Here is a 55666-nt window from a genome sequence, read left to right as displayed (position 1 = left end):
GGCTGCCGTTCGGATTCAAGCCGGAAAAATGCGAGACTCTGGGCATGCAGCTCGTCACCCGCCTGGCTATCCAGATCGGCGGACGGTTAGAGGCGGGTCCTTCTCCAAGGGGAGGCGCATCATTCCGGCTTGTCTTCCCGCTGATCGAGGGCGACGGCCAAGCGCCTCTGGTCTGACGTCGCCGCAATTGCCATCCCGGGCGAGCACGGGTAGGGGGAAGAGACGCATGCAGACGGCAACGCGGCGGGTGGCGCTTTTGGAGCCCCCGCCATAACGCGGACCCACGGGCAGGAAGGCGCATGAATCTCGACAAAGAGCACGAAGGCACTTTTTGCGTTCTCGACTCGGGCGAGTTCCAGTTCCACGTGGGCATCGTGGGCACCGGCCCGGGCTTCCTCACCATCCTCGACATCGCGCGCGACGAGGCTTCGCAGGAATATCTGCCGCGCATGCGGCTGTGCGGCGTGGCCAAGGTCGGCATGTCCGAATCGCCCAAGCTCGAAGCGGCCCGGGGTATGAACATTCCCATCCATGCCACCGTGGAGGAGTTGCTCGAAGCGCATCCCGAGATCAACCTGGTCATCGAACTGACCGCCTCGCTGCCCATGGTGCGCCTGCTTCGCACCCGGCTGCCGTCCGCGGTCTCGCTCGTCGACCACGCCGCGGCCGTGTTCCTGTGCGGCCTGCACAACATGCTTCAGGTCGCCCGCTACCAGCAATTCACTCTGAAGAACCAGCGCGCGTTGATGCAGGTCATCATTGACGAGGTGCGCGACGACATTCTTCTCCTGGACAAAAACCGCTGTGTGGTGGACCTGAACCAAGTCGTGGCCGAACGGACGGGCAGGACCAAAGAGGAACTGATCGGCAAGCCCTGCCACGACGTGCAGGTGCTGGACGCGGGAGCGCCCTTCTGCGAAGCCTGTGCGACCGATTGCCCCTTCGACGTGACGCTGCGCACCCGTGCCAACGCCGAGGCTCTTGTCTCGCGCGTGGACGACGCGGGCAGGCTGCGCTATTTCCGCATCTACTCCTACCCCGTGCTCAACAAGCGCGGCGACCTGACCCACATCCTGGTCATGCGCCGCGACATCACGGAACGCACCCAACGCGAGAAGAACCTGCACCAGACCGAAAAACTGGCCGTGATCGGCGAGATGTCCACCTACCTGGCCCACGAGATCAGGAACCCGCTTTTCGCCATCGGCGGCTTCGTGAACTCGCTCTTGCGCTCCAAGAACCTGGACGAAAACGAACGCGACAAGGTGCGTATCATCGCCGAGGAGACCAAACGGCTGGACGTGCTGCTGAAAAGCATCCTGACCTTCGTCAAGCCCGAGTCCCGGCAGATGGGCGGCGCGGACCTCAACCGCACGGCGCGAGAGACCGTGGAGCTGATGCGCATCGGCTACGGCGGCCAGGGCTATTCCCTGGGGCTGCGCGAAGCGCCGGGGATGCCGCACGCGCGCGGCGAGCCGGAGTTGATCAAGCAGTGCCTGATCAACCTGGTCAAGAACGCCGTGGAGGCCATGCCCGGAGGCGGAGTCATCGAGGTGGAGACAGGCTTTGACGGCGGCGCTCCGTTCGTGCGCGTGCGCGACAACGGTCCGGGCATCCCGGCTTCGGAGATGGACAAGCTCTTCAGCCCCTTCTATTCCACTAAGGAGCAGGGCTACGGGCTCGGGCTGGCCATGATCAAGAAAATCGTGGAGGAGGCAGGCGGCCGCGTGGAGCTGTCGAGCATCGTTGGCGAGGGCACGACCGTGACGCTCTTCTTCGAGCCGGAGTTGGCCGCAGGAGTCAACAACGGCGGCGACAAAGAAATTCTTTCGGTTTAACAGGCCGATGAAGAAATGAGTTTCTCAACAGCCTCTTAAGAAGCAACTCACAACCCAGGTTTCGCCTTCCGTTAAAGAAAAAAGGGACCGTGATCGCTCACGGTCCCTTGATTTTCTTGGCGTCCCCAGGGGGATTTGAACCCCCGTCGCCAACGTGAAAGGCTGGTGTCCTGGGCCAGGCTAGACGATGGGGACGCATGGTGGGGGAATACCCCCGTTTATCTCTTGGCTGGGGGACTAGGATTCGAACCTAGGTTGGCGGGGCCAGAACCCGCAGTCCTGCCGCTAGACGATCCCCCAACTTGGGAAGCCGTTCATTAATGACCGGCTCGAAAAATGTCAAGAAAAAGCGCTAGACGATCTTCGCCAGACGCCGCGTCTTTTTCTTCAGCTTGCTGATCTTGCGGCGCTCGATCTCGCGGGCCTTGCGGTTGGTGGCCTCGGCACGCTTGGTCTTCAGATCGCGCATCTGGGCCTTGAGTTTCAGGATGTTCTCCTTGTTCAGCTCGGCGGGCGTGGGCTCGGTGTCCTCGATGCCAAACAGCTCCTTGATGATGGCGACCAGCTCTTCCTTGCTCTTGCCGGACGCGCCGGTGATCTGCGGGAGCTTCTCCATGCACATTTCCCGCAGTTCCTTCTGGGTCATCTTCTCCAGCGGCTTGGTCAGCCCCAGATCCTCGAACTTGACCTCGATAACGTCGCTCATGAGTGTCCTCCGGTATCTCGTTCGCCGACAAAACGGCGCACATACGCCTGATAACTCCGGGCGACGGCGGAATCGGACCGGAGCAGATGCTCAAGCCCGCCCAGGGCCTGGGGCGCCTTCGGCCGGGGATGATCCGACGCGGACGCCCGCTCGCCTATGCCGTCGAGCGGAATTCGGCCATCTATCAACTCAAAGACCACTTTGTCAAAATGTTCCTGACCCAAAAAAGCGTTCACCCGGGCCAAAATCTCCGGGGCCAGGAAACCGAGTTCCTGCATGACCAGCGGTTCGTCCGCGCCGAGCACCAGGGTGCGCCCCCTGCTGCCAAGCGGCTTGGCCATCTCGGCCAGATGCGACCCCAGCACCTCGCTCCAGGCGCGCCACAGCGCCACCAACCGGACGCGATCCGAGCCACCCAGCCGCTGCCACAGGTCGGACAGCATCTCTCCCGCGCGAGGAGCCACGCCTTCGCGGTTGTCCTTGCTGCGCCTGCGAAAGACCCGGCGGCGGGTCCAGGGATCGTGTTTTTCGTCGGCGGCCATGCGGCCTTCATGCCCCAGGCGGACGTCGGCCGCAAGGGCGTATGCAGCGCGACATTGGCCAAGCGGCCCGGCCTGTGCTAGGTGTGCGGCACCAAATCTTGCGAAACCAGCCAGGAGGAGACCGCATGCTGCGCACGCCCGACGAGGCCCGCTTCGTCTACTGTCCGCTTCTGACCACGCGCGACGACAAGCTGAAATTCTGCCAGGCCGCCATGTGCATGATGTGGCGCACGGCCGACGATTCGGCCGGTCCGGACGCGCCCGGATTCTGCGGCCTTGCTGGATCTCCGCTGCGGCTGCGCAAATCCGCCTCCGGGACCGGACCCGTTCGCGACGAAGATTGAGCGCGCCTCTTGACGTCGGAGTATCCGGACTTATTTTCTATCTTAGGAGTCAGGGTACAAAGTCGTCAGGCAACGTATCCAAAGAAACCGGAACACCGGCCGGAAGCACAGGACAAGAAAGCTTCCGGCCGGTTCTGCTTTTCTCGGGGCCGTTTAGTTGCCCCATCCTGCCAGACCGCATGCTCCACAGGTTGACCCCCGCGCCAGGCAAAAGACGCAAGAGCGCGCCGAACCCAACGCGTGTCAAAGAATAGCGAGGGCCCGGCGCGTTCGCGGCAACGCGGCGGCCGGAGCTTTTGTCGCGGCCTGCTATACTTTGTGCACGACCTCGATGACGGCATCGAGCCGGGCCAGCGGCTCGCCGTGCTCGAAGATGTTGCGGCCGATGCAAACCCCGGCCGCGCCCGTAGCCATGGCCTCGCCAAGCATCGCCAGGAAGGACTCGAAATCGGGCTGGGCCGGGCCTCCCGCCACGAGCACCGGCGCAGGCGAGGCGTCCACTGCCTCGCCGAAGGAGGCGGCGTGACCAGAATAGGGAGTGCATACGAGATCCGCGCCAAGCTCCGCGCCCACGCGGATACAATGCGCAATGAGGCTCGGGTCCAGTTCGTTGACCACGTTGCGGCCGCGCGGCAAGATCGTGGCCAAGGCCGGCAGGCCGAGTTGATGCGCCTCGTCCGTGATCTGCCCCAGGTCCGCGAGCATGCGGTCCTCGTATTCGTTGCCGATGTTCAGGTGCAGGCCCACGGCGTCCGCGCCCAGGCGGCAGGCTTCGGAGGGCGTGCAGACCACGGCCGTGGAATAGGACGGCTCGCCATGCTTGGTGCCGCCGGAAAGCTGCACGAGCATGGTCATCTCAAGCGGAATCTCCATGGTGTGCACGCGGGCGAAGCCCTTGTTCAGGACCACGCCCTGCACGCGGCGGGTGGTCAAGCCGTCCACGATGAGCGGCATGCGCGAGAGCCCCGGGAGCATGCCCTCGCGAGCGCCGTGGTCCAGGGCCAGGATGACGCTCTTGCTGCTGTCGGCGTCGAAAAGCTTTGCGAGGCGGCGAAGTGTTCCGATCATGCGTGCGGTGTCCTCGTGTGGATGAATTTGCCAGGCCGGGTACGGCCACGCACAGAATACCGCTTTGCGTCACGAATTCAAGGCGCGCAACCTCGGCAACCTACCCGCGATCTCTTTCCTGCCCCTTGACGATCGCTGATGTGATCTTATGTCTATAGTAAGGTTAAGGGAGCATTCGAAAACGCGCAACGGAGGGTTGGATCAAATAAATGCCTACACCCCATACGGCACCCGCACAGGTTGCGGGGCGGTTCCGGCCCAAAAGTGCGTCTTTTAAAAGGCCAGGTCGGAACGACCAAAGGCACGGGCGGACAATCCGCCTCAAGCGAGAGGGGCCATGGAACCAAACATCGTCGGCGGGCGTATCGCCCGCGAGTCCAGGCGGTAGGGCCGCGTCACAATGAGAAGGTGGCGCGGCCCTGGTGTTTTCATGACTTGGCGCGGGTATTCCTGGTCGCGCCCAGAAAGATCGCCGTAACAGCGAGCGCGACCCCGAGCATATCCATCATCTCGGCCCTGCGGCCGAAGAACAGCACGTCCCAGACGAAGGCCAACGTGGGCTGTAGAAGTATCGCCAGCCCTGCCGTGGAGAGCGCCACGCGCGGCAGGTTGGCCGCGATGAGCATCCAGCCCACACCCTGACCGAGCAACCCGTAGGCCAAAAGCGCCGCCAGGCTCACGCCGTCGGGGATGGCGAATCCCGAGCCGTCCAGATGCGCCAGCGGAGCGAGCATGAACGCCGTAATGAGCGAAAGCGCGGCCATGTTGCGCAGCTTGGATCCGAAATCCCGATCCGTCTGCAAACGGCGAAGCCCCACCAGAAAGACCGCGTAACACACGGCCGCGGACAGGCCGTAGAGCAGCCCGGTCAGCGATGCCTCGGGCGCGGCGGCCCAATCCGGCCCGAAAAGCAGGCCGATGCCGACGGCCGCGAACAACAACGAGACGACAAGGCGCGCCACGCCGCACTCGCCGAGCACTAGCACCCCGTAGGCCGCCAGAAGCACCACCTGGCTGTTGGCCAGGATGGTGGCCAGCCCCGGTCCCACGATGTGGATGGCGGCATGCCAGAAGGCCAGGTCCAGGGCGAAGGCCAGGGCGCACCCGGCTGCGAGCGGCAGCGCTGCCAGCCCGAACCAGGCGGCCAATCCCGCAACGCCGCTCTCCTGCGCCGGACCTTGGGTTTTTCCATCAACCCCCCGCCCGAAACCCTTGTGCAGAAGAGCTGCCGCCACGAGTCCGAGCCCGCCGAAGGCCATGCGGTAAAAGGCGGAGGTGGAGGGGCTGACCTGGGCGATCTTGACGAAGACTGGCGAGAAGCTGATGCAGACCGCGCCGAGCAAGAGCAGAGCGATGGCCGTGGCCTCCCCGGAGAGGGGAACGCAACGCGCGCTGGCTTTTTTTGGAGTCATGGCCGCTTTGGGCGCGTCGCGCCGGGGTTGAGTTTTTTTTACCCGAGCCAGGAGCTTTGAGCGAAACAGCCCCCTAGCACACTCCCCCGACCAAAGGCCAGCGGCCGTTTCGAGGTCGCCTAGCCCGGCGTGCCCGAGAAAATCCGCCCCGGTCTTGGCGCGGTCGTGCCTCCGTGCTACACGGCATGTTGCGAGACATCCCTTCTTTACGTCTCGCCGACACAACAAGGAGCATTACGATGATGAAGCCGACCGACTTGCTCTATCTGGGCCTTGGGGCCGCGACCATGGCCAAGGAGCGCCTGGAGGGCGTGTTCAAGGAATTGGAGAAGCAGGGCCAGATCAGCCGCGAGGAGATGGAGAAGTTTCTCGACGAGGTCAAGGCCAAGGGCGCCAGCGAGCGCGAATCCATGGAGAAGATGATCCGCGACAAGGTGCACGAGGCAGTGGCCGAAATGGGCCTGGCCACAAAGAAGGACATCGCCGAGTTGAAGGCCCTGCTCAAGAAGAAGTCCTGATGCTTCGCGCGTTCGGGCCGCTTCGCCTCTGGAAGGCCCTGCGCTTCCTGCTCACGGTGTTCCTGCTCGTCAAGCGGCGCGAGAGCTTTCTGGGCTTCTCGCCGCTCGCGCCGGACGAGCTTGGACGCTGCGTGCTCGAACTCGGCGTGAGCTTCATCAAGTTGGCCCAGGTGCTGGCCACGCGTCAGGACTTTTTCGGGCCGGATTACGTGGCCGCGCTGCGCACCATCCACGACGAGGTCGCGCCCATGCCGCCCGCCGACTTCGCGGCCGCCATGGCCCTGGCCTTTCCCGAGGGCCGCTCCTTTGCCGCCTTCGACGACGCGCCCCTGGCCTCGGCCTCCATCGGGCAGGTGCATCGCGCCGTGCTCGACGACGGTGCGGTGGTGGCCGTGAAGCTCAGGCGGTTTCGCATCGAGGAATTGGTCGCGGCCGACCTGCGGATCCTCAACGTGGCGCTCTCGCTCTTCACGCCGCTTTTCTCCCGCGCCACACGCAACTCGCTGGAGGCGGTGCTGCGCGAATTCGCGGCCATGATCCGGCGCGAGTGCGACATGTCCGTGGAGTTGGCCAACCTGCGCGCCTTCCGCGAGACATTTCGCATGGAGGGCGTACGCCTGCCCGCGCCCTATCCGGCGCTGAGCAACCGCCACGCGCTGGTCATGAGCTTCGAGGAGGGCTTCCGCATAGACGACCGGGCGGCCCTGGCGGACAGCGGCCTGGATTTCAGGCCGGTCATGGAACGGCTGATCGCCTTTTACACCGAACAGATGCTCGTCAAAGGGCTGTTCAACGCCGATCCGCATCCCGGCAACATCCTGGTACGCGCGGACGGCGACATCGTGCTGCTCGACTACGGCATGGTCAAGCGGCTGCGGGCCGAGACGCGCGTGGCCATGATCGAAGTCGTCAAGGCCGCCAACGACCGCGACTTCGACCTCTACACGGCCGCCTGCAAGCGGCTCGGCGTGGTCACGGCCGACGCGCCGGAGGAGGAGGTGCGCGAATTCGCCGAGCGCATGTTCGCCATCTTCGGCAACGAGGCGCTCACGGCCAGGACCATGCAGAACCTAGCCTTCGAGGTGCTCGCCTCCATGCGCAGCCTGCCCTTCAAGTTGCCGCAGGACGTTGTCTACGTCATGCGCGCCTCGTCGCTAGTGGAAGGCCTGGGCACCATCTACATCGACAATTTCAACGGCATCAAGGACGTGCTCCCGGTCCTGAAGGACAACCTGAAGCGGGCGCTCGGGGCCGAAGCCGGACTCTTCCCGACGCTTATCGGCGAGGCGCGCTCCCTGCCGCTGACGCTTCGGCGCGCCAAACAGGTGCTCACGGACCTTTCCGAATCGCAACTTCGCGTCAGGCTGGCCGACGAAACCGTGGAACGGCTGGCCAACGAGGTCTTCCTTCGCCTGCGACCCGTCGCGATCGGCGCGCTCGCCGTGCTTGCGGCCTTTCTCGTCCCTCTGCTCGGCCTGCCCCATGCCGTGCCGCTGTCCGTCGCCCTTTTCCTGTTCGGGGTCTGGCGCGTCCTGGCCGGGCTTCGTTGACAGCAAGGCCGCAAGGAGATAGCCGCGAACCATGCGTATCGACTGCCACGTCCACACCGCACGCCACTCCGCCTGCTCGGACATCGATCCGGCCCAGGCTTGCCGCCTAGCCCTTGCGCGCGGCCTCTCCGGGCTCGTCTTCACCGAGCACCATCATCAGTGGGAGGAATGCGAGCTCGAATGCCTGCGCCAGGACTTTCCCGGCCTTGGACTCTACACGGGCGTGGAGCTCACCTTGGCCGAAGGCCACGACATGATCGTCATCACCGACGCCGTGCGCCTGACCTTGCCGCCCTTCAGCCCGTTTTCCGCCTTGCGCGCGGCGCTCGCCCCGGTGCGCGAGCGGGCGTTTTGCTTCGTGGCCCACGCTTTTCGCTACGTGAACCACCTGGAACCTCGTGCAAAGCCCTTGTTCGAGTGGGCCGACGGCATCGAAGTCTTGTCCGTGAACATCCTCAAGACCGGCTGGGAATGGCGCGAGGGCCGCTGCCTTCCCGACAACGCCCGGCTCTACCAGTCAGCGGCCACGCGCTTCGGGCTCACGCCCATCTACACCACCGACGCCCACCGCGACTTCGTCATAGGTTCCATCGCCTCGGATCTACCCGGCCCCGCGCCGCAAGACACCGACGCCCTGGTGGCCCTGCTCAGACGGGAAACGCCCCAGGAATTCCAGGACCGCAGTCTGCTTGGCGCGTTCCTCTACTGAGACGCCGCCCCACCCACCCGTGCGCTGGCGGACGGCAGGAAGCGGCCAAACGGCGTCGGCGCGTTACGGGAGCATGAAATCTTCTGGCTAGACATCCCCGCAACTTTACAGCGGGGTCGGGTGGATTTATAGGATGCAGCGAATCGCGATACGCCGAGGCCTGTCATGTCCGTGCTGAAGACCATGCGCTGCCCCGAGTGCGGCAACAACGCCCCGCACCGCTTCCATTCCTGCTTCCATACCTTCACGTCGCACGATTTCTGGGCCTGTCTGACATGCGGCCACCGGATGTACCGCTGCCCCCAGTGCAGGGAATTCACGTCGCGCAAGGGCTCCACGTGCTGCGACGGATGCGCCGCCACGCGCCGGGCTGTCTAGGGACGTTCCCAAATCCCGTTTGCCGCGATGCCGCAATAACCTCGAATCCTGTGCGATGTTCACACGGTCGCGGGCGCATGCACCGACCAACGCGACGTAACTAGCCGTCCAAGGTCGCAAGAATGCAAATCTCCCCGGAAACAAAGTAGGATACGATGCGGCCAGAAAAAAGGCCGCTTCAGGAGACGCGGATCAGTCTTCGCGGTCCTTGAGGGTGATGTTGAAAGCCACGTTGAAGAAGTGGTGGAAAAAGTCCACGTACTCGACGGTGATGTGGTCGGGCACGTTGATGCGGGTGGGCGCGAAGGTGATGATGCCCTTGATGTTCGCGTCCACGAGATAATTGGCAGCACGCTGGGCGCGCTCGGGCGGCGTGGTGATCACGCCGATCTCGATATTCAGCTCTTTGACCTTCTCGGGAAGGCGCCGTGAGCAGATGACTTCGAGCCCGGAGACGACCTCGCCGATCTTGAAGGGGTCGCAGTCGAAGGCTCCGGCGATGTGGAAGCCGCGTTGTTTGAAAACTTTGTGCCGCAAAATGGCGCGACCCAGGTTGCCCACGCCTACCAGAGCGCAGTTCCAGGTGCGGTCCACGCCCAGCGCCTTCTTGATGGAACTGTTCAGGTCCTGGACGTAATAGCCCACCCCGCGCACGCCGAACTCGCCGAAGTACGCGAGATCCTTGCGTATTTGAGACGGATTGACATCGCAGATGCGAGCCAGGTGCTCGGAGGAGATGACTTCGACGTTGTCGTTGCGAAGACTCTCCAGAACCTGCACGTAGATGGCAAGCCTCTGGATTGTGGCTCTGGGGATGTGTTCGCTCTTAAGATTGCTCACTGTCTTCGCGCTCTTTGTGAAATTGAGAACATATTAAGCACAAAAAGGGGAGGCCCGCAAGGGCCTCCCCCCGGCTGAGCGCGATTTTTTAGCCGCCCAGGGTGACGCCGCCGACCCAGGGGTTGGCGAAGATGAGGATCAGGTTGACGACCAGGGCGTAAATGGCCAGGGACTCGATGAAGGCCAGGCCCAGAATCAGGGTAACGGTCAGCTTGCCGCCGGCCTCGGGGTTGCGGGCGGTGCCTTCGCAGGCGGCCTTCAGGCCCATGCCCTGGGCGATGCCGCAACCGGCGGCGGCCAGAGCCATGCCAAGGGCGGCGGCCCAGGAGGTGGCGGCGATGACGGTGGCGGCGCCTTCGGCGGCGAACGCCGTGGAAGCGAAGGCCACCATGGCCAGGGCAGCGGACAGGACGATCAGCATCTTGCGCATGGATACTCTCCTTGAAACGTTATTGTGTGTTGGTCTAGGACCATTTCCCCAAATCTAGTGCGCGTGCTCCAGCGAGCCCTTCAGGTAGATCATCGTCAAGATGAAGAAGATGAAGGCCTGGATGGTCTTGGCGAGCCCGAAGAGGAAGTACATCGGGATGGTCGAGACCACAGGAGCCAGCGTGAACAGGATGACGAGCGTGATTTCCTCGCCGCGGATGTTGCCGAACAGACGCAGCGTCAGCGACAGCGGCCGGGCGCAGTGCGAAATGATTTCGAGGATGATCATGAGCGGAGCGAGGAAGGCTATGGGCCCCATGAAGTGCTTCACGTAACCCAGGCCGTGTTCCTTGAAACCCCAGTAGTTGTAGTAGAGGAACACGAAGATGGCCATGGCCGCGTTCGTGTTGATGTTCGCGGTGGGCGCGTCGAAGCCGGGAATCAGGCCCGAAATGTTCATGAACCAGATATAGATGAAGAGCGCGCCCAGAATGGGGAAAACCTGGCGGCCCTTCTCGCCGATGTTGGCGACGACGAAATTTTCGAGACCGCCAATGATGGTCTCGAAGAAGTTCTGCAGCCCCGAGGGCACCATGGCGATCTTGCGCGTGGCGGCCAAGCTCATGAGGATGATGACCAGCATGATGAACCACGTGAAGAGCACGTGGGCGGGCACATGCAGACCGACGGCGTGCGCCAGTTCGGGGATGATGAGAAGCGGATGCGGAAGTCCTCCAGCAGCGACGGCCATGCCTTACGCCTCCTTCACTTTTTGCCCGGCGAGCCGGGTCGCGCCGAAAGCAAGCGCGGTTGCGACCACCGTGGTCAAACCGGCCAGCAGGCCGGACAGGGGAACCTGAAGCCAGACGATCAAACCGTAAAGCGCGACGCCGGTCAGCCCCAGGCGAAGGTAGAAGCGCATAAGTTGCGCCCCCACCGCGCCGTACCGCTCATGGACGGCGATCTGGGCGAACCGGGCCAGGTGATAGAAGTTCACGGTCACGATCAGGGCCCCGGCCGCGAAGGCCAGACCCCACATGCCCGTGGCGGCGAGAAGCAGCGAAAGCCCGGCGGCCAGGGTGATCTGCATCGTCACGAGACGACGCACCTCCTGGTGCCGAAACCCCCGCCTGTACAGCGCGGATTCGATTCGACGACTAACTCCCGTCAGCATCGGGCCGCCCCTTCTCCGCCTTTTGCAACTTGCGCGCTTCCTCGTACATGTTCTTGAACCCCGCCGCGATTCCGGCCACGAGCCAGAACAGCATGATCCAGGGTTTGTAGCACCAGCCGAGGTCGCACAGCCAATCTTCCAGGAAATATCCAATCGCCAGCCCCACGAAGGTGCAGCTCACCAAGTGAATGCCCATGGTGGCCGCATTGGCGAGAATACCCCAGGCTCCTGAATCCTTCTTGGTCACAACCGGCCTCCCCTTGGGGATTTCCGGGAGCAACCCCCTCCCCGGACCGGACCGCGTCGCCGCCTCGACGACATCGTGCTCACGGTCCACACGTGATTCGTTCTCGAATTCACAAGTAGGAAGACGCCCTACCACGGCCCCCATACCAAGTCAATCGCCGGACACCCAAAAAATCGCCCCGGGACCTTCATGGGCCATCATCGGAGAGACTTTGTGACGGACGTCTCAAATTCCTGCCGCCGCCTCGCCGGCTGCGGCAGACCGTGACATTCGGCGGCAAAGCACTTACCTTGCGGATCACGATTTCGCAAGCGAGGTTCCCATGCCACTTCCCAAACCCCTGCCCGTCGCCCGGCTCGCGGCGCGCATCGATCCGGCCAGGATTTCCCACACCGACTCCACGGACATCCCGCTTTCGGGCAAGTCGCCGGGAAACCAGCCCCGCGCCTCCCAGGCCTTTGAACTCGGCTTGGCCATCCGCGGCGGCGGCCACCACATCTTCGTCGCCGGCGAACCGGACCTCGGCCGGACCTATTTCGTACGCCGTCTGTTGGGACCCCGAGCCGCAAAGCTTCCCGCCCCGCCCGATTGGCTCTACCTGAACAACTTCGACGACCCCGACAGACCATTGGCCGTGTCGCTGCCCGCAGGACTTGGTCGCCGCTTCAAGGCCGACATGAACAAGGCCGTAACCGCGCTTCTGGGCGACATTCCGGCCCGGCTCGAACAGGACTCCTTCCACAAACAGCGCGAGGCCATCGTCTCCGGCTTCACCACGCGACGAGAGGCCATCTACCGCGACATGGAACGGCTGGCCGAAGAACAGGGCTTTACCCTGGCCTTCGACGACACCGGCGGCATGACCCTGATGCCGCTGTGGGAAGGCAAACTCGTGGGCCAGGCCGAATTCGAGCGCCTGGAGCCCCGCGTGCAAAACGCCCTGCGCACCGCGCGCGACGCCCTGCTTTCCGTGCTCATGAAGATGCTCCGCCGCATTCAGGCTGAGGAAAAGGATCTGCGCGAGGACGAGACGGACCTGGAAAAATCCCTGGTCCGCGCGGCCCTGGACGAACACCTGGGGCCGCTGGCCAAGACCTACGCGACCCATGAGCCCCTGGCCCGCTGGCTCGACGAGGCGGCCGGGCACGTGCTCGACAATCTCGACCAGGTGCTGCCGCGCGAAGAGGACGAGCGCCCCGAGGGCCGCATCGATCCCCGCCACGAGCGTAGCGGCGACGATCTGGCCGCGCGGCTTCAAGTCAACCTTTTCGTGGACAACTCGGCCTTTGCGACCAAGGGCGGCGCGCCCGTGGTCATCGAGGACCACCCCACCTACTTCAACCTGCTCGGCCTGATCGAGCGCGAATCAGAACTCGGCGCGCTCTCCACCAACTTCACCCTGATCAAGGCGGGCAGCCTGCACAAGGCCAACCACGGTTACCTCGTGCTCCAGGCCGAGGACGTGCTGGCCTACCCCTCCGCCTGGGAAGGGCTTTTGCGAGCGCTTCGCACCGGCCAGATCCGCGTGGAGGACCCCTCCGAGCACGACCAGCCGCGCACGCGCACTGTGGAGCCCGAGCCCATCCCCCTGTCCCTAAAGGTCATCCTCATCGGCACTGACGAGGTGCACGAGGCCCTCTTGACCCACGATCCCCGCTTCCGCAAACTCTTCAAGATCAAGGCCCACCTGCAGGACACCGTTCCCCGCTCGGCCGCCTGCATCAAGGGATTCCTGCGCGAGGTGGGCGAGATCGCACGCGACGCGGAACTCTTGCCCTTTTCACGCGAGGCCCTGGCCGGGCTCGTGGATTTCGGCTCGCGTCTGGCCGAACACCAGAAAAAGATTTCGCTTCGCTACCCGCAGGTGCGCGACCTGATGATCGAGGCCTCTGCCCTGGCCATGATGGCGAGCGAGGAGACCGTGTCCGGCGAGACGCTGCGCCGCGCCGAGGCGGCCCGCGATTTCCGCGCCAACCTTTATGAAGAGGAATTTTTGCAGGAATACGACAAGGGCGTCATCAAGGCCCCCACCTCGGGCGCGGCCATCGGCCGGGTCAACGGCCTGGCCGTCTCCTACTACGGCGACTACGCCTTTGGCCTGCCTCACCAGATCGCCTGCACCGTGGGCGTGGGCGAGGGCGGCATCATCGACCTGGAGCGCGAGGCCGAGCTTGGCGGCCCCATCCACACCAAGGCCATGATGATCCTCAAGTCCTACCTCCTGGACCGTTTCGCGCACGACAAGCCGCTCATTTTGTCCGGCTCGCTGTACTTCGAGCAGTCATACGCGCACGTGGAGGGAGATTCGGCCTCCGGCGCGGAGTTGGCGGCGCTCCTCTCGGCCCTGGCCGAAGCGCCCATCGACCTGGCCAAGGCATTCACCGGCGCGGTCAACCAGTCGGGCCACATCATGGCCGTGGGCGACGTGACCAGAAAAATCGAGGGATTCTTCGAGGTCTGCCGCCGCAGGGGCTTGAGCAAGGGGCAGGGCGTGCTCATCCCGGCCGACAACGTGGACACCTTGATGCTCAAGCCCGAGGTCGTGCGGGCCGTGAAGAACGGCAGCTTCTCCATCTGGCCGGTGCAAAGCATCGAGGAGGCGCTGGAACTTTTGACCGGAATTCCGGCGGGCAGGCGCGGCAAGCGCGGCTTTCCGCACGGCTCGCTCATGCGCCGCGCGGATGAGCGACTGAAGACGCTGGCCGAGAAGGCCATGAGCTTCAAGCGCCGCCGCTGACCAGATCCTCGCGGGCCAGGAAGTCGGCCAGGGCGTGCAGCGCGCCGTAGAAGGCGTAGAACTGGCTCAGCTTTTCGAGCGACAGCCGCCGGGTGATGCCCTGCGCGCGCAATTCTGCCAGCCGCGCGTCACAGCGCTCCAGGGCCGCGAACAGGGTCGCTCGCCACGGCTCACGAGACGTCTTTGCTCCGGTTTCAGATGACGCTGCGTGGGACGAAGCGTGCGGCGATATGTCGGACCATCCGAATCTCATTCCGCTACCCGCCCCGGCTTTTCCCATCTGCGAAGCGACCTCGCAAGCCTTGCGGGCCGCTAGGCCGCGCACCTTCAGCGCCTCGGCCGCGGCCTCGCCCAGGGCACGCAGCTCGGGTTCGATGAGAAAGCGCACCCCCTGGCCGTGCGGCACCGAGAGGGCGTGCGCCATGCCGTGCAATCCCTCGTGGATGCGTTCGGCACTCGCCACCGCCGCCAACGTCTGCCGCTTCTCGGCCGCAACGAGCCAGGATTCGCTACGCAACGCCTTGCCCAGGAACTCGCGCGCCTGGGCGAAAAGCCTGTCCAGTCGGCCCATGTCGGCGGACTCGCCGCGGCGCTGCATGTCGAGAAAGGAATCCAGGAGAAAATCGCACAACCGCGCCGCTTCGGCGTGGTAGTCGTGCAGCGTCTCGCCCAAGGCCCTGGAGGCGCGGTCGGGGAAAACCAGCAGCGACACGATCAGGGCGCAAAGCACGCCGATGACGATCTCCAGGGTGCGCTCCAGGGCGAAGGCGAAGCTGTTCTCCTCCCCCAGACCCGCGAGATAGACGATGGCCACGGTGATCGCGGCCATACGGAAATAACCGCTGTAGCTGATGAGGAAGGCGCACACGAAAACCGTGGCGAAAAGCCCGGCCAGCGACCAAGCGAAAGTCTCGGGCACCAAGGCCAGGGCGGCGACGCCCACCAAGCAGCCGATGACAGTGCCCGCCACGCGCAAGGCGGCCATCTGCACGGTGTCGGCCACGTAGACCTGGACCACGATGACCGTGGAGACCACGGCGATGTAGGGATAGAGCAACCCGGCCCAGGTGGCGCAGACGTAGGAAAGCGTGGCGGCCAGGGCCACCTTGGCCCCCTGGCGCAGGTTGAAGGGCAGGGTTTCAACGAAACGGTTCATCACACGACCTCGGCGGTCCTGGGCACGGAGTCGATCATATATAATCCTGTCTCCGTGCGGCGGCATTCGCCGTGCTCGTCGGCCATCCTTCCGCCAATGTCAACCGCCCGCCATCGCTTCGTCGCCCGAACCCTCCCTTGGCGGTCCGGGTTGATGCCAGACGCCATTCCGCAGCCCGTTCCGGGGACGCCAGATGCAAGGCGCTTTCGCGGCAACGCGGCGGGTGGCGCTTTTTGGGGCTGTTGCGGCCGTGTGCCCCTTGTTGTAGTTCTGGTCCCGTGAACAGGAGTCTTTCCACGCCATGAGCCGAGAACTCGTCGACGTGGCGATCAACGTCCTGGGCAAGCCCGCCCAGACCACGCTCGCCCTGGTCTCCCTGCTGCGCCACAGCGGCCATCGCATCGACAAGGTGTTCTTCATCGAGGAGAACAACCCCATCAACGATAACTACGCCCATTCGGCGCTGCTCGACCTGCTCGGCGACCGCGCCCTGCGCTTTCGCCCCAGGCTGTGCAACTGGCGCTATCCCATGAACGCCGCGCGCATGGGCGACGCCTCCTACCGTCACGCCCTGCGCTACCAGTACGCCTTCGAGCGCACTGACAAGCGCCTGCTCCTGCTCATCCACAACGACTGCGAATTCGTCGGCGACGCCGTGGGGCTTTTGCAGGCGGCCATGGAGGGGCAGGCGGGCGCGGGCGAGATCGGCCAGTGCCATCTCTGCCCGGCCATGCACCTGGGCCGCTGCGGTCCTGGCCGCTACCGGGAGTACAGGCCGGATTTCAAGGAGCTTTGCGGGCTGTACGCGGCGCTCGACCCCGCCATCTATCGCCGCCGCTACCTGGACGAGCCGCGCGAGGATCTGCGCAAGCGTCCCTGGCCGCTGCCCGAATGCCGCCTGAACGAGTTCTGCTGCCTGATCGACGTGGCCGAAACGCTGCCCCTGACCATGCCGCGGGGGCCGGCCGTGCCGTTCGGGGCCTACCTGGACCTGGGCAACCCCGAGACCGGCAACGGCGTGCTCGACATCGGCGTGGCCTGGTTCCGCGACATGGTCCACCTGGGGATGTCCTTTCGCCACGTGCCGCTGGCCAAGGTGGTGCGCCACGACGTGGGCTGGACCTCGCTCTTCGACGAGGATCTCTACACCCGGCGCGAGCAACGCGCCCTGGACATCCTGGCCGCGAAATATTCCTGAGCGGGCCGCAGGCTGGAGCGGATTATGGCAGCTATTTTAGCAGGCGTTTTCCTCCCTTTTCGTGTGGCAGGCCAAAGCAATCGGTGATATTCTTGAAAATAGTTTCGATTTTTGCGCCCGCCGGGCCTGAGTCTGCGGAAAACCCGGCATTTGGCGCTTTACGGCCGCGCCCTGGGAGCGTATAGCCCGGCCTCCACCGCCGGACTTTCTCCCGCCACGGCCGCGAACCGGCCGCACGAATCACAAGGATACCATATGGAACCGCTCAAATTCGACGACCTCGCCCTGTCCACGGAAACGCTCAAGGCCATCAAGGACATGGGGTTCGAGGAAGCCTCGCCCGTCCAGGCCCTGGCCATCCCCTTCCTGCTTCAGGGCCGCGACGTCATTGGCCAGGCCCAGACCGGCACCGGCAAGACCGCCGCTTTCGGCATCCCCATCCTGGAGGCCATCGACCCGGCCGATCGCCGCGTGCAGGCCATCGTTCTCTGCCCCACGCGCGAGTTGGCTATCCAGGTGGCCGAAGAGATCAACGCCCTGGCCAAGTACCGGCGTGGGGTCAGCGTCCTGCCCGTGTACGGCGGGCAGCCCATCGACCGCCAGTTCAGGGCTCTCAAGCAGGGCGCGCAGGTGGTTATCGGCACGCCGGGCCGGGTCATGGACCACATGGAGCGCGGCACGCTCAAGCTCGACGCGGTACGCGTCGCCGTGCTCGACGAGGCCGACGTGATGCTCGACATGGGCTTTCGCGAGGACATCGAGCACATCCTGAGCGCCGTGCCCGAAGAACGGCAGACCGTGTTCTTTTCGGCCACCATGCCGCCCGAAATTTTGCGCCTGGCCAAGCAGTTCCTGCGCGACCCGGCCATGGCCAAGGTCTCGCCCAAGGAGCTGACCGTGCCAGGCGTGGAGCAGATCGCCTACGAGGTGCACCGCTCCGCGCGCCTGGACGCCATGTGCCGCGTCATCGACGTGACCAACCCCAAGCTGTCCATCGTCTTCGCCAACACCAAGCGCGGCGTGGAGCAGATCGGCGAGCACCTGCAGGCGCGCGGCTACCTGGCCGATATCCTGCACGGCGACATGAGCCAGGCCCTGCGCGACCGGGTCATGAACAAGTTCCGGGCCGGGACCATCGAGATCCTCGTGGCCACGGACGTGGCAGCGCGCGGCATCGACGTGGACGACATCGAGGCGGTCTTCAACTACGACATCCCAAGCGACGTGGAGAACTACGTGCACCGCATCGGCCGCACCGGCCGGGCCGGGCGCACGGGCCGGGCCTTCACCTTCGTCTGGGGCAAGGAATTTTACAAGCTGCGCGACATCCAGCACTACACCAAGGCGCGGGTGGTGCAGCAGCGCGTGCCCAGCCTCTCGGACGTGGAGCAGGCCAAAACCGCCAAGTTCCTCGGGCTCGTGCGCGAGACCATCGCCACGGGCGGCCTGGACAAGCAGCTTCGCCTAGCCGAGAGCTTCGTGGAGCAGGAAGAGGCGTCCTCGCTGGAGCTTGCCGCCGCGCTGCTCAAGATGCTCATGGGGCCGGAGGCCGAGGCCGAGGAGAAAGGGCCGCGCCAGGGCAGCCACGATTTCGGCGACACCGGAGCGCAGCCGGGCATGGTGCGGCTCAGGCTCGACGTGGGCCGCGCGCACGACGTACAGGTCAAGGACGTGGTCGGGGCCATCGCGGGCGAGACGGGGCTTCCCGGCCGCCTCATCGGCAAGATCGGCATCTTCGAGCAGGCGACCTTTGTGGAAGTGCCCGAGGAATACGGCGCGGACGTTTTGAAGATCATGAACGGCAACCAGATTCGCGGCAACCGGCTGCATGTGGAGCCAGCCGCCCCGAACGACGGCCTGATGTCCGACATGCCCCGCCGCGACGGGCGTCCGGGGGGCTTTGCCCCCCGCGGCGGCAAGCGGCCTTTCGCGAGCAAGGGCGGTTATGGCGGCGCGGGCGGCAAGGGCAAGCCGGGAGGCAAGCCCGGCGGCAAGCGTCCCTTCCCGCCCAAGGGCGGCCGGGGGGATTAGCCGCTCCACGGCATCGCCAACGGTCTCAATTTCTCAGGCCGGCCAAAAGGTTCCAGATGCAAGGCGCAAGATACGTTCAAACCCTCGCGTATTTCGCATACGCGAGGGTTTGAACTTTTCACAGCAACGCAGCAGATGGGATATCTGGGGCGGCCTGAGCGCTCCGGCCTTAGCCGGAGCGCTCAACCTCGGAATTAGGGCCAGCGTTGGCCAGAAGCGCTATGCCCGCGCGCTGCGGATCGACGAGAAGCGCCGCGTCATGGCCCGGTGGGACAGGCTCTTGGCCCGCGCTATCGACGAAAGGCCGGAGCCCGGCAAGGTCATTTTGATCCGCACAGCGGGCGGGGGTTGACCATGTACCATTTATTAGTACATGGAAGAGGCAGGTATGCAGTGGACGGTTGAAATCACCCCCAAGGCGCACAAGGGTCTTCGCAAGCTGCCCGAGCAAGTGCGACGAGCATTGGTCCTGCTCATGGCGGACATTGAGGAGGGCGGGCCGGTGCGGGGCGACTGGCCGAATTATTCCAAGCTGGCCCCTGGCCGCCACCACTGCCATTTGAAGAAAGGCAAGCCGACCTACGTCGCGGTATGGGAAGAAAGCGACCGGGGTATCCGGCTTGTGGAGGTGACGTATGCAGGAACGCACGAGAAAGCCCCGTACTGACGCCGTGGCGCTGTGCTTCACCGGCCCCAAGGGCAAGGCAAAGGAAGCGCGTGCGGTCATGCTGGCGCTCGGATTCACGGAAGGCGAGAAGGCCGTTCCCTGGCGCGAGGCCCTGGGCTACTCCGATGATGAACTGCCCGGCGTCTTTCTTTCGGGCGCGAGGTATCGGGAGGGCATGACGCAGGAGGAGCTTGCCGCGAAGACCGGCATTCCCCGGCGGCATATTTCCGAAATGGAGCATGGCAAGCGGACCATCGGCAGGCAGAACGCCCGCAAGCTGGCCGAGGCCCTGGGCGTGGACGCCCGGCGTTTTCTGGCCGTGTGAGGCGTGGAGCACGGCAAGATCGGCTGCGAAGAAGGTTATGCGCGCGTTGAAATTGACTGGAAAAGACTTCTCGCGTCGCAATCAGGCATACTGGGAGGGCATCGTTTTCGAGAGGTTCAAATCCGAAGTTGCGGACCATTCCAGTCCCAGGGTTGAAGCTGTCCCTTGACGGGCACGGGCTCGACCATTCTGGCATTGGCGAGCACCCATGCCCATTGCCCGTCGCACGCCCCGTCCTCAAAATCCATGTATGCTGCATCTGCATCGTCCATCGTGAGAGGACGGCAGTCCACCATGTCCACCACGCAGACAGCGCATCCACACGGCAGAGGCACCCCGTCGTCGTCCAGAAACACGGGCTTGGCCGTGGCGCAGATCACGAGCGGCCCACGGTATTTCCATGGGCGAGACCGTATCTCGATTGTCTTGATACCCTCAGCAATGAGTTGCGCCCAAGGTTGACGTACAGAGAGAGCTTTCATGGGCTTTGCATAGCTTATATCGGCATCCAATATCCAATAAAACGGCTGCGCACTCGCGCGGACTTTCAGCGGAACGGACACCTGGATGGACACCTTGAGGCCGAAAAAAGAAGAGGAGGCTGCGGATTTCTCTGCAACCTCCTGAGTTCTCTGGAGCCAGCTGGGGGACTTGAACCCCCGGCCTGCTGATTACGAATCAGCTGCTCTACCAACTGAGCTAAGCTGGCATGACAAGGGAGGTTTACCTATCCATTCCCCGCCCGGCAGTCAAGAGGCGCGAGGCACGATCACGGCCGCCGCGCAGTTCGCATACGCGAGGGTTTGAACGTGTCGCTACAACGCGGCAGATGGGGCTTTTTCGGCAACCTGCCCCCTACTTGCACCTGTCCGCGTCCTGGCCGGACGACGTGGCCTTGAGATCGGCCACGACCTGGTCGAGTTCCACGGTCAGCCGCACCAGCCCTTCCACCGCGTGCTCGGCCTCTTCCATGGCCTGGGCGCTCGTCTCGGCCTCGCGCGCGATGTCCTCGATGGAGCCCGCCACGGCCTCGCTCGACGAAGACTGCTCCTCGGCCGCCGCCGCGATGCCCTGCACGCTATCCGCCGTCTTCTCGGTCAGCCCCACGATCTCGGCCAGCACACGGCCCGACTCGTCCATGCGTTTGGTGTTCGTTTCGATGGCCCCCACGGCCGCGTCGGTGCCCGAGACGCTGCGCGTGACGCTTTCGCGGATTCCGGCCACGGCCTTGGCCACCTCGCCCGTGGCCTGCATGGTCTTCTCGGCGAGCTTTCTGACCTCGTCGGCCACCACGGCGAAGCCCCGGCCAGCGTCACCCGCGCGCGCGGCCTCGATGGCGGCGTTGAGCGCCAGCAGATTCGTCTGGTCCGCGATATCGGTGATGACCGAGGTCACCGCGCCGATGCCTTCGGCTTGGCGGCCGAGCTCGCCCATGTCGGCCTTGAGGTTCGCGGCCTGCTTGGCCACGCCCTCCATGCCGCGCCGTACCTCGGTAACGGCCGCCGCGCCCTCCTGGGCCCTTTGCCGGGCGTTGTCGGCCAGACCGGCGGCCGTGGACGCGCCCTTGGCCACTTCCAGGATGGCCGCGTTCATCTCGCCCATGGAGACCGCCACCTGCGAGGCGGCGTCGCGCTGCCGTCCCACGGCCTCGCCCGCCTGCGACACCTGGGCGCGCAGCGAGGCGGCCGAGTCGGTCAGATCGCGCGAGACGGACGTGGCCTTGGCCGCCGCCGCGGTCATCAGATCGTTCTGGGCGCAGATGCGCGCCTCCTGCTCCTTGATGGTGGTCATGTCCAGATACAGGCACAGGCCGCCGATACAGCGGTTGTCCAGGTCGTAGAGGGGGAAGACATTGGCCAGCACGTGGCGTTGTCCGCCCTTGTGGCCCGTTATGGTGACTTCGAGATTGCGGAATATCTGGCCCTCGCGGATGGACTTGCCCACAGCGGTCTGACGGCCCGGATCGTTGTAGAAGATTTCGGCCAGGGTGCGGCCGAGCTGCTTTTGCGGCGGACCGTCGATCTGGACCATGTCCATGCAGGCCTGGTTGGTGGCCACGGCCTTCTCCTGTGCGTCCACGAGCAGATAAGGCATGGGCAGGCCGCCCAGGATGCCGGAAGTGAGCCCCTTGGTGCGCTTCATCTCGGCCACGAGGTCCGCCAAGGCGGCTGCCGTGCGCGTGACCTCAGCGGGTGCTCCCGCGAGCTCCGGCGGCTTCGTCGAGAAATCACCCGCCGCCACGGCCGCGACATGGGTCGAAACCGAATCCAGGGAACGCGAAAGTCCTACCGCGGTCAGAAGCCCGGCGCCAAGGAAGAGAACCACGGCCACGCCCCATGCCCCGAGCGGCGCGAGGGTATCCCCGGAGGCCCAGACAATGGCGAGGAAAACAACGGCCGCGATGGATTGCGTGATCAACAGACGTCCGGCAATACGCATGATCCCTCCTGCCCGCGTTGACCCGGCGCGGATTTGTCATTTCATTAATTCTATAATGGCACACAACCTTGCCCGAGTGAAGCCGCAAAGGGGCCCCAACGCAGGGAGAAGCAATAAATGCCCCGCATGAAGTCCGAGATGCGCAAAACGCCAATGACTCGCACAAACGAAAAGGCCGCCCCGGTGTGCGCACACCGGGGCGGCCCTCCTGCGGGATCGCGGTTCGCCCGCGAGGGTCAGCTCAGTATCTGGTAGGCGGTCACGGCCGCGGCAAAGGCCAGGGCGGTGTTGAAAACCATGGAGAACACGGCCCAGCCCCAGGAGCCGGACTCCTGGCGGATGGTGAAGACGGTCATGAAGCACGGCGCGTAGAGCATGGTGAAGAGGATGAGGCTCACGCCCTTGGCCATGGTCCATCCCGGCTCGTTCTTCAGCCGCTCCATGAGCGGCTCGGCCTCCTCGGGGTCGGTCTCGCCCAGGGAATAGGCCGTGCCCAGGGTGGAGACGATGACCTCCTTGGCCGCGAATCCGGCGGCCAGGGCGATGTTTGTGCGCCATTCGTACCCGGCCCACTTGGTGACGCCCTCAAGCGCCACGCCGAATCGTCCGGCCAGCGAATTCTTGAGCGCGGCCATGGCCTCCTCGGCCTCCACCTCGGCCAGGGCGTCCTCGAACCCGGCGACGAGATCCTCGTCGCCCAGGGTCTCGGCCTCGGCCACCTGGGCCTCGATCTGGGTCCGGGCCGTCTCGAACTGCTCGACATCGCTCTCGGGCAGGCCCGGGTAGGTCATGGCGGCCCACAGCAGGATGGAGATGGGCAGGACCACGGTGGTGGCCCGCTTGATGAAGTGCCAGGTGCGCTCCCAGGTGTGGATGCACATGCCGCGCAGCGTGGGCAGGCGGTAGGGTGGCAGTTCCATGACGAAGGGCGTGGAAGGGCCGGAGATGACGGTGGAACGCAGCAGCTTGGCCACCAGCAGGGCGATCAGCCAAGCCGCGAGCGTGACCAGGAACATGGCCTGGGCCTGGTTGTCGGGGAAGAAGATGGCCACGAGCATGAGGAACACGGGCAGCTTGGCGCCGCAGGTCATGAAGGGCGCGGTGAGCACCGTGGCCAGCTTCTCGCGACGGCTGCGCAGGGTGCGCGCGGCCATCACGCCGGGCACGGCGCATCCGCCCGCGATGCCGCCGGAGACGATGAAAGGCATGACCGAGCAGCCGTGCAGCCCGAACATGCGGAAGAGGCGGTCCAGCATGTAGGCGATGCGCGCCATGTAGCCAGAGTCCTCGAGGAAGGAAATGATCAGGAAGATGATGGCGATGAGCGGCACGAAGCTGAGCACGCCGCCCACGCCGTCGATGACGCCAGAGACCACGAGCGAGCGCAGGTGCCCTTCGGGCAGGGCGGCTCCGGCCACGTCGCCGAGCCAGGAGAAGAAGTCGGCCATCCAGCCCATGGGGATGTCGCCCACCACGAAGGTGAACTGGTAGATGGCGTAGAGAATGCCGAGCATGGCGGCCGGGCCGAGCAGCTTGTGGGTCAGCACGGTGTCGATGCGATCGGAGAGCGCTACGCGGTCGATGCGGTTGAGCTGCACCACGTCCTGCTTGAGGATCGAAGAGATGAAGCCGTAGCGGTAGTCCGCGATGAGCGCCTCGGGGTAGGTGCCCAGGGTCTTCTGGCAGTGATCGGCCACCCGCTCGGCCATCTGGCCCAGCCGTTCGGCAAGGCCCTGGTCGCGGCCCCGGATCATGTCCATGACCTCGGCGTCGCCCTCCAGGTACTTGATGGCCAGCCAGCGCGGGGCGTAGTCCGCGTCCGAAAAGCCTGCCTGCCCGAGCATTTCCGCCATTTCCGCAATGACCGGGTCGAGATCCGGACCGTAGGAGATGACCAGGGGCAGCTTCTCGCCCTTGCGTTTGTCCGCGAGGCGGGCGGCGGCCAGGGCCGTCTCCTCCACGCCCCGGCCGGTGCGGGCCACGGTCTCGATCACGGGCGCGCCCAGAAGCTCGGAGAGGCGCTTGACGTTGATGGTCAGGCCCTGGCGCTTGGCCTCGTCCATCATGTTCAGCGAGACCACCAGAGGCACGCCGATCTCGAGGAGCTGGACCGTGAGGTAGAGGTTGCGCTCCAAAACGCCCGCGTTGACCACGTTGATCACCGCGTCCGGCTTTTCCTCGATGAGCACGCGGCGCGCGACGAGCTCTTCCTGGCTGTAGGCGGTCAGGGAATAGGTTCCCGGCAGGTCGGTGATGCGAAGCTCCGTGTCGCCGGCCTTGGCCGTGCCCACCTTGCGCTCCACGGTGATGCCCGGGTAGTTGCCCACATGCTGGCGGGCGCCGGTGAGGGCGTTGAAGACGGTGGTTTTTCCGGCGTTGGGGTTTCCGGCGAGGGCGATGGCGCAGGCCTTGGTCATGAACGGGCTCCTTGCGTGGGCGCGATGGGCGTGACGAGGATGTTGTCGGCCTCGTTGTTGCGCAGGGTCAGGGTGAAATTCTTCAGGCGCAGGGCCACGGGGTCGTTCAGGGGCGCGCGGCCCACGACCTCGATCTCGGCTCCGGCCACGAGCCCCATGTCCCTGATGCGGCGGCCGAGCTCGCCCGAGGCCTTTACACGCGCGATGACCGCCCGCTGCCCGAGGGCCAGTTGACGAAGGCCGATAGTCGATTCCATGAATCCCCCTCAAAGGGCCGTCTCGTCACGTCAGGGCGCACACCCGCCCCTCCTCCCCACGCGGGGAAGCCCGTTTCGAAGACCCTGTTTCGTTGTTGTTTCGAGGCCCGGGTCAGCGAATCTCGTCCCTGGGCGAGGCCCCCAGGTCGTTTCGCGACGCGCACGAGCAGGAGCCGTCCTTGCCCGGCGAGGTCCCGCACGAGCCAGGCTGGCAGCCCGAGGCGCACTCGGAACCGCAGCCGCACCCTCCCTTGCGGGAGGCCAGAATCTGGCGCGCGACCACGGCGGCGGCCAGGGCCACGATGACGACGACGATGGCGGTGTCCACTCGATACCCCCTAATTTTGGACCGGCGAGGCGAGCACCTTCTCGGCCATGCCCTGACCGATGACGAGATCCGCGCCGCGCACCCTGATGCGGCAGCCGCCCGGCCCGGCCGAATCGACAATCACCCGCGTGCCAGGGGTCAGCCCCAGGGCGCACAGGCGGCACCTGCACTGCCCGCCCGCGCAATCGCAAAAACGCTCGATCGTGACCGTGCTTCCGCTGGGGAAGTCGCTCAGGGGCTTATGGGAGCACAGGGAACACATGGGGCACCTCGGTCGTCATTGTTGCACTACACTTTATTCAAATGAGAATGATTGTCAACACCCTTTTCGGCGTTCTCCGCTGATTTTCTTGCCATCTGCGAAATTTTTTCCCACAGCCGGGGGATCTGCCGGACCGGACGCGACCTCGCCCGACTCCATGCGCCGCGCCGCGGGATTGGCCGCAAAGCGCGGCGGACGGCGCTTCCCCAGGCCACCCAAAGCCACAGGATGCACGACGCACAAAAGCGCTAGGCCCGACGCGTAAATGACGCGCGAGGGTCCGGCGCTTTTGCTGCAACGCCGCAGATGGCGTCTTTTCAGTGGCCTGGAGGGTTATTCCTTGGCGCGACAGCGAGGACAGATGCCATAGAGGCACATGCTGTGGCCGGTCAGGCGATAGCCGTGCTTGGCGGCGAGATCTTCCTGAAGGCGCTCGATGCGTTCGTCCGCCACCTCCACGGTGGCCCGGCAGCGCTGGCAGATGAGATGGTCGTGGTGCTCGTCGTGGAAGCCGTGCTCGTAGCGGGCCACGCCCTCGGCGAAGTCCACTTCCTTGGCTATGCCGGAATCGGAGAGGAGCTTGAGGGTGCGGTAGACCGTGGCTTGCCCCACGGTGTTGTCCACCTCGCGCACCCGATGGTAGAGATCCTCGGAGGAAAGGTGCCCTTCCGAGGCGAGGAAAGCGTCGAGAATACGCATGCGCTGCGGCGTCATCTTCAGCCGCTTTCGTGCCAGATAGTCACGAAAGGCCTCGCGCTGCTCGCGTTCAAGGACGTCCCGCTTTCCCATACACGATCCCCTACCCTCTTGCCCCCGCGAATGTCAACGCGAGGCGCGTGGAAACAGTCGTTCCGGCCCTTGCCCGCGCGCACGAAAAAAGGATATGCATTTTCCGTCGCGAGGGAGGTTTTTTTGGTGGAGATGAACAAGCCCGGCCCGGAGAAGGACGGCATCCTGGTCCTCGTGGCCGAGGACGACGCCATCATCCGGGAACAGATGGCCATGACCCTGCGCCGGGCCGGGATGCGTGTCATCACGGCCGTCGACGGCCACGAGGCCTTCGAGACGTACCTGCGCAGCTTCCCCGACCTCGTCGTATCCGACATCCGCATGCCACGCATGGACGGCCTGGAACTTGCGCGACGCATCCGTGAGATGTCCAACGACGTCTGCATCATTCTTGTCTCGGCCTACTCGGACAACGAAACCCTTTTCGCCTCCATCAATCTGCGCGTGGACGGCTTCGCGCGCAAGCCCGTGCTTCCCGACGAGTTGGTCAGCCTCACGCGGCGTTGCAACCTGCACGGCCGCGGCGAGCGCTCCTTGCTCAGCAAGGTCATGGACCACAACCCTGACATGTTCCTGACCACGGACGGCGAGCGGGCACTGTACGTGAACCAGCCGCTGATGCGCTTTTTGGGCATAGCGAGCATCGAGGGACACGACGCCCTGCACATGCTCGGCACCCGCATCACCCCCGCGCACGCCGCCAAGCATCCAGATTCGCCCCAACCGCACGCTGCCTCCGTCTCCTGGATCGCGGATCTCGTTCGCCAGGGGGGTGGCGCCGATCCGCTGCTCGCGGTGAGCACACCAACAGGTCGCGAGCCCGAGCCGCCGCAACGCACCTTCCTGGTCAGGGTTGGTCGCCTGCCCCTGGAAGACACGGTCTTCTCCATCGTCAGCTTCGCGGACGTGACCCGCATCCAGGAAGAGCGGGACTTCTACCTCGAACTGGCGCTCAAGGATTCGCTCACAGGCCTTGGCAACCGCCGCCGCCTCATGGACGAGCTGGCCAAGGAGGCCGTGCGCGCTGGCCGCTACGCCAAGGACTTGAGCATCATCATCCTGGATATCGACGATTTCAAGGTCCTGAACGACACCCACGGCCACCAGGTGGGCGACCACGTGCTGTGCGAGATAGCGCGGATCATGGAGGAGAACGTGCGCCAGGTGGATCTTCTTGCCCGACACGGCGGCGAGGAGTTCTGCTGCCTGGCCCCGGAAACGGGTCTGGAGGGGGCGCAGGAGATGGCCGAAAAGCTCAGGCGCCGCATCGCCCTGCACGATTTCGACGTGGCCGGGCGCGTCACGGCCAGCTTCGGGGTGGCGCTCTTCGATCCATCGGAAACCCCTGAACAGTTCATGGCCCGGGCCGACAAGGCCCTCTATCAGGCCAAACGCCAGGGCAAGAATCAGGTCTGCGTCGCGGACGCGCCGGAAACGGCCTGACCGCTCTCAATCCTTCCACATCTCGCGGATGGCGCGAATCTCCTCGATGCGCGCGAGAAATGCCTCGACCACGCGCGGATCGAACTGGCTGCCCGCCCCCGCCCGGATGATCTCGCGGCACTCCTCTTCGGGGAAGGCCTTCTTGTAGGGCCTGTCGCTGCACAATGCGTCGTAGACGTCCACGATGGAGACGATCCTGGCCTCGATGGGGATTTCCTCCCCGCGCAGGCCGAAGGGATAGCCGCTCCCGTCCCACCGCTCATGGTGAAACAGGGCCAGAGAGCGGGCCAGGTCGAGCAGTTCGTTGTCGCCCTGGCGCACGGCTCTTTCGGAGTCCAGGCACGCGCCGTGGGCCGCGTCGCGGCTGTCCAGGGGGCCAAGGATCTCGCAGCCGAAGATGCAGTGCCGCTTCATGACCTCCCACTCGGTGGCCGTGAGGGGTCCGGGCTTGAGTAACACCTCGTCGGGCACGCCGATCTTGCCCACGTCGTGCAACGGCGCACAGTCGCGCACCATCTCGCAGCGTTCGTCGGCAAGCCCGAGTTCGCAGGCCAAGAGCGCGCTGATCTCGCCAACCCGAAAGACATGGCGGCCGGTCTCGTTGTCCTTGTATTCGGCGGCGCGGCTGAGCCGCTGCATGACCTGTCGCCGCGTGGCCTCGACCTCGGCCGTGCGCTCGCGCACGAGCCGCTCCAGATTCGTCTGATATTCGCGGTTCTCGCGCACGAGCCGGGCGCGCTCGAAGACCTTGTCCAGGGTGTGGCGCAACACGTCGAAGGCGTGCAGGGGCTTGGTGATGAAATCCCAGGCGCCCATGCGCATGGCGCGAAGCGCGTCCTCCACGACGCCGACGCCCGAAAGGACGACGATGGGGATGTTGTCCGTCTCCTCCACGGCGTGACGGATGAAGGAGTAGCCATCCATGCCGGGCATGTTCAGGTCCACGAGCATGGCGCCCAGGCGGCCTTGGTTGGCGCGCATGATCTCAAGACCCTCAAGCCCGTCCCCGGCCTCCAGGGTCTCGTAATCGAGGTCTTCCAGATAGGCGCACAAGGAGCGCCTGAGCCCCGCCTCGTCGTCGATGACCAAAATCACCATCTAGTCCTCCCCGTGCACGGGGGTCCGCAACCGCTCCCTGATGCGTTCGAGTATCTTGTCGATGTCCGCCGGCTTGAGGAACACGTCGTCCCGGGTGAGGCCCACCCCGCGCATCTCCTCGGTCAGGGCCAGCCCCACCGAGCCCGTGTGGACAATGAAGCGCGGACACAGGCCGCTCTCCCTGGCCGCCAGGATGAAGGCCGCGCCGTCCATGCCCGGCAGCCGAATATCGACCATACACAGATCCACCGGCTGCCGCGCGAGTAGCCCCAGCGCCTCCTCGGCCGAACCCGCGCCCACGAGGTCGAACTCGTCGTAGTCGCCCAGGTAGTCGATGAGCAGTTCCCTGATCCGCTCCTCGTCGTCAAGGATAAGGACCATCGGCCGCGTGGCGTTCATGAGCGCTCCCCTCCGTGCGCATCCAACGGCAGTTCGATGGTGAACATCGTGCCCCGCCCGGTGGATGAATCCACGGCTATGGAGCCGCCATGCCCTTTGGTGACGATGAAATACGAAACCGACAACCCGAGCCCGGTTCCAACGCCCGTCGGCTTGGTGGTGAAGAAGGGTTCGAAAATGCGGCGCTGTGTTTCCTGGTCCATTCCGGGTCCGTTGTCCTCGATCTCGATGCGCGCCATGCCCCCTGAAACGCGCGCCCGGATGACGATCCGGGGCGCGGCGACCGCTGGCTCGGCCGAGGCCATGGCCTGGGCCGCGTTGCGCAGCAGATTCAAAACCACCTGCTCGATCTCGGTCTGCGCGCAGACGACATGGGGCATGTCCGGCGCGATGTCACGGATAATCTCGATCTTCCTGAAGTCATATGATTTTTTGAGGTCGTAGTCGCTCGACGCCAGGGTCACGGCCCGCTCGATAAGGGCCGAAAGATCGCACGGCCCGCGCACCGATCCGCTCTGCCTACTGAAGTCGAGCATGTGCCTGACGATACCCGAGGCGCGCACGGCCGCGGACCGGATGTCCTCCACGAAGACGTCGATCTTGCGGGCGCTCACGTAGTCCGAGAGTTTTTCCATGTCGAGGCCGAGCCCGGCCGCGACCGCGACGTTCTTCTCGAAATCCGGCCGCAGTCGCTGGATGACGTTGTTCGCCGCCTGAAGCACGATTCCTAAGGGATTGTTGATCTCGTGCGCGATTCCGGCCGCGATGCCGCCGAGCGAGACCATCTTCTCGGTCTGGACCATCATGGCCTCCATCTGCTTGCGCTCGGTCACGTCGCGGATGAAACCAAGGCAGAGTGTTTCACCGTGGACGCTCATAGAGACAAGGGAGACCTCGACAGTAAACTGCTCGCCGCTGCAGCGCCGGTGGCGCCATTCGAAGAACTGCGGCCGCCCCGCGACGGCCTTTTCGATCAATTCCCGCGCGGCCTGGCCCGAGTCGCTACCGTCGGGCTGGGTCTTGGGAGAGAATTCGGCCGGATTTGCGCCGATCAACGCCTCCTTGGAGCAGCCGAACATCTCAGAGGCGTAGGTGTTGCACTCCACGATCCGCCCGTCCTTGATGATCAGGATGGCGTCCTTGGCGGCTTCGAAAAGCACCCGGTACTTCTCTTCGCTGATCTTGCGCTCGGTCACGTCGCTGACGATGGTGCCGATGTACGTGCCGTCGTCCTGCGGGATGGCGAACTTGCGCATTTCGAGGATCTTCACCCTGCCGCTCTCGGCGTCCCATACCTCGTCGTAGACCACAAAGCCGTCCCGCAGGGCCTTTTGATCCATCTCGACCATCCTGGCCGCCACCTCGGGCGAGAACAACTCGCCGGGCGTCCTGCCATGCCAGTCCTTGACCGGGAATGTGTCGAGGAACTGTTGGTTGAAGTACACGAACCGTGACCGCGCGTCCTTGATGACCACAAGACCCGGCAGATGTTCCATGAAGGCTCTGAAACGCGATTCGCTGGCCTGAAGAGCATTCTCGGCCCGGCTGCGTTCGTCGACCTCGGCCGCCAGCGCCCGGTTCTGGCGTCGCAAGACCAGGGCGAAGAGAAACAGCGGCGTGGAGAAGACCAGAAGCAGCGCGAAGGCCAAAACGTAGGCCCAGCGCACCAGGGCGATCTGCTGGCCAAGGATGGCTTGCAGATATTTGCCCGTGCCGATGTAACACTGTAGTTCCGGAATGCCGACGACATAGGAGAGTTTGAGCTCGGGCACGTTGGAGCCGGGCGGCAGGTAGGCGTAGGTCACGTAGCCGCCCTCGGAGCTGTCCCTGGCCGTGCGCACCAGCTCCTGAATGATGGGAAAGCCGTCCGGGTCGCGCATCTCCCATTGGTTGGTGCCCACGAGTTCCGGCGCGTAGGGCTGCACGAGCATGGTCCCGTCGTAAGCGCTCATGAAGATGTAGTTCTTGCCCTGCTCGTCGTCGTAGGTCATGCGGCCGACCAGGATCTGGATACGCGCGATGGCCTCGTCGCGGTCGCTACGGCCCTGGCGGACGTCCTCGACGATGGGCTCGATGGCGTTGCGCGCCAGGGTGACCATCTCGCGGAGATTGGCGCGACGCTGCATCTCGGATTCGCTGATGTAGGAATCCGTCCAGAGCTTGAAGATGAGAAAGAAGCAGGCCAGGGCAAAGAGGACGCCCAGGCCGATGAGCACCAGCAGGCGGTGCGTGACGATGCGCTCGCCTCCCCAGGCGAAGCGGCTCCAGACTGAAGAAGAGCCCTCGCGGCCCCCGGCCTCGTGGTCCGTTGGCCGCTTCATCAGAAACCGTTCCTCGCGTCCGTGTCCATCGTCGTCCCCCGCGTCCCGCAAAACGCCCCGCCCCTCTGGGCGCAAGTCCCATCCTGACGCGAAACCCTACCCCCTGACACTATCGATCGTCAAGAAAAGCGGGATGGTGGAACAAAGGTGCCGAACACGGAAAGATCAACTACGGGGCGCGGCCTTGGCGGCCAGTGATGCCCATAGGTCGAGATAGCGACCAGCCATGGCTGCAATGGAGAATTCCCGCTCGATGCGCTCGCGGGCGCGGCGGCCAAGGGCTTCCTTTTCATCGGGGGGAAGCGTCAGGATGTCGAGGATCGCTCGGCTGAGCGCGTCGGCGTCGCCGCGCGGCACGACCCGGCCCTCCCCACCCACGATCAGAGCCGCGTCGCCCGCGTCCGTGGTCGCGCAAGGCACGCCGCAGGCCATGGCCTCGCCCAGAACGTTGAGGAAGCCCTCGCTACGCGAGGACAATACCAGACAGTCCAAGGCCGAGAGCACGGCAGGCACGTCGTCGCGTGGGCCGAGCAGCCGCACGCGGCCCTCCAGCCCGTGTCTGCGCAAAAGCCGCTGCGCCGCCCCGTCGTTCGGCCCAAGCCACTGACCGCAGAACACGGCGCGAACATCTTCCTGCCGAGCGGTTACAAAAGAAAGAGCGCGACACAAAAGCGGCAGGTTCTTCATGGCGTCCAGGCGGCCCACGAAACCGATCAGGGGTTGATCTGCAGTCATGCCCCACTCGGCCCGGAGGCGCGCGCGGGCCGTGGCGTCGGGAGCGAAACGTCCGGTGTCGAACCCGTTGGGGATGACCGTGAAGTCTCCCGCGTAGCCGAGCTTTCGATGATGCTCCACGGCGGCGCGCGAGTTGGTGACGATGGCTTGAGGCAGACGCGAGAGAAGGGCCAAGAGGCGTACCGTGAGCCGCGTGGCCAACCGGTAGTGCGAAAGATCCATGTCCGCGCAGCGGATGTTCCAGGCCACAGGCACCGTCCTGTCTGGAAGGCCCGCCAGTCGCGCGGCCAGAAAGCCCATGAAATCGGCGTGATACAGCCAGGTCTGGACCACATCCGGCGCAAACTCGCGCACGATCCTGGTCAGACGTCCCACGCGAAGCAGCGCCGCGGGGCTCGGCGAAACGTCGATACTTTGTACCGTGGCCCCGGCTGCCCGGGCGGCAGCGGCAAGAGCGCCTTCGGGCAGAAGGCTCACGATACGATGCTCTATCTCGGGCGTGGCCGCCACGAGCTTGACCAGCGAGGTTTCGGCCCCGCCCAGGCCAAGGCCGGTGATGACGTGCAGCACCCTCACGTCGCGCCTCCCGCGATCCAATGCTCGTGCCAAGCCTGGAGCATGAGCGCGTTCCAGAGCAGTGAATGGCGCGAAGTGTCGCCGGCGAGGTACGCCTTCCAAAGCTTTCGGACGGGCTCGGGATCGAGCAGCCCTGCCACGCTCAGGGAGCGGCGCGAAAGAAGCGGCTCCGCCCACTCGCGCAGTTCGTGGCCGAGCCAAGCCTCCACAGGCAGGGTGAAGCCCGCCTTGGGTCGTTCGAAGAGGCGCGGGGGCAGCCGCCGGGCCAAAAGGCGGCGCAACGGCTGCTTGCCCCTGCCCTCGCGCACGGTCGCCTCGGGCGGCAGCGCGGTCGCAAACTCCACCACGCGGTGGTCGAGAAAGGGCGAGCGGGCCTCGATGGACGCGCCCATGCTGGCCCGGTCGGCCTTGACCAGAATGTCGTCGGGCAGGTAGGCGGCCATGTCCCAGGCCTGCATCTGGCGCAGGCGGTCCGCGCCGCCGAGCAGCCAGCCGGGCTCGGTGAGCGGTGTGGACGGCTCGCTGCCGCCGACGACGAGCGCGGCCGGGTCCAGATGGTGCGAGACGAGTGCCCGATAGAAGGTGGGAAAATCGCGGCTCGACAAAAGCCCGGCGCGCCAGCGCAGCTTTCTGCCGCGCGGGCCGAGCAGATTCAGGCAGGCCCCGGGCGCAAGGGAGCACATCCCGGCCGCCAGCCGCCGAAGCGCCAGGGGAAAGCGTTCCACGTGGGCGAAGTGTGCGGCCCAGCCGTAGCGGGCGTAGCCCGCGAAGCACTCGTCCGCGCCATCGCCCGTGAGGGCCACCACCACCTCGCCCGCGAGCCGCTTGAACACGAGGTGCGTGGGCACTTGCGAGGCGTCGGCGAAGGGTTCGTCCCACATCCGGGGCAGATGCGGCACAAGGTCGAGCAGGTCGGTGGCGCTCACGGGCAGCACGGTGTGCGAGAGCCCCAGCGCGCGGGCCACTCTCCCGGCATGGGCCGACTCGTCGTAGGCCGCCTCGGAAAACCCCACGGTGAAGGCGCGCACCGGCGTCTCCCCGCCCACGGCCTCACGCATCAGCGCGGCCGTGAGCGACGAGTCGATGCCGCCCGAGAGCAGCACGCCCACGGGCACGTCCGCGATCATGCGCAGCCGCACCGCATCGGCCAAAAGGGGCGAGAGCGCCTCGGCAGCCTCGTCGGGACCGCCCGCAAAGGGCTCGGCCACACCGCGTTGCCAGACCTCGCGCAGGCTCCAGTAGGGGATGACCTCGGGCTTGGATGCGCCAGGGGCGAAGCGTGCCAGACAGCCTGGCGGGAGTTTGCGCGCGGCGCGGTAGATGGTTAGCGGCGCGGGAATGTAATTGTGGCGCATGAAGAGCGTCACGGCCTCGCGGTCGATGTCGGGGTCAAAGTCCGGCAATGCGCGCAAAGCCTTCAGCTCCGAGGCGAAGGCCAGGCCGCTCGCGGCCCCGCCGCCCATAACCGCGTAATAGAGCGGCTTGACGCCGAGGCGGTCGCGGCACAGCCACAGCGTCTTTTCGGCCTCGTCCCACAGCCCGAAGGCGAACATGCCCACGAAACGCCCCACGGCCTGGGCAACGCCCCACTGCTCCACGGCCGCGAGCATGACCTCGGTGTCCGAGCCGCCCGAAAAGGCGTGGCCCAGGCCTTCGAGCTCCTGCCGAAGCTCGCGGAAATTGTATATCTCGCCGTTGTAGCTGACGGCGTAGCGGCCCGTGGCCGAGCGCATGGGCTGCGCCCCGGCGGGCGAAAGATCGATGATGGCCAGACGGCGATGCCCGAGGGCCACTCCCTCGGCGCTCCACGCGCCCGCGCCGTCTGGTCCGCGATGGGCCATGGTATCGGCCATGGCCCGGGCCAGCGGCTCGATATCCGCGCCCGCGCGCCCAGGCAGCACAAGGCCCGTAACGCCGCACACGGCTAGATGCCCATCCTTTGCGCGTGCCAGCGCCAAGCCGAGGCCACGATCTCTTCTATCTCAGTGATGCGCGGCCGCCAGCCGAGAAGCTCCTCGGCGGCCGAAGGGTCCGCCACCAGCCGGGAAGGATCGCCCGGACGGCGCGGGGCCACGGAATGCGGCACCTCGCGGCCGCCCACGCGGGCCACGGCGGCCACGATCTCGCGCACGCTGTTCCCCTGGCCCGTGCCCAGGTTGCAGATAAGGCTCTCGTCACGCTCCAGGATGCGGCGCAAGGCCAGCACGTGGGCCTCGGCCAGGTCGGTGACGTGGATGTAGTCGCGGATCGGTGTGCCGTCGGGCGTGTCCCAATCGTCGCCGAAGAGGCGCAGGGGCGGGGCCTTGCCCTGGGCCGCCAGAACGGCCAGGGGCACGAGATGCGTCTCCGGGGCATGTTCCTCGCCGATCTCTCCTTCAAGGTCGGCCCCGGCGGCGTTGAAATAGCGCAAGATGGCGTGGCGCAGGCCGTAGGCCGCCTCGAAGTCGGCCAGGATCTCCTCGACCATGCGCTTGGAACGGCCGTAAGGGTTCTCGGGCCGAAGCGGCGCGCTCACCGGGATGGGTACGCTGTCGGGCGTGCCGTAGACCGCGGCGGTGCTGGAGAAGACCACGGCGCGGCAGCCGTGGCGGCGGGCCGCGTCGAGCAGGCGCAGCGCGCCTCCCGTGTTGTTCTCGTAGTATTTGGCGGGCTCGGCCACGGACTCGCCCACCTGGATGAAGGCCGCGAAGTGCAGCACCCCGGCAAAGCGGTGGCGGGCAAAGAGGCCGTCGAGGAGTGCCGTGTCGTGGATGTCGCCGCGCACCAGCGGCCCCCATTTCACGGCCCACTCGTGGCCGGACGAGAGATCGTCGAGCACCAGGGGCTCGTACCCGGCCCGGGCCAGGGCCTTGCAGGCATGGCTGCCGATGTACCCCGCCCCGCCGGTGACGAGGATGGGAGCCGTCTTTGTCATAATCTTCATCCTTTCCAGCGCATGGTTTTCGGACCGAGCTGCCTTGCGGAAATCTCCATAAGCAATTCCTCGCTGCGCCGTACCATCGTATCAAGACCGAAAAGCGTCTCCACCCGCTCGCGGACACGCTCCGGCGACGAGCTGCCAGACGCAATGCGGCCCAGCATGTCCCGCATGGCATTGGCCAGGGCCTCGGGATCGCCCGGTCGAACCGTGATTCCCTCCTCGCCCACGATCAACGCGCAGTCGCCCACATCCGTGGCCACGCACGGCACTCCACAGGCCATGGCCTCGCACAGGACGTTCGGAAAACTCTCACTCGTCGAACTCAGCACGGCCAGATCGAGACCCGCGTAAAACTTCCGCATGTCCTCCATCTCGCCGAGCCAGTGAACGGCGTGGCCGATCCCGAGCGAATCCGCCAATTCACGAAGCCGGGCCGCAAAACCTGGCTCCCCTCCTCCCGCGCAGAGAAAATGTACGCCGCGATCCGATTCCAGTAAACATTTCGCCGCCCGGAGAAACGTGGCGTGGTCTTTGACCGGGTCGAGCCTGGCAGGAAGCCCCACGGCCACCGCCTCCGCCGGAATCCCCCAGGCCTCGCGGCTTGCGGACCGCACGTCGGGCGAAGGCTCGAAGCGGCGGGTGTCTATGCCGTTCGCCACCACCGCGATCCTCGCTTTGTCCACCCCGTGCGCCGCCAGGCGCGATGCGGACGCCCGCGAGTTGGTGATGATCAGGTCGCTGCGGCGGGCAAGCAGGGTTTCCAGTCGCATGGTCAGCGAGGCCACCCCGTCCTTGCGCATCCCGCGCATGTCCGTGGCGCGCACGCCCCAGACGATGCGCGTGCGGGGAAAGAACAGCCCCAGGCTGGCGGCCAGCAGGTTCGCCGTGGTCAGATAGGCATGCAGCACGTCCGGCCGCTCGCGCCACACCAGACGGACCAGCCGCGCCGCGAAACCCGGCAGGTCCCACCTCCCGTGCTTTCCAAGATCATGCAGCCGCACGCCCCGCCCGGCAAGCTCACTCTCGAGCGCCCCCCCGGAATAGTACACCGCCACGCAGACTTCGTGCCCGCGTTCGGCCAACCCGGTCGCCAACTGCACAAGTTGCGTCTCGGCTCCGCCACGATGCAGGGAGCGCGTCAGGAAAAGTATTTTCACCTTTTACTCTCGAAGCGGCTTTCGCAGCGTAATAACGCTTCTGTCCGAGACCGTGTAAAGTCCGGGCAGACCGCAAAAGAGAGGCCGCAAACGCCTGAGCGCGAAAGGGACATACGTGGTCCGCTTCTTCATCTCGAACCCCGCCTTGCTCGCCGCCCCGGCCCAGACTCGCCACGACTGTTTGGTGGAATAATCAACCGACCCCTTGAGCCATCCCATCCTCGTGGCCAACTGCCGCAACCCGACGGGCTCGGTTTCCTGTATCAGGACGCCCCCGCCAGGGACGAGCCCGGCGTGCAGCAGGCGCATGAAGTCCACAAGCTCCCGCCAACGCGACGTGAAGCGCAGGTTCCTGGAATCCTCGAAGATGTGATGCAGTACATCGAAGACCACCATTCCCGTGAAGGGCTCCCGATTGTCCCGCAGATACTCCTGCACGGCCATTCTGTGCACCGAGAGTCTCTCAGCCAATCTCATACGTCCGGCGAGTCCGACCAACGTGTCCAGATCGCCCTCGTCGTTTCCGTGATCTCCGAAATATGGGTCGACCCCGACGGCTACGGAAACCCGATCGGACTGGAGCGCCCTCAAGGCGTCGAAGCCATGCCCGACGCCGACAAAAAGCACCCTCTCCCCGCACTCAAGAAAAAAATGCTCACCATAGTCGAGCTGATAGTCCAGGCGAGCAAGGTCGAGGCAAAGTCCTCGCCTGCTGCTTCGCTCGGCGATGGCCTGCCCGAAGATATCCTGCGGCTCCGTTTTCTTCATATCGTGCCTTCGTGGAACGCCGGGCATGGATATCCCGGACGATCCCTCGTTGCCGCTTGCGAAGCGCGTGGATCTTTCGCGATTGCGGCGGTAAGCGTGATGGTTCGCAAACAAGAGTGCCAGCCGTCCGGTAAAAAGACAACGGTCCAAAGCCCCTCGCCTCGCTCTCTGGCTCCAGAGACGTTTCGAGGCGCCTGGCTTCACCCGGCGGACATGGCGATTTGACAAGGGTACAGACCCAATGCGGCCGCGCCACTTTCCCGATCACGCCTACTTGCTGTAGACGTTGCTTGGCGGGCATGAGAACGTCGCGGACGTCATCCGGCGCGGGGAGGTGGCGGGACTCGGCCTCCATAAAACTTGGACGGGAGGCGTGCCCTACGGAGTAGCGACGTTGGATGACGTCCAGGAATTGCCAAACGAAAGGATTGGTACATGCAAGTTCTCATACTGGGTGGAGATGGATACCTCGGCTGGCCGACGGCCATGTATTTTTCCGCGCGCGGCCATGCCGTGACGGTCGTCGACAACTATTTCAGGCGTCATGCGGCAACGGAACTTGACACGGGGATGCTGTACGACGTTCCGAACCTCGTCCAGCGTGCCCGCATCTGGCATGAACGGACCGGCAGAGAAATCAAGGTCGTGATCGGCGACCTTCGCAACCCAGAGACGATCCGCGGCATTTTCACGGGAAACATCAAATACGCATTTCAAGTCGAAAAAAGCGCCTTCATCGTTCCTGATTCCGTGATGCACTTCGCGGAGCAGCCTTCGGCTCCCTATTCCCTGATGAGCCATGAGCATGCGAACTTCACGCTCTCCAACAATATTCTCATCACCAACAACCTGATGTTCGCGGTCAAGGATTTCAGTCCAGAGACGCACATCGTCCACATCGGCACCATGGGGGAATACGGCACGCCGAACATCGACATCGAGGAAGGCTGGATAGACATCGAACACAAAGGGCGCAAGGATAGGTTCCTGTTCCCGAGGCAGGCCAGTTCCATTTACCACACATCAAAAATCATGGACACTGATCTGCTGTGGTTCGGCATCAGAACATGGAACCTGCGCGCGACGGATCTGATGCAAGGCCCGGTTTACGGGATCGAGACGGAAGAGACGATCATCGATCCCAAGCTGAGGCCGTTCTTCAACTACGACGAGATATTTGGAACGGTCGTCAACAGGTTCATCACCCAGGCGGTGGCCGGGTATCCGCTCACCGTCTATGGCAAGGGAGGGCAGACGCGAGGGTATCTGAATATCCGGGATACGCTTCAGTGCGTCTACAAGGCGGCTTTGTCACCCGCCGAACCCGGTGAGTTGCGCGTGTTCAACCAGATCATGGAAACCTTCACTGTGGTCGAATTGGCCGAAAAAACGGCCAGGGTCGGCCGCAACCTCGGGCTGGACGTCACCGTCCAGTACCTCGAAAACCCGCGCAAGGAAGCAGAGGAACACTACTACAACCCGACTTACCACCGCCTACTCGAAATGGGAGTGGAGCCGCACTATCTGACGGATGAAGCCATGGAAGGAATAATGCGCATCGTGCGGGAGCACGGTGACGCCATCCGGAAAGACGTGATCTTCAGGGGCGTCAAATGGTGAGAAATCGGCTTCCCATGGAAGAGCGCGAATTCACCGGAGTCTCCATCGTCCTCGAGCTGACGGCCCCAGGAATCACCCCGCCGCCTGGCCGTTGCCGCGCATTGACATTCCGTTCGCTTTTTCCTAACGCAAAGGCGTCATGCTGACTGAGTTATTCACCTCCAAAACGCGCATCCAGGTGCTGCTCAAGCTGTTCCTGAATCCAGGCGTGTCGAGCTACCTGCGCGAACTGGCCGCCGAGTTCAAGGTCTCGCCCGCGACCATCAAAGATGAGCTGGACAGCCTGGCCGGGGCCGGATACCTGGAGCGCAGCCAGAGCGGCCGTTCGGTTTTCTTCAGGGCCAACACGAACCATCCCTTTTTCCCCGAGATCCACTCCATCGTGCGCAAGCATCTGGGCATCGACCGTGTGGTCGAGCAGGTCATGACCGCCCTGGCGCCCATCGAGGCCGTCTACATCCTGGACGACTACGCCGAGGGCCGCGACTCCGGGATCATCGACCTGCTCATCGTGGGCGATCCCAAGCGCGGGCTTCTGGAGGGCACGCGCAAGGGCGTGGAGGCGAAGATCAACCGCAAGATACGGACCATGATCGTATCGCCCGAAGAGTTCGCGGCCAAACGCGGCATGTTCCTCGGGCGTCCCCACTGGCAGGTCGTATAGGAGGGGCCATGGAACTGAAGAAGCGCATTCTGGTCACGGGCGGCGCGGGCTTTCTGGGTTCGCATTTGTGTGATCGGCTTCTGGCCCAGGGGCACGACGTGATCTGCGTGGACAATTGTTTCACGGGGACCAAACGCAACATCTATCACCTGATGGACGATCCCCGCTTCGAGTTCCTGCGCCACGACGTGACCTTTCCGCTCTATCTGGAGATCGACGAGATATATAACCTGGCCTGTCCGGCCTCGCCCGTCCACTACCAGCACGATCCCGTGCAGACCACCAAGACCTGTGTGCATGGCAGCATCAACATGCTCGGCCTGGCCAAGCGCACCCGCGCCCGGATCATGCAGGCTTCGACCTCCGAGGTCTACGGCGACCCCGAGCAGCATCCGCAGCGGGAGCCCTACTGGGGCCACGTCAACCCCATAGGCCCGCGCTCCTGCTACGACGAGGGCAAACGCTGCGCCGAGACGCTGTTCATGGACTACCGCCGCCAGCACAAGGTACGCATCAAGATCGCGCGCATCTTCAACACCTACGGTCCGCGCATGCACCCCTGCGACGGCCGCGTGGTCTCGAATTTCATCGTCCAGGCGCTCAAGGGCGAGTCTATCACGGTCTACGGCGACGGATCGCAGACGCGGTCCTTTTGCTACGTGGACGACATGATCGAGGCCTTCGTGCGGCTCATGGCCACGGGCGACGACTTTACCGGGCCGGTGAACCTGGGCAATCCCGGCGAGTTCACGATCATGGAGCTGGCCGAGAAGGTCGTGGCCATGACCGGATCGCGCTCAAAGATCGAGGTCAGGCCGCTGCCGTTCGACGACCCGCGCCAGCGCCAGCCCGACATCGGACTGGCCCGCTCGATGCTGGACTGGGAGCCGAAGGTGCCGCTTGAGCAGGGCCTGGCCGCGACCATCGCCTATTTCGACGACTTTCTGCGCCAGGGCGACGCCGTGGCCGCCGGAGCGCCCAGGGCATGAGCGGAAAGACGCGCATCCTCACCGTGGTCGGGGCCAGGCCGCAGTTCGTCAAGGCCGCCCCCGTCTCGGCCGCGTTGGCGGCCGAGGGGCTGGACGAGATTCTGGTGCACACGGGCCAGCACTTCGACGACAACATGTCGCGCGTCTTCTTCGAGGAGATGGGCATCCCCCGCCCGGCGCACGATCTGGGGCTTGGCGGCGGCACGCACGGGGCCATGACCGGACGCATGACCGAGGCCCTTGAGTCGCTGATTCTGGCCGAGCGGCCGGACATGGTGCTGGTTTACGGCGACACCAACTCGACCCTGGCCGGGGCGCTCGCGGCCGTGAAGCTGCACGTGCCCGTGGCCCATGTGGAGGCGGGGCTGCGCAGCTTCAACCGCCGCATGCCCGAGGAAGTGAACCGCGTGCTCACGGACCACGCCGCGAACATCCTTTTTTGCCCCACGCAGACGGCCGTGGACAACCTGGCCGCCGAGGGCGTCGCGGACGGCGGGCCCGGCCGCGATCCGGCCGCGCGGCCCTTCGACAGGCCGGTGCGCGTGCTGCTCACGGGCGACGTGATGTACGACGCGGTGCTGCGCTTTTCCGGCCAGGTGCGCGCGGAAGGGCGCATCGACCGGCTGCGCCGCGAACTGGGGCTTTCGGGTGATTTTGCGCTGTGCACCGTGCACCGGGCCGAGAACACGGACGACCCGGCGCGGCTTTCGGCCATCTTCGCGGCCCTGGCCGGGCTTTCGGCCGATCTGCCGGTGGTCGTGCCGCTGCATCCGCGCACACGCGCCAGGCTCGCCGCGCAGGGGATTTCCGCCGATGCATCGGGACTCTTGCTTATCGAGCCGGTGGGCTTTCTGGACATGATGGCCCTGCTCTCGGGCTGCGGCGCGGTGCTCACGGACAGCGGCGGCCTGCAGAAGGAGGCCTGCTTCCTGGGCAAGCCGTGCGTGACCATGCGCGACGAGACCGAGTGGGTGGAGACCGTGGAGCAGGGGTGGAACGTCCTGGCCGGGGCGGATCGCGAACGCATCCTCTTGGCCGCGCGCGCCGCCTGCGGCCAATCGGCCGAACCCGGCCGCGCGCCGCTCCAGGGCTACGGCCAAGGCGATGCGGCCGCACGGATAGCGGAAGCGCTGAAAGTTTTTTGACTGCGCGAAAAAGACGTTCCCTCTGGTGAGCCGCTTTCGACCGATGTGCGGGTGCTGCATGGGGCGGGGCGAGCGTCCCCGGATAAAGAGTCAAAGCGATAAAAGGTGGTTCCATGTTCACCATATGGTTTACAGGCCTTTCAGGAGCAGGAAAAACGACCCTGTCCCGCAAGCTGCACGATGAACTGGTGCGGCGCGGACTCAAATCCGAGTGGCTTGACGGGGACGTTGTCCGCGCGAACCTGAGCCAGGGGCTGACTTATTCGAAACAGGATAGGGACATAAACGTTCTGCGCATCGGTTTCGTCTCGCACCTGCTCAACCGCAACGACGTGATCAGCGTCGTCGGCGCCATCGCTCCGTACGAGGAGACTAGGCAAAAGAACAGAAAGCTCCTGGGGAGATATGTCGAGGTCTTTTTGCAGTGCAGCAAGGAGAAGCTCATCGAGCGCGATTGCAAGGGACTGTATAAAAAGGCGCTATGTGGAGAGATCAAAAACTTCACCGGCATCAGCGATCCCTATGAATCTCCCGTGGCCCCGGAGATAACCATCAAGACCGACTGCGTGTCCGAGGCCGAGGCCCTGACCGCCGTCATCCGATACCTTGAGGACAACTCATTCATCCCCCGGCGGAAGGAAGTGGCCGAGAAGGAGGTCTCCCTTGCGGAATAGGGAGGCGGGCGGGCTCTCCTTCCCCCTTTGCCTGACGCTCATAGCCCTTGCCGCAGCCGCCTTGTTCGGCCCCAATTTTGTCATCGTCTCCAGGGATCTCGAAAGTTTCATGGCGACGGTGTATTCGACAATCCTCCAGGCTCGGGCCTTGGGTCACGGAGAATGGGTGTACTGGACATCTCACCTCGGTCTTGGCATGCCCCAGCCGTTCGCCCAGTTTCTTTATTTCCATCCCGTCCAGTTCGCTCTCCAGGTTCTCACGGACAAAACGGTCCTAGTGCTGTTGTATTGGTCCCATCTCGCCGTGGGCGGCTGGTTCGTGTTCGGTACGGCGCGCGCGCTGGGAGTGGGTCCCCTTGCCGCCCTCGCCGGGGCATTCACGTGGCTATTCTGTTCGGCCACGGTCAACTATTCGATCATCGACTTCTGGCCATCCGTCATGGTCGGATGGACGATGCTGCCCCCGGTTTTCTTCTTTTTGCTTCGGCTGCTTGACGAGAGCGATGCGCGGACCTCGCTGCTCAACGCTTCCCTCCTGGCGCTGAGCGCCTCCCTGCTCGTACTCAATGGCCACAGTGGCGTCATTGCAAGCTATGCGATCCTATTTTGCATCATGATCGCCTGCATGAGGCCCTCCTTGGGGCGAATCGCCTGGCTTTCCGGCGTGGGATCGGCCGTGGCTCTGGCGGTCACCTTTCGCTTTCACCATCAATTCATCGAGATGTCCCTCTTCCCCGCAGAAAGCTATCGTACGTATGTGCCTTTCAACCTTTTCACGAAAGAAAATATATGGGCTCTGTTTTTCAAGCCGCTTTACCCGGCCGGGATTGAAGGGTTCCTTACTTTCAATTTCGCGACGGGAATGCGCAACATCTGGATAGGTCCGGTGTTCCTCGCGCTGACCACCTGGTCGATGTTCAAGGCGGATATTTCGCGGGCGCACAAGCGAGCCCTCGCCACGACTTTCATTGGCGGGCTTGTCCTTGTCCATCTTCCAAAGAGCCTGTGCTTCGACGTCATCGCCTGGCTCATCGCCTTCCGCGACCCTGCGATCGTCGCTGGCATCCTGCTCGCCAGCGCTGGTTTGGACCGGCTTCTGGCCCAAGGCGGGCTGCTAAAGAAAGTTTCGCTAGCACTCGTCGGCGTCCATTTCCTGCTCATGATCGGAGGTGTGGCCCCGTTCTGGCTGAAAAACCTTTCCACAACCCTGGTCCATTATGGCCGTCCCCCCCTTGCCATCATGACGCCCGGCAAACACAGCGTCGCCGATGTCGTGGAGGTCTCGCCCCTGCTTTTGCGCCTCAAGGAGCTTCATGCCGAGCGTCCGGGGCGATTCCTCTATACCGAGGGCGTGGGCAGACGCTTTCCAGAGGCGTTGATCCACCAAGGTATCTGGACGAACACGCTGGCGTACCACGATCTGCCGGTCCTCAACGGGTATTTCAAGGGCGTGCACGTTCCCATACACCCTTAGGCCGGAAAACTTTATTTGAGATTCTTGTTCGAATTATTTGAGACGCGCTCTAATTATTTGAGATTTCCAAGCCGCTCAGTCGCGAAACCTGCGCAGCACGAAAGAAAGCCAGCCTCCACAGCGTATTAGCACGAAAAACACCTTTCCTGACGCCGGATGGCCATGTGCCTCCATGCAGCGCAGGAAGTGCTTGTCAGCCCACCTCCTATCCGCCCCGTTTTCTATCTGTTCATAGGCGAGGTCATGCTCGTCACAGCAAGCCTCAAAAGGCGGCGCGCCGCCGGATACGACGCGCCACACCTTAGACAATGTTCCGAAGAGTCCGCAACCGTTGGAAGCCATGTGTTTACTCCGGCATCTCGAAGATCGGGACGACCTGCTGCACCTCTTCAATCGTGGTAGCAGCGGCGATCTCGTCTTCATACTTCTGCTGGGTGCCAAGGATGAAGGCCGTAGCGGCCTCGGAGGCTCCCACGTTCGCCAGAACCTTGGCCTGGAGCGCTTCGAGAGTGATTCCACGCGTGGCGGCAATGCCTCTCAGCAGAGGAGCAGGGGCTTCGGGGTCAGCCTGCAGCGCCTTGGCTTCCTGCTCCTGCTTCGGCCAGCTCAGCTTCTCATGCTCCGAATAGCGCGAGGAAAGCGCGGCCATAGCGGCGTCGCTGGCGACAAGCACCTGCGAGAGCTTTTCCTTTTTCACCTGGTCCAGAGCCGCGTCGTCGGCCGGAGCCAGCTCCGCCTCGCCGACAAACTGCATTTCGTTTGCCGCGCAGGCGGGAAGCTCCATCGGCTTTCCGGCAGCCTGTACGGACACGAAATAGCCGCTCTCGCGGTATTCCGTGGGAACCTTCCAGACACGGACAACGCCGGGGGTGGCCAGGCGCGGCAGCTCTTCGGTGTGGCCGTCCACAGTCAGCACATTGTTTTCAATCAACATCGTCATTCTCCTTTGATAAATACGGCATCGCCCAGAATGGACCGCACGCTGCGATCTGCCGAGCAATGCTTGGTGTATGCCAGAAAGCTGGCCACTCGCTGCTGGACATATTGAAGCGGTATCTGTCCGGCGGCGTATTGCCTGACCATCCTCCGGAACATCCGGCGCGCCTTGCGCATGTTTCTCTTGCGGGGCAGGATATGCGTCGCCCAGGTGCGATAGCCGCAGAAGTCGACTCCGCACTTTGCCGGAATGATCTTGGTTTTGGGGTTTAAGGCCAGCCCGAGCCCGGCGACCGTATCCGCTGCGGCGTTCAAGGCGCGCCATGCAGCAGCCTTGTCGGGGGCAACGATTATGAAGTCGTCCATATACCGAACATACCGCCCGACGCCCGCGCCATCCGTCATGGCGTGATCCAGCTGGTCCAGCATGACATTGGCGGCGAGCTGACTCGTCAAAGCGCCGACCGGAAGGCCGACGCCATCATGGCCATACCCGGCGGTGATCCTCTTCCAGAGGTCAAGGGTGTCCTTACAGGAGACGACCCGCTCAATGGCCGTGAACAGCACATCATGTCGAATACTGGCGAAATAGCTCTTGATGTCGGCCTTTACGACATACGGAGTTTGCCAGTTCCTATGCGCCGTACGCAGCATGCGCTGCAACGCCCACACGGCTCGCTGCGCGCCCTTGCCCGTCCTGCAGGCATAGCTGTGATAGATGAACCGCCGCTCGAACAGCGGCTCTACCACCCGGACCAGGGCATGGTGGACAATTCTGTCCGCAAATGGCGGAGCCTGAATATCCCGGCGTTTGGGTTCAAAAACCGTGAAACTGCGGGGCCTTCCAGGCTCCCAGCTTCCCCATACGAGATGGTTATGTATATTGATAAGGTTCTCTTCCAGGTTGACACTGAACTCCGCCACTTCACGGCGGTACCGCTTGCCTTTTCGCGTGGCCAGATACGCGCTCCACAGGTTGTCGAAGTCGATGATTCTGGCGAATAGGTCGCTGTGTGTGATTGGCATTTGTATGATTACCAGCAGCCACTTTCGCGCACGGCTACTTGCCGCTGCTGTTTGTTGATCTTTGACCGGACAGGTCAGGACGGACGCCCCGAAGGACAGGCACTGTCCCGCCGCCCGTAAGCGACGGGCTTCTGGCCGTTGCCGTTCGCCAGGCGCGCACCGATGTTCGTGTTCGAGTTCGACGCCGCGTTGTTGCAGTTGACGTTCCACAGCCCCGCATTCGCGCCGTTGCTCCAGTTGCCGCCCACGATCGGGAAGTACTCGCGTTGACAGGCATCCGCCCTGAATATTCATCTTGCCGCCTTGAGCCATCCGCCGACCATGCGGCCGATCTCGTTTACGTGCCGCACCCATATTTCATAGCGGCGCGGCGTGATGTATTTCAGGCGCAACGATTTGCGTATCCACATCCTCAAAACCTCGATCTCCACGTCGAGGTCTTGCAGCGTTGTTTTCTTGTGGTACCGCTTCCATGCGACGATGGAGAGGCGCTGAATGTTCGCCAGCGCCGCCCGTATGTCGGCGCACAGGGCGTACCGCTCGATTTTCGGATACTGCTGCAGCACGGTGTGTGTGTAGGCTTCCACCTCTTCGATTTTCGCGAGGAGGGTCGCGTACGGGCTCGGCTGGGCGTACCCGGAAGAGGGCGGGCTATCGCCCGCCCTTGCATGACTCACGTTGCAAGACACATTACACCTTCGCCAGGCGCGCACCGAGGTGCGGGGCCGAGGTCGACGCCGCGTAGGGGCAGTGGACGCACCACAGCCCCGCATCCGCGCCGTTGCTCCAGCTGCCGCCCACGATCGGGAAGGACTCGGCGGAATTGTTCCAGTGCTGATAGTCCGGGGCAGTCGCGCCGGAGTTGCTGGTGGGGCCGGTCTTGCCGATAAACACGTCGTCCATGTCGTAGCCGCTTCCGCTGGCGTCCATGAACGTCACAGGATACGTGCTGTTGTTTATGTTCGGCGGGGTCTGGCCGGTATTCACCCATGTCTGATTGCCTTCGCGATCCCAGAGGTTGATCACGCCGGAGATCGTTTTCAGGCCGTCCATCCACTGCCAGACGTTGCCCCAGAGGCCGACGATCCCGCGATAGGTGGCCTGCGCCACATCCGAGGCGTCGACATTGGCCGCGCTCGACGCGCTGACGCGCCCTTGCCCGGTCTCGGACTGGCTGTCCATGGTGGCGTTTTCCACCAGGTAGAGCCACTGAATCGCGGACCAGTGATAGACGCTCCAGAGGCCGAACCCGGACACGCCGGAGACGTTGCGGGCAGCGGCATCAGCCAGAAACTGCGTCAGCGTCCGGCTGACAGCGGGCAACACGCCGGGCTTGGAGCCGAGCTTGGAGCCGTCCATGCTGGCCTGGTACTTGCCGACGCAAATCTGATCGACTTCGCTGCCGCCGACCTTGAACGCCGGATGCACGACATACCCGTCAACAGGCTGGTCGCTGATCCACCAGGCTTCCTTGCCGGTGTTCGCGCCAGAGCCGATCGTCGCACGGCGGATGTAGAACTTGGGAATCTTGACCATGTACTGGCCGTCGACAACCACGTCCTGCATGCCGCCCCAGACGGGATGAGTGCTGAAATGAGCCGCGCCGGGGTCGGGGACGGTGTTGCCGTCCTCGTCCACATAGGCCCACGTGCCGCCATCGCCGCCAGGGGTAATCAGCGCAACGCCGGAGACGTATGCAAACGCCTGCTTGGTCGTGACCTTGACCTCGCTCGACCACTCGGACCACCCGCGCGTTTCGCCCTTGTGCTGAACCTGCAGGTAGTAGACCCGCAACCCGGCTTCCAGAATGCCCGCAGGCAACGCCAGAGAGAGCAGGTTCACGGCGTCCTCGCCGGAATCCCACAACGGCTCCGCCCATGTTCCGCCCGAAGCGCGGACCCTCCAGCGGCTGGCCGCATGGGTGTCACTTCCGTCGATGACCGCGAAAGCGCCGGTCTGCAGCAGGGGAGTCTCACCGACGTCCGTGGCGTTGTTCGCGGGAGACACCAATGTCGGCGTGGCCACATAGGCGAAACTGGCGGCAGTGGCGAAGCCCGAAACGGCGGACCAGTCGGACCACAGGCCGGACAAGTCTTTCACCCGCGCCCGCAGCTCGTAGCTGGAGGACACTTCAAGCACGTCGGCGGGCATCTGATACGACAGGCCCGCAGGCTGTTCTCCAGAGTCGTGCAGCACGGTGGCGAACTGCGCCCCGGCAACGGCGACCTGAAACTGGATACCGGCCTGGGGCGTTCCGCCAGGACTCGAATACCCGGCAATGGCCAACGTGGGCCGCTCGAAGATGCCGACAGCGCCATCAGCCGGGGAGCTGATAGCGGGCGCGTTGGGGCGCATGGCCGGATTGACGTAGCCGCCGAGACCGGTAGCCGCAGACAGGGCCACGATATGGCGAATCTGCATCGCTTCACCCTCGGTGACGATCATCAGGCTGCCGTCGCCACGCATGGGCAGGATGTATTCATAATCCGCAAAGCCTGCGGGAATATCCCCGCCCTGCCTGCGGACAGACCAGACGCGCTCGGTCCACGCCGGATTGGATGTGTCGCGGAAGTAGAGTCTGGCCTCTCCGGAGTTCAGGGAGCGCCGGATCACGACGGCCCCGCCCTCGGCGTCGTTTCCGATGTTGATCGGCTTGGACAGCCAGATGTCACCGACCTCGCACGTGGCGTACGCGGCCCCGACCTCTTCCATGGAGCAGCGGGTCAGAACACCGGCTCCCAGAGTGCGCGGAAGGTTGGTTTCAATGCGGATGCGGTTCTCGGAGAGCACGGCCGTGCATTTGATCAGCAGCGAGCCTTCCTCGTCGGCGAGGACATAATACTCTCCGGCCCGAAGCTGGGCCGTGCTGGCAACGTCCACGCTGTCGTCGCCGGAAATGCCCTGCACGATGGCGGTATCCACGGCGTCAATCAGGGTGAAGCCGGGAGCCCACAGCTCAAAGGCAATACGGTTGTCGCGGTAGAGCCAGTCCAGGGTAACGGCGCGCTGCACACTGACGGAGCTGGTCTCCTCCAGACCGTCCACGCGCGAACCCAGGGCGTCCAAGTTCTCGTCGGTCAGCTCAACCGCGTCGCGCAGAGCAACGGTGTTGTCGAGCAGCCGCTGGTGGATCGGATTCCAGGTGTCCGGGTGCGCCACGCTCTCCACGGTGAGGGCAGGCAGGGATTCGCTGAACTCGGGGGGCGACCCCGGAGTCAACGTGGGATTTTCAGTAGCCATCATGTCCTCCTTTAGTATTCAAAGACAATTTCAAACTCGATCTCGGTTTCCGGCTCAAGCTCCTTGGGGGCGACAACGCGTCGTCCCATCAGAGTTCCGTCCGCCGCGATCACAGCCACCTCGCGCACGATGTTCTCCCCGGCCGCCTGGCCGGACAGGACACCCCTGACAGTCAAGCTGGGGCCGCTCACCTCGTTGGAGGTGGCCACCCGGAGAAACTCGGCCTGCAGGGCCGTGTCGACGTCCGGGCTATACGGGGCGTCGCCGGAACCGAAGGCCAACCATGCGGCCTTTGGCAAGGCGTCCCCGGTTGCGGCGGCGGTGGCCACCTTGTTGCGATACGCCGCCGTTGCGGCAATTGCGGTCGGCATCAGAGCACCTCTCTATATGTTGCGCCACCACGCCTGACGGTCGCGACGGCAGTAAACCACACACCCGGAAGACCGGGCTCCACGCCCAAACGCCACGTCCCGTCAAGTCGCGGCTGCCCAATCGTCAGCAGGGTCGGATAGGCGAGGCTCCACGAGCCATCCACCTTCCACAGCCCGTCCAGCTTATGCCCGCCGAGCTTGTGTCGACCGTCCAGAGGCATCGGCTGCCAAAGCTGCCGGGCAGGAAGCGCGCGGTCACCGCCCGCCGCTGACACAGGCAGGCTCGTACGGCCGCGCATCCGAAATTCGCCGAACCCACTGCGCAAGGGAGCGCCAGCAGGCCGGAGCCCCGTCAGTCGAACGGTGCCGAGAAGCCCCCAGCTGCCGTCCAGAAGGCGTTCGGAATAGTTGCCGCCCACATCCCAGCAGCCGTCGAGGGTTTGCCAGTTATGAACGGTGAAGCGGCGGCACTGGACCATGCGAATGGCCAGCCGCTGCGACGGAGCAAGCATTGTGATGGAAGAATCAAAGGTCGATCCGACGGCGGTGACCAAGGCCCGCAGATGACAACGAACAGGCGCATACTGTGCGGCCATGTCCTTGACGAGACGCTGTTGCGCTCTGGTCCACGTCCCTTCCGCGAGGTTCAGGCGGATCGCGTACTCGGCCCAGCTGCGCATGGCCAACCTGCGGACCGTGCCAGCAGGAGGAGAGAGCACAACGGAGCCGTCAGCGGTCCACGTGCCGTCGAGAGTGCGGCCCCCAGCGGATTCCCACTCCTCGCGATAAGTCTTGTATTCAATGAGTTCCGAGCCGGGATAGCCAATGCTCGCCAAGGCGGTGCGGACCGCCCAGGGCGTTCCCTTCTTCCGGTGCAGCCGAATCGCGTTGCGCACCAGCTCGCGCTGATCCGCTTCGGCGAGGCCGGTGGACCAGCCCTCCAGACCCAGAACGTGAAACTGCTCAGCCAGATGCGGAAGAAACGGCGCGGACACCAGGTCGACCAGGTCCACAAGCAGTCCGTCGACCGGCAACAGCGAAAGACGCTGCGTCAGCTCGGCCATAGGCGCAAGGCGCTCATCCGTGGCCAGCACTCCAGGGACGACGGAATCAGCCATTCACGCCTCCAGCCACAGAGACGGACACGCCGGTGCAGCTGGCCCAGCCGTTTTCAGGCACGTCAACGTCTTCAAGGGGCAAGGCAAGGTGGACGCGGTACACGCCGGAAACGGAAAGAGCCGCCATGATCTGGCTGCGGACGATGTCGCTTCCAAGGGTCGCGGCTGCCTTATCCGCCCATGCCCGCGCTGCGGCTGTGGCGCGCGCAAGCGTGTCTGCGGCATCGGCGGAATGGTAGAGAGTTATCTCCGCAGAGATAGCGTACTCGTACAGGACGGGCGAGGCTGCGGTAACCGTGTCGCACAGCGGACGCACATCGTCCGCGCTTGCGGCCTCGGCAACCTGTGCCAGTACGTCCTCTGACGGCAGGCCCCCCTGAACCAGCGGATACAGAACCACCTGGCCGGGCTCGGGAGATAGCACCGCGACGTCCACCACGCTCTGGTTCGCGCTCATGGCGTGATAGCGATACGACAGCGTGGGACCAGCAACAGAAAAATGTTCAGGCGCGAGAATGATCCTCTCGCGAAGCCGGTCGTCGCCTTCCATGTCGGCACCGCCGCTTGAGAAGGTCACGTTCACGACCTGTATGCCGTCCGGCAGCAGATCAAACGACTGCTTGATGTCCCCCGGCAATAAGCCGTTTGCGCCCGCTCCGGGCTCGTCGCACAGCGCGAGCACTTCCACGGAACTCTGCCCGGAAGGAATCAAGGCGTCGCTTTGCGTGGCGAACACGGCCCCGGTCCCGGACTTCACGCGGAACCCCCTGGGAATAACCACGCCGGAAGCCACCGGCGCTTCCGAATAGAAGCGCAAGGTCGTCCGGGCGGCCTGAGGCTGCAGCCTGGTCACGCCAACCAGGTCTCCGAGGTAGTCCAGCATGGGAGCCCTGGAAAAGCGCACCAGGTTCTGCCTCGCCGCGTCGTTGATGGACGCCCGCATCAGGGTTTCCCTGTAGGCGATCAGGTCTATCAGCAGCCGCTCGACCTGGGCGGGATACAGCGTCTTCCCCGTCATGGCCTCATAGGCTGCTATCAGCTCGGATGTAACAAGCTGGGAATCCTCGTGGACAACCTTAGGAAGGGTCATGCGCGCACCTCCGCAGAAGCCAGAGCGCCATCGGCGAGCCGGAACTCGATCCGGATCAGAACATGCGCGGGGCCGTCCCCTTGTTCCACCTGGACTCGCACCACGGTGACGCGAGGCTCCCAGCGCCGGATAGCGCGGACAGCCTCGCGCACCAGGTGGGGGCGGGCGCGGTCGATGGGCCGGTCAATGTATTGATAGATATTGGAGCCGAACTCCGGACGCAGCGGATCGCTCCCCTGGGGGGTCTCCAGGATGATGCGGATGGATTGGCGAATGTCTTCTATGCCTTCGACAAAGCCGTTCCGGCCCAATGCGGGCTGCCAGTGTGCAGAGTTAGGTAACATGCCCCCGACTCTATGCGAGTCAGGGGCAAAAGGTGTGCTGACTAAGGTCAGTGGCTATGATGATTCGAGTTGCCGGAGGCGTCGAGGATGGTGCCGGATGCGTCGACAGAGCCGTCGACATGGATATCGCCTTGTACTTCAATATCGCCGGTAATGGAAGCGGCGGCACCTCCACCCCCGGTTACGGTCATACCCTTTTCAACAGTCAAGTGGCCGGTGACCCGTGTCTCTGGGGCATCTATGGTGGCCTTCGGGGTGCGGACCAGGACAGGCCCGGCAGCCTCTATCGTTATCGGGCCGACAGCATTGACGGAAAGCACATGACTATCCCTGTCATACTCGACGGTGGTTCCATCGTCAAATGCGATGTGATGCTTTTCCACTCCGGAGCACGGCGTCACGTCCGCGCTGGAATACAACGCGCCAAGAATGCAGCCGTCTTCACCCCGAGAATCCAGCATCAGCGCCACGTGCTCGCCCACGTCGGGCATGAAATAATGCTTGTCCCGGCAGGTCTTGGGGACCAACACCGGGAGCCAGTGCGTGATCAGGTTGTCCAGCGCGGGCAGGCGAACCTTGGCCCTACATGTCGCCTCGGCGATCTCGACAACGATGCCGAACTGGAGGGTGGCCGCCGCTTCTCCGAAGGTGCTATTCATCGCCTCCCTCCTTCACGCGCTTGGCCTCGAACTCGGTCACATAGCCGCCGGAGCGCCCTATGGAGTGGGTGGCCTGGGTGACGAGATACAGTCCGTTCAGCCGCCGAAGGCCGTGGATATCAATGATAGCACCGGCCACAATCTTAGGATCGCCCGGCAGCGTCCCATTGAGGGCCACCTTGTCCTGCTCCCTGCGCTGCTGCTCGGCCTCGGCAATGGCCTTTGCCTGTGCCGCGCTGCGCGCCCGGACGTGCTGCTTGTTCTCATCCTGGGCCGTTACCGTATCCTGGGACGCAACGTCTCCGGCCTGCGCCTGCTGCTCGACAACTTCCTTCGTGTCCGGGTTGTGGTAGCGGACGGATGTCTTCGACGGCACATCAGTCACCTTGTCGGCATAACGCCAGGAGGTGAGATCGGAAGGATATAGAGTTCTGACCGGCGACTGCTCGGCCAGGCTGCCAGCGCGAGCTGCCACAAGGGTGCGGTTGTTGTCGCAGAGCTTGGCCGTATAGCCATACTCCCGGCAAAGCCGCACCACAAAGGCCCAATCCGTTTCCTGGTATTGCGTAACCCGGTCAATGGCGATCTCGTCAATCTCTCCGCTGACCTTGGCTCCGATGCGCTTGGCCGCCTGTGCGACAATGGCCTTCAAGGTCGTATTCTCATACGCCTTGCCCCTGCGGGTCCGCACCTGCCTAGTGATGCCGGTGGACAAGGCCCTGATCCGGACCACGGATGGCGGCCCGGATATCTCGACCTCGTCGACGTCGAAGCCACCGGCGGAAACCAGGCGCTGGTGCGCATAGCCGTATTCAAGGCTCATCTCGGCACCCTTGTCGGGATACCACGCGCCCAGCCAGCGCCCATCATCGTCGCCGAGGGTGACGTCCAGCTCGTCGGACTGTCCGGTCAGCCGGTCGGTGTAGCGCACTTCGGTCACATAGGCGGAAAGGTCCGCAGTCACGTCGCGGCCGGAATAGACGATGCGGAAAGACGGTTGGAGGACGGTCATCTTTTCCATGGGGGCAACCCTTCCGTGTCAGCCGAGGACTCAATAACGGGGATGCGCAGCTTGATGCCGGACGGCAAGGCGTCCGATACCGGCGCATGCGGATTCTGTTCGATCAGCATGCCGATGTGCGCCACGTCGCGGTAATATCGCCAGGAGATCATGTCCCAGCGCTCTCCGTCTGTCGTGATGTGTTGCAGAAAAATCATAACTGTACGCCCCTTATGGCAACCTTTGCAGCGATGCCGGACAGGGCCGGTCGCACATCCGCAAGCGCCTCGGCGGCCCTGCGCGCGGATCGCGCTGCACTCACGGCTCCCTCAACGGTGCGTATGGCGTCCGAAGCAAAGCCCAGCTCACTTTTGGCGGAGTTGTAGGCCGCCATCACGTCAGAGGCTCCAGGAAGAGAGGATATCGCGGAAAAGGCCGCGATGGGCAGCCTGGACGCAATGGCTCGGAGATCGTCGGAAAGCTCTCTGGCGGCTTGCAGCGCCGACTCTCCCTCGGAAAGAAGCCTGGCGGACATGCTCGCGGTGAGTTCTGCGGCCTGGGTGACCTCGGAAGCCGAGGAAACCGCCTGACTGACAGACTTTGCCGCTTCCGGAGCGGGGGCCGCATCCTGTCCCGACACCGTGGACAGAACGTCCGTGCTCGCGGCGACCGGCGGAACGTACATGCCACGAGAAAAGACTCCGGGGGGATTCGGCTTGGCCGGATCGCCGACGTACTCCCGGAGGCGCAGCGACGCCTCCAGCGAGATCACCGTCCCGGCCCCGTTCGTCTGGCGATAGGTCACGGACAGGTCGACGATGACAAAGACACCACGATATTCGCCGTTGCCAAGAACGAAGTCCAAGGGCGTGGCGGCGTCCATGTGGTCCTTCAGGCCCCGAACCTCGTCTGCGGGGTTGCACCATGACGAGTGCAGCGTGACGCTGAAAGACAACTCGTCCGGGCTCCACCCGGTATGCTGCATGGCTGGCTTTCTGCCGATAAGCGCATGCTCGGAAAAGCTGGACCCATAGCGGATATCAAGCCCGTCCATCCACGATACGACTTCCAGTTCCGTTTCCCCGAGGGTGGCGTACAGACTCATGCGGGAGACCTCCTTGCGTGATCCCGCTCGTATCGGGACATCAGGCGCTCAAACTCGGCGAAGCTGAGGCTCATGGCCTCCTTCACCTGCTCGCGCACACCTCCACCGCCCTGTCCAACATGAATGACAGGCGCGAAGGTGACGTTCATGCCTCCTCGGCCAGCTCCGGCGGCAGCGCCAGCTCCGCCCCCGGCGTTCCGACCGGCAAGAGCCTGGAGCGGAACCGTGGGAAGGTTCGGCGTAGCAGCCTTCGACATCTCGCCAGCCGCGCGGGCCACTTCTCCGGCGCTCCCCTTCATGCCCACGGCAAGACCGGCCCCAAGCATTCCACCCAGACCGGCGAACACGCGCGAGGGAGACCGGATGCCAAGCAGGCTCTTGAACGAGCTAACAATGTTTCCAGCAAGCTCGGAAAGACCTGATTTCAGACTCT

At 64.3% G+C, this 55666-nt stretch carries 59 protein-coding genes and 3 tRNA genes (2 of these 62 cut by a window edge); 21 read left to right on the top strand and 41 right to left on the bottom strand.

Annotation, left to right across the window (positions count from 1 at the left end; all coding sequences use genetic code 11):
* Positions 1–176: the 3' portion of a sensor histidine kinase gene (locus DSAT_RS01895; protein WP_040370566.1), read on the top strand. The gene continues 1903 nt to the left of window position 1, outside the view; 176 of the gene's 2079 nt are visible here — the last part of the coding sequence; its start codon lies beyond the left edge, outside the window; the stop codon is at positions 174–176.
* Between the two features lie 123 nt (positions 177–299).
* The gene (locus DSAT_RS01890) at positions 300–1838 is read left to right on the top strand and encodes a two-component system sensor histidine kinase NtrB (protein ID WP_020885885.1); all 1539 of its coding nucleotides are present in this window, start codon (positions 300–302) and stop codon (positions 1836–1838) included.
* A 117-nt stretch (positions 1839–1955) separates the two neighbouring features.
* Here the strand turns inward: DSAT_RS01890 and DSAT_RS01885 are convergent.
* From DSAT_RS01885 to DSAT_RS01870, 4 genes are all read right to left on the bottom strand, one after another.
* Positions 1956–2033 (bottom strand) — tRNA-Glu (locus DSAT_RS01885).
* A gap of 31 nt (positions 2034–2064) precedes the next feature.
* Positions 2065–2138 (bottom strand) — tRNA-Gln (locus tag DSAT_RS01880).
* A 52-nt stretch (positions 2139–2190) separates the two neighbouring features.
* Positions 2191–2544 carry a hypothetical protein gene (locus tag DSAT_RS01875; RefSeq protein ID WP_020885884.1) on the bottom strand — a complete coding sequence of 118 codons (354 nt, stop codon included), beginning with the start codon at positions 2542–2544 and terminating at the stop codon, positions 2191–2193.
* Entirely contained in the window at positions 2541–3086 is a 546-nt protein-coding gene (locus tag DSAT_RS01870) for a DciA family protein (protein WP_020885883.1), read from the bottom strand. The genes DSAT_RS01875 and DSAT_RS01870 overlap by 4 nt, the downstream gene beginning before the upstream one ends.
* Positions 3087–3211: 125 nt before the next feature.
* Here DSAT_RS01870 and DSAT_RS01865 point away from each other — a divergent pair, with 125 nt between their 5' ends.
* A complete protein-coding gene (locus DSAT_RS01865; protein WP_020885882.1) occupies positions 3212–3430 on the top strand; it encodes a hypothetical protein in 219 nt (72 codons plus the stop codon).
* Positions 3431–3739: 309 nt separating this feature from the next.
* On the opposite strand, the gene DSAT_RS01860 is transcribed toward DSAT_RS01865, so the two are convergent.
* Positions 3740–4498, bottom strand: a complete 759-nt coding sequence (locus DSAT_RS01860; RefSeq protein WP_020885881.1) for a class I fructose-bisphosphate aldolase — start codon at positions 4496–4498, stop codon at positions 3740–3742.
* Between the two features lie 428 nt (positions 4499–4926).
* Positions 4927–5910 carry a DMT family transporter gene (locus DSAT_RS01855; protein WP_020885880.1) on the bottom strand — a complete coding sequence of 328 codons (984 nt, stop codon included), beginning with the start codon at positions 5908–5910 and terminating at the stop codon, positions 4927–4929.
* A 239-nt stretch (positions 5911–6149) separates the two neighbouring features.
* Here DSAT_RS01855 and DSAT_RS01850 point away from each other — a divergent pair, with 239 nt between their 5' ends.
* The 4 genes from DSAT_RS01850 to DSAT_RS01835 all read left to right on the top strand — a co-directional run bounded on the left by DSAT_RS01850 (position 6150) and on the right by DSAT_RS01835 (position 9065).
* Entirely contained in the window at positions 6150–6428 is a 279-nt protein-coding gene (locus DSAT_RS01850; RefSeq protein ID WP_020885879.1) for a phasin family protein, read from the top strand.
* Positions 6428–7978 (top strand): ABC1 kinase family protein, encoded by a 1551-nt coding sequence (locus tag DSAT_RS01845; RefSeq protein WP_020885878.1) that lies wholly within the window; start codon positions 6428–6430, stop codon positions 7976–7978. The genes DSAT_RS01850 and DSAT_RS01845 overlap by 1 nt, the downstream gene beginning before the upstream one ends.
* Before the next feature lie 31 nt (positions 7979–8009).
* Positions 8010–8687: a PHP domain-containing protein gene (locus tag DSAT_RS01840; RefSeq protein ID WP_020885877.1), complete on the top strand. Its 678-nt coding sequence runs from the start codon at positions 8010–8012 to the stop codon at positions 8685–8687.
* A gap of 165 nt (positions 8688–8852) precedes the next feature.
* On the top strand, positions 8853–9065 hold the full coding sequence (locus DSAT_RS01835) for a hypothetical protein (protein ID WP_020885876.1): 213 nt from the start codon (positions 8853–8855) through the stop codon (positions 9063–9065).
* Between the two features lie 192 nt (positions 9066–9257).
* Here the strand turns inward: DSAT_RS01835 and DSAT_RS01830 are convergent, their stop codons facing one another.
* The 5 genes from DSAT_RS01830 to DSAT_RS15720 all read right to left on the bottom strand — a co-directional run bounded on the left by DSAT_RS01830 (position 9258) and on the right by DSAT_RS15720 (position 11755).
* Complete coding sequence (locus DSAT_RS01830; RefSeq protein WP_020885875.1) at positions 9258–9905, bottom strand: redox-sensing transcriptional repressor Rex; 648 nt, start codon at positions 9903–9905, stop codon at positions 9258–9260.
* 88 nt (positions 9906–9993) lie between these two features.
* A complete protein-coding gene (atpE, locus tag DSAT_RS01825; protein WP_020885874.1) occupies positions 9994–10335 on the bottom strand; it encodes an ATP synthase F0 subunit C in 342 nt (113 codons plus the stop codon).
* Between the two features lie 54 nt (positions 10336–10389).
* The gene (gene atpB, locus DSAT_RS01820) at positions 10390–11085 is read right to left on the bottom strand and encodes a F0F1 ATP synthase subunit A (RefSeq protein ID WP_020885873.1); all 696 of its coding nucleotides are present in this window, start codon (positions 11083–11085) and stop codon (positions 10390–10392) included.
* A 3-nt stretch (positions 11086–11088) separates the two neighbouring features.
* Complete coding sequence (locus DSAT_RS01815; protein ID WP_052167306.1) at positions 11089–11424, bottom strand: ATP synthase subunit I; 336 nt, start codon at positions 11422–11424, stop codon at positions 11089–11091.
* Between the two features lie 67 nt (positions 11425–11491).
* The gene (locus tag DSAT_RS15720) at positions 11492–11755 is read right to left on the bottom strand and encodes an AtpZ/AtpI family protein (RefSeq protein WP_020885871.1); all 264 of its coding nucleotides are present in this window, start codon (positions 11753–11755) and stop codon (positions 11492–11494) included.
* A gap of 322 nt (positions 11756–12077) precedes the next feature.
* Here DSAT_RS15720 and DSAT_RS01805 point away from each other — a divergent pair, with 322 nt between their 5' ends.
* On the top strand, positions 12078–14492 hold the full coding sequence (locus DSAT_RS01805; RefSeq protein WP_020885870.1) for a Lon protease family protein: 2415 nt from the start codon (positions 12078–12080) through the stop codon (positions 14490–14492).
* Here the strand turns inward: DSAT_RS01805 and DSAT_RS01800 are convergent.
* A complete protein-coding gene (locus DSAT_RS01800) occupies positions 14476–15648 on the bottom strand; it encodes an FUSC family protein (protein WP_020885869.1) in 1173 nt (390 codons plus the stop codon). The genes DSAT_RS01805 and DSAT_RS01800 overlap by 17 nt on opposite strands.
* A gap of 301 nt (positions 15649–15949) precedes the next feature.
* Here DSAT_RS01800 and DSAT_RS01795 point away from each other — a divergent pair, with 301 nt between their 5' ends.
* The 5 genes from DSAT_RS01795 (at position 15950) to DSAT_RS01775 (ending at position 19869) form a co-directional block, all read left to right on the top strand.
* Positions 15950–16846, top strand: a complete 897-nt coding sequence (locus tag DSAT_RS01795; RefSeq protein ID WP_020885868.1) for a hypothetical protein — start codon at positions 15950–15952, stop codon at positions 16844–16846.
* Positions 16847–17101: 255 nt separating this feature from the next.
* Positions 17102–18877 (top strand): DEAD/DEAH box helicase, encoded by a 1776-nt coding sequence (locus DSAT_RS01790; protein ID WP_020885867.1) that lies wholly within the window; start codon positions 17102–17104, stop codon positions 18875–18877.
* 109 nt (positions 18878–18986) lie between these two features.
* A complete protein-coding gene (locus DSAT_RS01785) occupies positions 18987–19229 on the top strand; it encodes a hypothetical protein (RefSeq protein WP_040370563.1) in 243 nt (80 codons plus the stop codon).
* Between the two features lie 36 nt (positions 19230–19265).
* Positions 19266–19544 (top strand): type II toxin-antitoxin system RelE family toxin, encoded by a 279-nt coding sequence (locus DSAT_RS01780; RefSeq protein WP_020885866.1) that lies wholly within the window; start codon positions 19266–19268, stop codon positions 19542–19544.
* Positions 19513–19869, top strand: coding sequence for a helix-turn-helix domain-containing protein (locus DSAT_RS01775; RefSeq protein ID WP_020885865.1), 357 nt, complete (start codon positions 19513–19515; stop codon positions 19867–19869). The genes DSAT_RS01780 and DSAT_RS01775 overlap by 32 nt, the downstream gene beginning before the upstream one ends.
* A 116-nt stretch (positions 19870–19985) precedes the next feature.
* Here the strand turns inward: DSAT_RS01775 and DSAT_RS01770 are convergent, their stop codons facing one another.
* The 8 genes from DSAT_RS01770 to DSAT_RS01735 form a co-directional block, all read right to left on the bottom strand.
* Positions 19986–20432 (bottom strand): ASCH domain-containing protein, encoded by a 447-nt coding sequence (locus DSAT_RS01770; RefSeq protein ID WP_235695908.1) that lies wholly within the window; start codon positions 20430–20432, stop codon positions 19986–19988.
* Positions 20433–20502: 70 nt separating this feature from the next.
* Positions 20503–20578, bottom strand: a tRNA-Thr gene (locus DSAT_RS01765).
* Positions 20579–20724: 146 nt separating this feature from the next.
* Positions 20725–22308: a methyl-accepting chemotaxis protein gene (locus DSAT_RS01760; RefSeq protein ID WP_020885864.1), complete on the bottom strand. Its 1584-nt coding sequence runs from the start codon at positions 22306–22308 to the stop codon at positions 20725–20727.
* Between the two features lie 236 nt (positions 22309–22544).
* Entirely contained in the window at positions 22545–24725 is a 2181-nt protein-coding gene (feoB, locus tag DSAT_RS01755) for a ferrous iron transport protein B (protein ID WP_020885863.1), read from the bottom strand.
* Positions 24722–24982, bottom strand: a complete 261-nt coding sequence (locus DSAT_RS01750) for a FeoA family protein (RefSeq protein WP_020885862.1) — start codon at positions 24980–24982, stop codon at positions 24722–24724. The genes feoB and DSAT_RS01750 overlap by 4 nt, the downstream gene beginning before the upstream one ends.
* Before the next feature lie 112 nt (positions 24983–25094).
* Entirely contained in the window at positions 25095–25310 is a 216-nt protein-coding gene (locus DSAT_RS15650) for a hypothetical protein (RefSeq protein WP_020885861.1), read from the bottom strand.
* 10 nt (positions 25311–25320) lie between these two features.
* The gene (locus DSAT_RS01740; protein ID WP_020885860.1) at positions 25321–25572 is read right to left on the bottom strand and encodes a FeoA family protein; all 252 of its coding nucleotides are present in this window, start codon (positions 25570–25572) and stop codon (positions 25321–25323) included.
* 333 nt (positions 25573–25905) lie between these two features.
* Positions 25906–26361 carry a Fur family transcriptional regulator gene (locus DSAT_RS01735; RefSeq protein ID WP_020885859.1) on the bottom strand — a complete coding sequence of 152 codons (456 nt, stop codon included), beginning with the start codon at positions 26359–26361 and terminating at the stop codon, positions 25906–25908.
* Positions 26362–26493: 132 nt separating this feature from the next.
* On the opposite strand from DSAT_RS01735, the gene DSAT_RS01730 reads away from it, so the two are divergent.
* Positions 26494–27804 (top strand): GGDEF domain-containing response regulator, encoded by a 1311-nt coding sequence (locus tag DSAT_RS01730; protein WP_152490198.1) that lies wholly within the window; start codon positions 26494–26496, stop codon positions 27802–27804.
* Positions 27805–27810: 6 nt separating this feature from the next.
* Here the strand turns inward: DSAT_RS01730 and DSAT_RS01725 are convergent, their stop codons facing one another.
* The 8 genes from DSAT_RS01725 to DSAT_RS15290 all read right to left on the bottom strand — a co-directional run bounded on the left by DSAT_RS01725 (position 27811) and on the right by DSAT_RS15290 (position 37406).
* Complete coding sequence (locus DSAT_RS01725; RefSeq protein ID WP_020885857.1) at positions 27811–28902, bottom strand: HD-GYP domain-containing protein; 1092 nt, start codon at positions 28900–28902, stop codon at positions 27811–27813.
* Positions 28903–29301 (bottom strand): response regulator, encoded by a 399-nt coding sequence (locus tag DSAT_RS01720; protein WP_020885856.1) that lies wholly within the window; start codon positions 29299–29301, stop codon positions 28903–28905.
* On the bottom strand, positions 29298–31622 hold the full coding sequence (locus DSAT_RS14710; protein ID WP_020885855.1) for a cache domain-containing protein: 2325 nt from the start codon (positions 31620–31622) through the stop codon (positions 29298–29300). Before DSAT_RS14710 ends, DSAT_RS01720 begins: the two co-directional genes overlap by 4 nt.
* A 165-nt stretch (positions 31623–31787) precedes the next feature.
* Positions 31788–32933: a glycosyltransferase gene (locus tag DSAT_RS01710; RefSeq protein ID WP_020885854.1), complete on the bottom strand. Its 1146-nt coding sequence runs from the start codon at positions 32931–32933 to the stop codon at positions 31788–31790.
* On the bottom strand, positions 32930–34855 hold the full coding sequence (gene asnB / locus DSAT_RS01705) for an asparagine synthase (glutamine-hydrolyzing) (RefSeq protein WP_020885853.1): 1926 nt from the start codon (positions 34853–34855) through the stop codon (positions 32930–32932). Before asnB ends, DSAT_RS01710 begins: the two co-directional genes overlap by 4 nt.
* A gap of 2 nt (positions 34856–34857) precedes the next feature.
* On the bottom strand, positions 34858–35847 hold the full coding sequence (gene galE, locus DSAT_RS01700; RefSeq protein ID WP_020885852.1) for a UDP-glucose 4-epimerase GalE: 990 nt from the start codon (positions 35845–35847) through the stop codon (positions 34858–34860).
* Positions 35848–35852: 5 nt separating this feature from the next.
* Positions 35853–37010 (bottom strand): glycosyltransferase, encoded by a 1158-nt coding sequence (locus DSAT_RS01695; protein WP_020885851.1) that lies wholly within the window; start codon positions 37008–37010, stop codon positions 35853–35855.
* Positions 37011–37013: 3 nt separating this feature from the next.
* Positions 37014–37406 carry a hypothetical protein gene (locus tag DSAT_RS15290; RefSeq protein WP_161656084.1) on the bottom strand — a complete coding sequence of 131 codons (393 nt, stop codon included), beginning with the start codon at positions 37404–37406 and terminating at the stop codon, positions 37014–37016.
* Between DSAT_RS15290 and DSAT_RS15285 the strand changes: the two genes are divergently transcribed.
* The 7 genes from DSAT_RS15285 (at position 37383) to DSAT_RS01660 (ending at position 44344) form a co-directional block, all read left to right on the top strand.
* Positions 37383–38003 (top strand): hypothetical protein, encoded by a 621-nt coding sequence (locus tag DSAT_RS15285; RefSeq protein ID WP_161656083.1) that lies wholly within the window; start codon positions 37383–37385, stop codon positions 38001–38003. The two genes, DSAT_RS15290 and DSAT_RS15285, sit on opposite strands and share 24 nt — an antisense overlap.
* A gap of 210 nt (positions 38004–38213) precedes the next feature.
* Entirely contained in the window at positions 38214–39398 is a 1185-nt protein-coding gene (locus tag DSAT_RS01685; protein ID WP_020885849.1) for an NAD-dependent epimerase/dehydratase family protein, read from the top strand.
* Positions 39399–39537: 139 nt separating this feature from the next.
* On the top strand, positions 39538–40062 hold the full coding sequence (locus DSAT_RS01680) for a winged helix-turn-helix domain-containing protein (RefSeq protein ID WP_020885848.1): 525 nt from the start codon (positions 39538–39540) through the stop codon (positions 40060–40062).
* Positions 40063–40070: 8 nt separating this feature from the next.
* Complete coding sequence (locus DSAT_RS01675; RefSeq protein WP_020885847.1) at positions 40071–41051, top strand: UDP-glucuronic acid decarboxylase family protein; 981 nt, start codon at positions 40071–40073, stop codon at positions 41049–41051.
* Positions 41048–42196, top strand: a complete 1149-nt coding sequence (wecB, locus tag DSAT_RS01670; RefSeq protein WP_020885846.1) for a non-hydrolyzing UDP-N-acetylglucosamine 2-epimerase — start codon at positions 41048–41050, stop codon at positions 42194–42196. The genes DSAT_RS01675 and wecB overlap by 4 nt, the downstream gene beginning before the upstream one ends.
* A gap of 113 nt (positions 42197–42309) precedes the next feature.
* Positions 42310–42870, top strand: a complete 561-nt coding sequence (gene cysC / locus DSAT_RS01665) for an adenylyl-sulfate kinase (RefSeq protein ID WP_020885845.1) — start codon at positions 42310–42312, stop codon at positions 42868–42870.
* Complete coding sequence (locus DSAT_RS01660; RefSeq protein ID WP_020885844.1) at positions 42860–44344, top strand: hypothetical protein; 1485 nt, start codon at positions 42860–42862, stop codon at positions 44342–44344. The genes cysC and DSAT_RS01660 overlap by 11 nt, the downstream gene beginning before the upstream one ends.
* Before the next feature lie 346 nt (positions 44345–44690).
* Here the strand turns inward: DSAT_RS01660 and DSAT_RS14705 are convergent, their stop codons facing one another.
* The 13 genes in view from DSAT_RS14705 to DSAT_RS14695 are tightly spaced (at most 47 nt apart) and all read right to left on the bottom strand, a layout consistent with a single transcriptional unit that may run on beyond the window.
* Positions 44691–45278 carry a hypothetical protein gene (locus DSAT_RS14705; protein WP_020885842.1) on the bottom strand — a complete coding sequence of 196 codons (588 nt, stop codon included), beginning with the start codon at positions 45276–45278 and terminating at the stop codon, positions 44691–44693.
* 2 nt (positions 45279–45280) lie between these two features.
* Positions 45281–46600, bottom strand: a complete 1320-nt coding sequence (locus tag DSAT_RS01650; RefSeq protein ID WP_235695906.1) for a reverse transcriptase/maturase family protein — start codon at positions 46598–46600, stop codon at positions 45281–45283.
* A complete protein-coding gene (gene avd, locus DSAT_RS01645; RefSeq protein ID WP_235695905.1) occupies positions 46597–46983 on the bottom strand; it encodes a diversity-generating retroelement protein Avd in 387 nt (128 codons plus the stop codon). Before avd ends, DSAT_RS01650 begins: the two co-directional genes overlap by 4 nt.
* A gap of 13 nt (positions 46984–46996) precedes the next feature.
* Positions 46997–49546 (bottom strand): hypothetical protein, encoded by a 2550-nt coding sequence (locus tag DSAT_RS01640; RefSeq protein ID WP_020885839.1) that lies wholly within the window; start codon positions 49544–49546, stop codon positions 46997–46999.
* Positions 49547–49557: 11 nt separating this feature from the next.
* Positions 49558–49917 carry a hypothetical protein gene (locus tag DSAT_RS01635; protein WP_020885838.1) on the bottom strand — a complete coding sequence of 120 codons (360 nt, stop codon included), beginning with the start codon at positions 49915–49917 and terminating at the stop codon, positions 49558–49560.
* Complete coding sequence (locus tag DSAT_RS14700; RefSeq protein WP_020885837.1) at positions 49917–51035, bottom strand: phage tail protein; 1119 nt, start codon at positions 51033–51035, stop codon at positions 49917–49919. Before DSAT_RS14700 ends, DSAT_RS01635 begins: the two co-directional genes overlap by 1 nt.
* Positions 51028–52125, bottom strand: a complete 1098-nt coding sequence (locus tag DSAT_RS01625; protein WP_020885836.1) for a baseplate assembly protein — start codon at positions 52123–52125, stop codon at positions 51028–51030. The genes DSAT_RS14700 and DSAT_RS01625 overlap by 8 nt, the downstream gene beginning before the upstream one ends.
* Positions 52122–52469 carry a GPW/gp25 family protein gene (locus tag DSAT_RS01620; protein WP_020885835.1) on the bottom strand — a complete coding sequence of 116 codons (348 nt, stop codon included), beginning with the start codon at positions 52467–52469 and terminating at the stop codon, positions 52122–52124. Before DSAT_RS01620 ends, DSAT_RS01625 begins: the two co-directional genes overlap by 4 nt.
* 47 nt (positions 52470–52516) lie before the next feature.
* Positions 52517–53128 (bottom strand): phage baseplate assembly protein V, encoded by a 612-nt coding sequence (locus DSAT_RS01615; protein WP_020885834.1) that lies wholly within the window; start codon positions 53126–53128, stop codon positions 52517–52519.
* The gene (locus tag DSAT_RS01610) at positions 53121–54149 is read right to left on the bottom strand and encodes a phage late control D family protein (RefSeq protein ID WP_020885833.1); all 1029 of its coding nucleotides are present in this window, start codon (positions 54147–54149) and stop codon (positions 53121–53123) included. Before DSAT_RS01610 ends, DSAT_RS01615 begins: the two co-directional genes overlap by 8 nt.
* Positions 54137–54346 carry a tail protein X gene (locus DSAT_RS01605; RefSeq protein WP_020885832.1) on the bottom strand — a complete coding sequence of 70 codons (210 nt, stop codon included), beginning with the start codon at positions 54344–54346 and terminating at the stop codon, positions 54137–54139. Before DSAT_RS01605 ends, DSAT_RS01610 begins: the two co-directional genes overlap by 13 nt.
* The gene (locus tag DSAT_RS01600; protein WP_020885831.1) at positions 54343–55233 is read right to left on the bottom strand and encodes a phage tail protein; all 891 of its coding nucleotides are present in this window, start codon (positions 55231–55233) and stop codon (positions 54343–54345) included. The genes DSAT_RS01605 and DSAT_RS01600 overlap by 4 nt, the downstream gene beginning before the upstream one ends.
* Positions 55230–55666, bottom strand: partial view of a phage tail tape measure protein gene (locus tag DSAT_RS14695; RefSeq protein ID WP_161656082.1) — the 3' portion only. The gene runs 2206 nt beyond the window's last position; the window shows 437 of its 2643 coding nt (coding positions 2207–2643); its start codon lies off the right edge, out of view; it ends in the stop codon at positions 55230–55232. Before DSAT_RS14695 ends, DSAT_RS01600 begins: the two co-directional genes overlap by 4 nt.

This window comes from Alkalidesulfovibrio alkalitolerans DSM 16529, assembly GCF_000422245.1.
In the GTDB taxonomy this organism is placed as follows: Bacteria; Desulfobacterota; Desulfovibrionia; order Desulfovibrionales; family Desulfovibrionaceae; genus Alkalidesulfovibrio; species Alkalidesulfovibrio alkalitolerans.
This window is presented reverse-complemented; position numbering and strand designations above follow the sequence as displayed.

Bases quoted from the DNA above. Each gene is read 5' to 3' on its own strand.
- DSAT_RS14705 (WP_020885842.1), bottom strand. From the start codon at position 45,278: ATGTTGATTGAAAACAATGTGCTGACTGTGGACGGCCACACCGAAGAG.
- DSAT_RS01865 (WP_020885882.1), top strand. From the start codon at position 3,212: ATGCTGCGCACGCCCGACGAGGCCCGCTTCGTCTACTGTCCGCTTCTG.
- wecB (WP_020885846.1), top strand. From the start codon at position 41,048: ATGAGCGGAAAGACGCGCATCCTCACCGTGGTCGGGGCCAGGCCGCAG.
- DSAT_RS15290 (WP_161656084.1), bottom strand. From the start codon at position 37,406: ATGGTGGTCTTCGATGTACTGCATCACATCTTCGAGGATTCCAGGAAC.
- DSAT_RS01725 (WP_020885857.1), bottom strand. From the start codon at position 28,902: ATGGTGATTTTGGTCATCGACGACGAGGCGGGGCTCAGGCGCTCCTTG.
- atpE (WP_020885874.1), bottom strand. From the start codon at position 10,335: ATGCGCAAGATGCTGATCGTCCTGTCCGCTGCCCTGGCCATGGTGGCC.
- DSAT_RS01625 (WP_020885836.1), bottom strand. From the start codon at position 52,125: ATGACCCTTCCTAAGGTTGTCCACGAGGATTCCCAGCTTGTTACATCC.
- DSAT_RS01675 (WP_020885847.1), top strand. From the start codon at position 40,071: ATGGAACTGAAGAAGCGCATTCTGGTCACGGGCGGCGCGGGCTTTCTG.
- DSAT_RS01855 (WP_020885880.1), bottom strand. From the start codon at position 5,910: ATGACTCCAAAAAAAGCCAGCGCGCGTTGCGTTCCCCTCTCCGGGGAG.
- DSAT_RS01875 (WP_020885884.1), bottom strand. From the start codon at position 2,544: ATGAGCGACGTTATCGAGGTCAAGTTCGAGGATCTGGGGCTGACCAAG.
- DSAT_RS01685 (WP_020885849.1), top strand. From the start codon at position 38,214: ATGCAAGTTCTCATACTGGGTGGAGATGGATACCTCGGCTGGCCGACG.
- DSAT_RS01835 (WP_020885876.1), top strand. From the start codon at position 8,853: ATGTCCGTGCTGAAGACCATGCGCTGCCCCGAGTGCGGCAACAACGCC.
- DSAT_RS01860 (WP_020885881.1), bottom strand. From the start codon at position 4,498: ATGATCGGAACACTTCGCCGCCTCGCAAAGCTTTTCGACGCCGACAGC.
- DSAT_RS01795 (WP_020885868.1), top strand. From the start codon at position 15,950: ATGAGCCGAGAACTCGTCGACGTGGCGATCAACGTCCTGGGCAAGCCC.
- DSAT_RS01615 (WP_020885834.1), bottom strand. From the start codon at position 53,128: ATGAATAGCACCTTCGGAGAAGCGGCGGCCACCCTCCAGTTCGGCATC.
- atpB (WP_020885873.1), bottom strand. From the start codon at position 11,085: ATGGCCGTCGCTGCTGGAGGACTTCCGCATCCGCTTCTCATCATCCCC.
- DSAT_RS01850 (WP_020885879.1), top strand. From the start codon at position 6,150: ATGATGAAGCCGACCGACTTGCTCTATCTGGGCCTTGGGGCCGCGACC.
- DSAT_RS01610 (WP_020885833.1), bottom strand. From the start codon at position 54,149: ATGGAAAAGATGACCGTCCTCCAACCGTCTTTCCGCATCGTCTATTCC.
- DSAT_RS14700 (WP_020885837.1), bottom strand. From the start codon at position 51,035: ATGGCTGATTCCGTCGTCCCTGGAGTGCTGGCCACGGATGAGCGCCTT.
- DSAT_RS01775 (WP_020885865.1), top strand. From the start codon at position 19,513: ATGCAGGAACGCACGAGAAAGCCCCGTACTGACGCCGTGGCGCTGTGC.
- DSAT_RS01760 (WP_020885864.1), bottom strand. From the start codon at position 22,308: ATGCGTATTGCCGGACGTCTGTTGATCACGCAATCCATCGCGGCCGTT.
- cysC (WP_020885845.1), top strand. From the start codon at position 42,310: ATGTTCACCATATGGTTTACAGGCCTTTCAGGAGCAGGAAAAACGACC.
- DSAT_RS01605 (WP_020885832.1), bottom strand. From the start codon at position 54,346: ATGATTTTTCTGCAACACATCACGACAGACGGAGAGCGCTGGGACATG.
- DSAT_RS01870 (WP_020885883.1), bottom strand. From the start codon at position 3,086: ATGGCCGCCGACGAAAAACACGATCCCTGGACCCGCCGCCGGGTCTTT.
- DSAT_RS15285 (WP_161656083.1), top strand. From the start codon at position 37,383: ATGCAGTACATCGAAGACCACCATTCCCGTGAAGGGCTCCCGATTGTC.
- DSAT_RS14710 (WP_020885855.1), bottom strand. From the start codon at position 31,622: ATGAAGCGGCCAACGGACCACGAGGCCGGGGGCCGCGAGGGCTCTTCT.
- DSAT_RS01720 (WP_020885856.1), bottom strand. From the start codon at position 29,301: ATGAACGCCACGCGGCCGATGGTCCTTATCCTTGACGACGAGGAGCGG.
- DSAT_RS01815 (WP_052167306.1), bottom strand. From the start codon at position 11,424: ATGCAGATCACCCTGGCCGCCGGGCTTTCGCTGCTTCTCGCCGCCACG.
- DSAT_RS01635 (WP_020885838.1), bottom strand. From the start codon at position 49,917: ATGCCGACCGCAATTGCCGCAACGGCGGCGTATCGCAACAAGGTGGCC.
- DSAT_RS01740 (WP_020885860.1), bottom strand. From the start codon at position 25,572: ATGTGTTCCCTGTGCTCCCATAAGCCCCTGAGCGACTTCCCCAGCGGA.
- DSAT_RS01730 (WP_152490198.1), top strand. From the start codon at position 26,494: ATGAACAAGCCCGGCCCGGAGAAGGACGGCATCCTGGTCCTCGTGGCC.
- DSAT_RS01780 (WP_020885866.1), top strand. From the start codon at position 19,266: ATGCAGTGGACGGTTGAAATCACCCCCAAGGCGCACAAGGGTCTTCGC.
- DSAT_RS01600 (WP_020885831.1), bottom strand. From the start codon at position 55,233: ATGAGTCTGTACGCCACCCTCGGGGAAACGGAACTGGAAGTCGTATCG.
- DSAT_RS01805 (WP_020885870.1), top strand. From the start codon at position 12,078: ATGCCACTTCCCAAACCCCTGCCCGTCGCCCGGCTCGCGGCGCGCATC.
- DSAT_RS01750 (WP_020885862.1), bottom strand. From the start codon at position 24,982: ATGGAATCGACTATCGGCCTTCGTCAACTGGCCCTCGGGCAGCGGGCG.
- DSAT_RS01650 (WP_235695906.1), bottom strand. From the start codon at position 46,600: ATGAATATTCAGGGCGGATGCCTGTCAACGCGAGTACTTCCCGATCGT.
- galE (WP_020885852.1), bottom strand. From the start codon at position 35,847: ATGACAAAGACGGCTCCCATCCTCGTCACCGGCGGGGCGGGGTACATC.
- DSAT_RS01790 (WP_020885867.1), top strand. From the start codon at position 17,102: ATGGAACCGCTCAAATTCGACGACCTCGCCCTGTCCACGGAAACGCTC.
- DSAT_RS01840 (WP_020885877.1), top strand. From the start codon at position 8,010: ATGCGTATCGACTGCCACGTCCACACCGCACGCCACTCCGCCTGCTCG.
- feoB (WP_020885863.1), bottom strand. From the start codon at position 24,725: ATGACCAAGGCCTGCGCCATCGCCCTCGCCGGAAACCCCAACGCCGGA.
- DSAT_RS01845 (WP_020885878.1), top strand. From the start codon at position 6,428: ATGCTTCGCGCGTTCGGGCCGCTTCGCCTCTGGAAGGCCCTGCGCTTC.
- DSAT_RS01680 (WP_020885848.1), top strand. From the start codon at position 39,538: ATGCTGACTGAGTTATTCACCTCCAAAACGCGCATCCAGGTGCTGCTC.
- DSAT_RS01800 (WP_020885869.1), bottom strand. From the start codon at position 15,648: ATGAACCGTTTCGTTGAAACCCTGCCCTTCAACCTGCGCCAGGGGGCC.
- DSAT_RS01735 (WP_020885859.1), bottom strand. From the start codon at position 26,361: ATGGGAAAGCGGGACGTCCTTGAACGCGAGCAGCGCGAGGCCTTTCGT.
- DSAT_RS01620 (WP_020885835.1), bottom strand. From the start codon at position 52,469: ATGTTACCTAACTCTGCACACTGGCAGCCCGCATTGGGCCGGAACGGC.
- DSAT_RS01890 (WP_020885885.1), top strand. From the start codon at position 300: ATGAATCTCGACAAAGAGCACGAAGGCACTTTTTGCGTTCTCGACTCG.
- DSAT_RS01640 (WP_020885839.1), bottom strand. From the start codon at position 49,546: ATGGCTACTGAAAATCCCACGTTGACTCCGGGGTCGCCCCCCGAGTTC.